Genomic DNA, 57274 nt, shown 5'->3' with positions numbered 1-57274 from the left:
TCTCCCTTGCCAAGTCGGCCGCCCACACCCAGGCGGAACATGGGTCGCATGGGTTTGAGCATGCCGCCGTCACGATCCAGCACCAGGCCGATACGAATGCAGGCGACCTTCATCCGGTCCGTGGCCAGCTGTTGCGCGGCCTCTTCCCATTCCCGACAGAGCCTGTGGGCAAACTCGTCATGCGGCGAGGTCTGCTCGGTCACTTCCCGGCGGCCCTGATCGCCGTAATATCCCATTGCCGAGCCTGAAATCAGCTGACGCGGTGATGACTCCAGGCGCTGACACAGTTCACCTACATCCTGCGTGGCCTTGAGGCGCGATGCGATCAGCTTTTTTTTCTGCGACTCGCTCCAGCGACGATTGAAAATAGGCTCGCCGGCCAGATTGATCACGGCGTCCACCTGCTGATCGGCAAAATCAACGGCCGCAGCGCGCGCCATGACCGGCACGCCGATCGTGGCATGTGCCTTTTCGGGCTGACGCGACACCACCATCAGCGTATGGCCCTTTTCATGCCAGTATTGACACAGCGCCTGTCCGACAAATCCGGTTGCTCCGGTAATGACTATGTTCACGTTACGTTCTCCCGCTCGGAGGCATGGTGATCACACCGACCAACCATGGCCATGGGCAATGTTTCAGGGCACTTGCACAGAGACGTTTTCAACCTCGACGCGCTTTTGGTACATATACCGTACAAGATTTATCAGGGTAGCGCCTGGTCGTCCGTGTCAGGCTCTGGCGGCGTTCCTTCAGACAATTTGAGGCTTTCGTGGACTTCTTGCACAATATAGCCATCGTTGGTGCCGGCATGGCGGGGCTGGCTGCCGCCCGGGTGCTGCAGCAGGCGGGAAAGGATGTACAAATTTTCGACAAGGGCCACCGACCGGGGGGACGAATGTCCTCGCGCTGCAACGCGCATGGCCTTTTTGATCTGGGTGCCCAGTATTTCACCGTTCGTGATCCCGGCTTTGCCCGAATAATTGAAGCCTTCGAACGCGAGGGTGTGGTGGCGAAGTGGCCACAGATCATGGCACGTCATGACAACGGACAATGGCAGATACAGCATCCCGAGCATCCCCGGTATACGGGAACGCCCTCCATGCGTGCGCTGACTGACGCCCTGTCCGCATCGCTTGAGATAAGTCATCAGATACGTATCACGTCGATGACCCGCACGCCGTCGGGATGGCAGCTGGAGAACCAGTACGGGCATGTCCGGTCAGGATTTGATCATGTCATTGTGGCCATACCGGCGCCTCAGGCGATTGAACTGGTGGGCGATATCATGACGCCACCGCTGTCTCTTCATGCCATGTCATCGTGCTGGAGCACGTGGGTGCGGTTTAAAGCCCCCCTGAAAATGCCGCCCGGTATCGACACATGGCAGGGTGCCTTTCTGGCTGATTCACCGGTGCTGCGCTGGGCAGCGCGCAACCAGACGCGCCCCGGACAGCACGAAGGAGAACGAATCACGCTGCTGGCGCGCGACGACTGGTCCGACAGGCACCTTGAAATGACCCCGGCGCAGATCGCCGACAAGATGGTGGCAGCCTTCAAGGACGAGTATTCCGAAGCGCTCCCGGCCATTGAGGCCTGCGGCGCGCATCGATGGAAATACGCGCAACCCCGGGAACGCCCGAAAGGGGCCGAAGGCTACCTCACCGACATGTCAAAGGGCCTGTCACTCTGCGGCGACTGGTGCATTGACGGACGCGTTGAGGCGGCCTGGCAATCAGGTACACGACTGGCACAGGCGCTGTGTCATCCAGACACGCCATCGCCCACTTAAACATCTTGCTGACTCAGGAAAGAAACTGTCATGACAACTGCATTGATCGTACTGGCCCATGGTTCCACGGACAGCCGCTGGCAGGCCCCCTTTGAAACACTGGAACAGCGCCTCAAGGAGCGCATGTCTGCTCCTGTACGACTGGCCTATATGGAGCTCTGTGACCCGCTGCTGGAAACCGTGGTGCAGGAACTTCATGCCGATGGGTTCAACAGCATCGACATTCTGCCGCTCTTTTTCGCCGCAGGGCGCCATTTGCGCGAAGACGTACCGGCACAGCTGGAAGCACTGCGTCATGAACATCCGGAACTCTCCCTGACACTTCTGGACCCGGTGGGTCAGCATCCCTCGTTTGCCGACGTTGTGGTGTCGATCGTGGCCGAGAACCAGCGTGACAGCAGTTGTACAAAGTGAAGATTGACGTACAACACCTGTGTAAATACTGCTACACTATCGACCTACACAGGTTAAATTTTCTTGTTCGGCCATGATGGCTAGCGCAACCATGTATGCAGGTCGAATAGCTCATTTTCGCAATGTAGAGCGCCTGATAATGGTATCTACGTTCCTGGCAGCAGGAACCGCGAAGGAGGCTCTCGTTTACTATGACTGAGAAAGTGGCAAATGCTGTCGGCGGACCGCTATACCCCATTAGAGAAGTATCACGTCTGACCGGCGTCAACTCGGTAACGCTGCGTGCATGGGAGCGCCGTTACGGGCTGATCCAGCCAAGACGTACTCCCAAGGGGCATCGTCTCTATGCGCGTGAAGACATCGAGCGCGTCGAGCGTATCCTGCAGTGGCTTAACCGGGGCGTACCGGTAAGTCAGGTAGGCGAACTGCTCGATCAGGCGTCGGGTGAGGCAGAGACCACCAGGGAAGACAACTCTCGGGAGTCGGGTGCCGAAGACATGGCACCGGAACACGACTGGGAGGGGCAGCAGCTTGAAGTCATCAATGCCGTGGCGGAATTCAATACCAACCGGCTTGAAAATCTCTTCACGCGCAGCATGGGGCTCTACCCGGTCAATACTGCCATCGCGCGCCTTTGGCAGCCCGTGGTTGAGCGCCTCGAGAATACCTGGGCAGATCATGCCACGCCCATGGCGCAGCGCTGTTTTCTGGAATCCTTTTTAAGAACCCGACTTGGTCTGCGGCTTTATCATGGCAATCATGAAAACGCCGAACCACGCCTGCTGATGAGCTATCTTCCCGGCGGCTGCGGCGCGCTCTGGCAGCTGTTGCTTGCCTTTACAGCCAGCAGCGCCGGATTTTACATCACGCTGTTTGATGGGCCCGTACCCGTTGGTGAGCTCATTGAAGCCGCAGGTAAAAAGGACGCCAGAACCATCGTTCTTTCCGGCGCCATGGAAGCCGATATCGAAGATCTTCACCGCCAGCTTGCCGACGCGTCCTATCAGGGCATGCTTCCCATTCGCGTCGCAGGTTCCATTACGCGTCAGTGGCGTGAAACGGATGATGCTCATCTGAGTGCGCTGGATAACGACCCAGCCCGTGCCATCGCACAGCTAAGGCTGGCAACGGCACGTCACGGCTGAGATTCACCACGTCATGGATTGACTGCGACCCGCCTTCAGGGCGGGTCGCTTGCGAAAGGACGAATGCATGGGCACCAGACGCCAGCTGGTCTGGTTTCGGACCGATCTGAGATGCGAAGACAACACCGCCCTTCATCATGCTGCCCAACGGGGTCCGGTCATTGGCGTTGTCTGTTGGACGCCACATCAGTGGCAACGTCATGGCCATGGCGCCAACAAGCTTGATTTCTGGCGACGCGGCATCATCGCACTCTCCGAATACCTTGGCCGCCTCAACATTCCTCTGAAGATCATCAGGGCCGAGGGATTTGAGACCCTGCCCGACCAGCTGCTGGCACTGGCAGAGACGCTGGAATGTGATGCCCTTCATTTCAACGACGAATATGGACTCAACGAGCGTCGGCGTGACCGTCAGATCAGCGAGCGGTTTCATCATCAGGCGCTGGAAGTCCATCGATATACCGACCAGATTGCTTTTACGCCGGGGTCTCTCCTGACCGGGGACGGCCGTTACTACAGCGTTTTTACGCCCTTCTACAAGAGCTGGCTCAAGAACATCGGGGCAGACCAGCTTCAGCAGTTTGACGCGCCTGAAGCACAGCCCGCCTTTGATGACATTACAAGTGACGCGCCCATCGAGTTCGACGCCGGCAATGTTGTCATTGATGCCAATGACTGGCCTGCAGGAGAAGAGGCTGCGCAGGATCGACTGGCCCGCTTTCTTCAAAAAAGAGCGCATCATTACGATGAGGGACGTGATTTTCCTGCCATGACCGCCACCAGCGGGTTATCCGCCTGGCTGGCGCTGGGCATGATCTCATGGCGTCAGTGTATCAATGCTGCCGCCGCCAGAAACGGCGGCCACCTGGGTGATGGCGATAGCAATCTGAAAAGCTGGATCAGTGAGATCATCTGGCGCGAATTCTATCAGCATGTGCTGGTCGGCTTTCCACGGGTCAACTGTCATCAGCCATTTCAGGAACACACCGGCGCAATGGCCTGGCGTGAAAACGAAGAAGATTTTCAACGCTGGTGCGAAGGCAATACCGGTTATCCGCTGGTGGATGCTGCCATGCGGCAGCTGACCACGACTGGATGGATGCATAATCGCCTGCGCATGGTGACAGCCATGTTCCTCAGCAAGCATCTGTTGATAGACTGGCGACGTGGCGAGGCGTTTTTCCTGGAACACCTGGTGGATGGTGAACTGGGCGCCAACAACGGCGGCTGGCAGTGGGCAGCGTCCACGGGCACGGATGCAGCGCCCTATTTTCGCATCTTCAACCCGACCACCCAGGCCAGACGCTTTGACCCGGAAGGCATATTTATTGCAAAGTTCGTGCCTGAACTGGCAAACGTTGCTGCAAAAAGGCGTCATGCGCCCGATGCTGCCACCTGTCAACAGACCGGTTATCCGGTCCCGATGGTGGACCATCGGGCAGCGCGTCAACGCGCGCTGGAAGCCTTCAAGGCATTGAGTTAAACGTAGCTGAAGAGTGATTCCGGGGTGGTCGCCTTACACACCGGCGCTGGCGTGCATTTCGTCACCTCTATCAGTAAACTAGGCCCGCTCCTGCGGGAGCCCCTATTCCTTTGATTTCCGGAACATGTCAGTGACCACGCAACACTCCTTTAACCGTGATCAGCTGCTTGCATGCAGTCAGGGCGAGCTTTTCGGCCCTGGAAATGCACAGCTGCCGGCACCGAACATGCTGATGCTGGATCGCATCATCAACATTCAGGAAGCGGGTGGCAAATACGGCAAGGGCGAGCTGATCGCTGAGCTGGATATTAACCCTGACCTCTGGTTCTTCCAGTGTCACTTCCCCGGCGATCCTGTCATGCCCGGCTGCCTAGGCCTTGATGCCATGTGGCAGCTGGTAGGGTTTCATCTGGGCTGGCTGGGCAACCCCGGCCGTGGCCGCGCGCTTGGATGTGGCGAGGTCAAGTTCTCCGGACAGATTCTTCCGGACGCCGAAAAGGTAACCTACCATATTCATATCAAGCGGGTGATCACACGCCGCCTGATCCTCGGCATCGCCGATGGCGTACTGTCCGTGGACGGCCGCGATATTTACGAAGCCAACGACCTGCGCGTTGGCCTGTTCACCTCCACTGCGAATTTCTGATGGGGAGGCTCCCATGCGACGAGTGGTAGTCACTGGCCTGGGCATTGTCTCCTGCCTGGGCAATGATCAGCATCAGGTACTTGAGTCCCTGAAGGAAGGCCGTTCAGGCATTCGCTTTCGCGACGAATACGTTGAACGCGGAATGCGAAGCCATGTCGCCGGTGTCGTTGACATCGATCTGGACGCACTGGTGGACCGCAAGCAGCGCCGCTTCATGGGCGATGCTGCCGCCTACGCCTACGTCTCGATGCAGCAGGCCATTGAAGATGCAGGGCTTTCGCCTGATGAAGTTTCCAATGTACGCACCGGCCTGATTGCCGGCTCGGGCGGCGCCTCTTCTGCCAATCAGGTAGAAGCCGCCGATATCCTGCGTGACAAGGGCCTGCGCCGTGTCGGCCCCTATCGTGTTACCCGGACCATGGGCAGCACCGTGTCGGCGTGTCTGGCCACTCCCTTTGCCATCAAGGGGGTCAACTACTCCATTTCTTCAGCCTGTGCGACCTCGGCACACTGTATCGGCAGCGCCGTTGAGCAGATCCAGCTGGGCAAGCAGGACATCGTCTTTGCCGGCGGTGGTGAAGAAGAGCACTGGACCCTGTCGTGCCTGTTTGATGCCATGGGCGCGCTGTCCACCAGCTACAACGAGTCTCCTGAAAAGGCCTCTCGTGCCTATGATACGGCCCGTGACGGCTTCGTTATTGCCGGTGGTGGCGCCATGCTGGTGCTTGAAGAGCTGGAGCATGCCAGAGCACGTGGTGCCAAAATCTACGGCGAAGTCGTGGGCTACGGTGCCAACTCCGATGGCCATGACATGGTCGCGCCTTCCGGTGAGGGCGGTGCCCGCTGCATGCAGCAGGCGCTGGCCACCGTTGTAGGTGACATTGATTACATCAATACGCATGGCACATCGACTCCGGTCGGTGATATGTGTGAGATCAAGGCCCTGCGTAATGTTTTCGGTGAAAAGGTACCGCCGCTGTCCTCGACCAAGTCACTGACCGGTCACTCTCTGGGCGCTACCGGCGCACAGGAAGCCATTTATTCGCTTCTCATGATGCAAAATGACTTCATCTGCGCCTCGGCCAACATTGATGAAATCGATCCGCAGGCCAAGGATCTGGATATCGTGACGACGCGCCGTGATGGTGTACGCCTTGAGCGCGTACTGTCCAACAGCTTCGGATTCGGCGGCACCAATGCCTGTCTGATCTTTCAGCGCATGTCTGACCAAACATCCTGATAGCCCGGACATCAGGCCAGCAAAAAGGGCGCCCTTGGGGGCGCCCTTTTCATGTCCCTGCCAAATTTATATTTATAGCGTGCTGGCAGAAGCTTCTTCCACGGCAGGTCTGGGCACGCTTGAAATGCGCGACAGCTGCTGCTCGATCCACTGCTCGACCTCCCGGGTGACCTCATCCGGAGTACGCCCCTTCGTCATGATGGGCTTGCCGATTGCGACGTTGATCTGTCCGGGTCTTTTGACAAAGGTACTGCTCGGCCAATGCTCTCCGGCATTATGTGCCACCGGAAGAATCGGCACGCCTGCCCGGCAGGCCATGTGAATACCGCTTTTATTAAACCGCCGGCGCTCCCCTGGAGGTACTCGCGTCCCCTCGGGAAAGAGCAACACGGATAATCCGGAGGCAAGTCTGTTTGCCCCCTCACTGAGCACCATTCTAAGCGCACGAGACGGTTTTGACCGATCCAGTGGAATGGGTCTTAGCATTCGTAGCGCCCACCCGAAAACAGGAATTTTCAGCAGCTCCTGCTTGAGCACCGTGCACATGGGCGACTTGATGGTCTGGAGAAACAGGGTTTCCCACTCGCTTTGATGATTGGCAAGCAGCACACAAGGGACATCCGGAATATTGTCACGCCCCTCCACTCGATAGCGCACACCACAGCAGAGCCCGAACCAGAATATGATGAAATGGTTATAAAGGTTCAGCACTCGAAAGCGCCCGTTAAGCGGTAAAACAAACGCCAACGGTACCAAGGTGACAGCGCTGACAATAATGGCCATCAGATAGCCAGCATAAAACAGTAGACTGCGCAGCGTCTTCACAGACTACCCTCCCCGCCAAAGCGCGTCTGGCACCACTGCTCGAGCATGGCATCAAGCGCCAGTCGCCAGGGCTTTTGATGCACGCCAAAGGTTTCCAGCATCTGACGGCAGTTGAGAACGCGCCGTAGTGGATGATCATGATGATGGTGCAATGGCTGGATCTCGCCGGGCGTCAGATCGACATGCCTTCTGGAAAGCTGAATCTCCAGCTGATGGCGTACGACGCCGTGAAAGGTAAAGAGACTGACCGGCTCGACACCGGCGAGATGATAGGCCCCCCAGGCATTGGCACCTGAAAACTGCTGGGCCAGCATGCCGATCGTGGCACGGGCCACGGCCTGTACGGGTGTCGGACAGATGATCTCGTCTTCTGCTGCACGCAGGGGCTTGCCATCAACCATGCTTTCAAGGATTTCCGCCAGCCAGGCGCCCCGGCCTTCAAGGGCCATCAGCGGCCCGGTCCGTACAATAAAATGTTCGGCCAGCTTCGATCGAATACGGTTCCCCGTTTCCAGCAAACGCTGCAGGCCTTCGTCACGTGGCGAAGGCAGCACACTCTCTTCGATGGGCATATCCGACCCGGCATCAAAGACCTGATCGCTGACAAACCAGACCAGCGGCACCCCATGGGCGTGACAGGCGTCCAGGGCAGCTTCTACATGCTCGACATGCGCCATCATCTCGGCGTAGTCAACACTGGCCGGGCACAGTAGGGGCGGAAAAATGACGGCGTCCGGCATCCATGACCTTAACTGCGACAATTGGCATTGGCGAGAATGTTCAGCAATGAGTTCAACATCGCTGCGCAATGCACTTTCATCGATCAGCGCCCGGCCAAGGCAGTGATCGGCATCAAGCAATAATAATTTCATTGATTTTGCGGCCCGACAGAAAATGACGTCACTCTCGGCGGGCAGTGACGCGGCAGGCCCGACACTTTACAAAAAATTCCCATGGGTTGCACTGTCCCGCATTGCGTCATGCCGCCAGCCCTGGCGCAGCGGAAGGGCCATAATCGTCTATTCTCAGCAAATGGTTGATGTCACGTTCAATATCAAAGAAGCCTGCCTGCATGACAAAAGAAGCAATGACCGTTACCCGCCATCGCAGCGGCAAGGGATTTACCTATCGCGATGAGGCAGGAAAAACCTTCAGGGACCGTCAGTGGCGAGAGTGGATCAAGGGCCTTGCCATACCACCGGCATGGCGGGACGTTGCCATTACGCTTGATCCTGAAGCACGTATTCATGCCACGGGCAGGGACAGCGCCGGACGCAAGCAGTATATCTACAACAGTGAATGGCGAGAGCAACGTGAGAAGATGAAATTCGACCGTATTGTCGATTTTGCCCAGCGGCTTTCGACCATGCGGCGCATTACCGGGCAACACATGGCGCGTGAAGGCATGCCACGGGAGAAGGTGCTGGCCTGTATGGTCAGGCTGCTGGATACGGCCTATTTCCGCCCGGGTAACGACAGCTACCGGGAGCAGAACGATTCCTATGGGCTGACCACCATGCGGTCACGGCATCTAACCATTAACGGCGATGAACTGATTTTCGACTATCAGGGCAAAAGCGGTCAGCAACAGCACAAGGTCGTCGAGGACGAAAAACTGGCGCAGATTGTCGGTGAACTTGATGACATCCCCGGGCATGAAATCTTCAAGTATTTTGACGAAGACGGCCACAAGGTGCGCGTTGATAGTCACGATCTCAATGATTACATCCACGATGTCATGGGCGAACGCTTCAGTGCAAAGGACTTTCGCACCTGGGCGGGGACATCCATTGCCGCTCTGGCTCTTGATGAGCTGGGTATTGGAGACAATGACGACGCCAGCCAGAAATGCATTCGCGAAGCGGTAGAGCATGTAGCCTCCCGGCTGGGCAACACACCCAGCATCGCCCGGGCAAGCTACATAGATCCACGCGTCATTGAAAGCTATCTCGATGGTCGGCTATTGCGTCATTTTCTGGCACAGATCGAGGAAGCCCTTGATAGCGATGACATGACAGGCCCGGAGGAGCGCGCCATCTTGAAGCTTCTACAGAGTCGCTTGAAAAAGGATCACTGAACACATATCAAAAGACCCGCCGTGTGGCGGGTCTGGATCCAGAATTGAAGTCTTCAACTCCTAGAACGGAATTTCATCGTCGAAATCATCAAAACTGCCCGGGTTGGGGGCACCGCCACCCTGATTCTGGCCGCCCTGCTGATGACCCTGACCGTTTTGCTGGGAATTCTGGCCATAGTTGTTCTGACCCTGGCCGTATCCACCCTGATTCTGTCCACCTGCGGGGCTGTTCTGACGCGCACCGCCGCCCTGCTGATCGTAGGGCTGACCATAGCCACCGCCGCCCTGAGGCGCGCTCTGGCCGGCAAAATCACCACCCTGGGCACCGCTGCGGCTATCGAGCATCTGCATGTCGTTGGCCACAATTTCGGTCGAGTAACGATCCTGACCGTCCTGACCCTGCCACTTGCGGGTCTGCAGGCGTCCCTCGATATAGAGCCGGGAACCCTTTTTGACATACTGCTGCGCAATTTCGGCCAGCTTGTTGAACATGACAACGCTGTGCCACTCGGTGCGCTCCTGGCGTTGACCGCTCTGACGATCGGTCCAGGTATCCGTGGTTGCCAGACGCAGATTGCAGACAGGACTGCCGGAGGGCAGAAAACGTACTTCCGGGTCCTGACCCAGATTACCGATCAGTATGACCTTGTTTACCCCACGGGCCATGTTTCTCTCCATTGCCGGCTGGCATGTTTAAACGAATGGGCTGTCAGGGACAACGCCTTGACATGATCGTCTATAATAACTGTATGGATATTCACTGCAATGCAGGCCTTGCCATGCACATCACTGAAAGACCAAAAGCTGTCCTCCCAGCGACTGCTTTTTGTGTGGCCTGATTGGCACCTGCCCTTTCATGGCATGCAGCCATCATTTTACCGGGCTGCGCACCACATGGAAAACGCTGTGCACTGCATTTTGCGCCTCGCTTTCAACTCCTTCTATAGTGTCTTTCCGACGCCGGCGATGAGGTAGGTATGGATCGTATTTCGGTGAGTGGGGCCCGCACCCACAATCTGAAGAATATTGATGTCGAGCTGCCCCGTGACAAGTTGATTGTCATTACCGGGCTCTCCGGATCAGGCAAGTCTTCTCTGGCTTTTGACACCCTGTATGCTGAGGGGCAGCGTCGCTATGTCGAATCACTATCGACCTATGCGCGCCAGTTCCTTTCCATGATGGAAAAACCCGATGTTGACCACATCGAAGGGTTATCACCGGCCATTTCCATTGAGCAAAAATCCACTTCTCACAATCCGCGCTCTACCGTCGGCACCATCACTGAAATCTATGACTATCTGCGCCTGCTCTATGCTCGTGCCGGCACACCGCGCTGCCCCGATCACGAGCTGGATCTTGAAGCCCAGACGGTCTCACAGATGGTCGACCAGACCCTGGCGCTGGAGGAAGGCACCCGGATCATGCTGCTGGCGCCCGTCATCAAGGGGCGAAAGGGCGAGCACCAGCAAACATTGACTGAACTGCGCACGCAAGGGTTTGTGCGGGTCCAGATTGATGGCCAGACATATGAATTCGATGAACTGCCGACGCTGGACAAGAACAAAAAGCACGATATCAGTGTCGTGGTCGATCGACTGAAGATTCGCCAGGATATCGAGCAGCGTCTGGCAGAGTCGTTCGAGACTGCGCTGGGGCTTTCCGATGGCTCCGCAGTACTGCATTTCATGGATGGCGAACGCGAAGACATGATCTTCTCTTCACGCTTTGCCTGTCCCATCTGCGGTTACTCGATCGCCGAGCTCGAGCCACGCATGTTCTCCTTCAACAATCCGGCGGGCGCTTGCCCCAGTTGCGATGGTCTGGGCGTGCATCAGTTCTTTGATCCCGACAAGCTCATCCGTCAGGCCGACCTGTCCCTGGCAGAAGGCGTCATCAAGGGATGGGACCGGCGCAGCATCTACTATTTCAACCAGCTCGAGGCCGTCGCCGCGCATTATAAATTCGAGCTGGAAACGCCCTGGCAACAGCTTCCACAGCGTGTGCGCGACGTGGTGCTGCACGGCAGCGGCCGTGAGTCCATTTCATTTTCCTACGTGAACGACCGCGGCAAGAAAGTTTCCCGCGAGCATGCCTTTGAAGGCGTGCTGCCCAACATGGAGCGTCGCTATCGGGAAACCGATTCGAGCATGGTACGCGATGATCTCGCCCGCCATCTGGCCGTACGCCCCTGCCCGACCTGCCACGGAAGCCGTCTGCGTCGTGAAGCGCGTCATGTCTTCGTGGACAACCATTCACTGCCGGCAGTCGTCACCAAACCGATCGGTGATGCCAGGGCATTTTTTGGCGCCATGGATCTGCCGGGACGGCGCGGCGAGATTGCCACGCGCATTCTTTATGAGATTACCAGCCGTCTGGAGTTTCTGGTCAATGTCGGGCTCGACTACCTGACGCTGGAACGTAGTGCTGACACCCTGTCAGGGGGTGAGGCACAGCGCATTCGGCTGGCCAGCCAGATCGGCGCTGGTCTGGTAGGTGTCATGTATATCCTCGATGAACCCTCCATTGGCCTTCATCAACGCGACAATGACCGTTTGCTCCAGACCCTGACAAGGCTTCGCGATCTGGGCAACACGGTCATCGTGGTCGAACATGACGAGGACGCCATTCGGGCTGCGGATCATGTGCTTGATATCGGCCCTGGCGCCGGTGTCCATGGTGGTCAGATCATTGCTCAGGGTACGCCAGAGGATATCGAAGCCAACAAGGCATCGCTGACAGGTCAATATCTTTCAGGCACCCGACGTATCGAGATCCCTTCGCCGCGTACTCCGGTTGTCCCAGAGAAGATGCTGCGTCTGACAAGGGCCAGCGGTAACAACCTGAATGATGTTGATCTTGCGCTACCGCTGGGGCTTTTTGTCTGCGTGACCGGCGTCTCAGGTTCGGGAAAATCGACCCTGATCAATGCCACCCTGATGCCCGTGGCCGCCCGTGAGCTGAACAAGGCTACCACGCTGACCCCGTCACCATTTGAGAGCATTGAAGGACTCGATCAGCTCGACAAGGTCATTGATATCGATCAGAGCCCCATCGGTCGAACCCCACGCTCCAACCCCGCAACCTATACCGGCATCTTCACGCCGATCCGCGAGCTTTTTGCCGGTACGCCCGAGGCGCGATCGCGCGGTTACAAGCCGGGCCGGTTCTCTTTCAACGTCAAGGGCGGTCGCTGTGAAGCGTGTCAGGGCGAGGGCATGATCAAGGTGGAAATGCATTTTCTGCCCGACATTTATGTGCCCTGCGATGTATGCGGTGGTCGCCGATACAACCGGGAGACACTGGATGTCCTCTACAAGGGGCACAATATTCATGACGTCCTGGAGATGACGATTGAGGAAGCCGTTGACTTCTTCTCACCCGTGCCGGCCATTGCACGCCGCCTGCAGACGTTAATGGATGTGGGGCTTTCCTATATCAAACTGGGACAGAGCGCCATAACCCTCTCCGGTGGCGAGGCCCAGCGCGTCAAACTGGCTCGGGAGCTTGCCAAGCGTGATACCGGCAAGACACTTTATATTCTGGACGAGCCGACTACCGGACTGCACTTCGAGGATATCCGACAGCTACTGGGCGTACTGCATCGCCTGCGCGATCAGGGCAACTCGGTCGTGGTGATCGAACACAATCTTGATGTTATCAAAACGGCTGACTGGATCATCGACCTGGGGCCTGAAGGCGGTTCCGGCGGTGGGTGTATCATTGCCGAAGGTACGCCCGAAGAAATCAGCGAGCAGGATGTTTCACACACCGGGCACTTTTTGAAACCATTACTGGCACGCAGCTACTAATAAGCTGGCAGGCCAAAAGGAAAAGCCGGAAGCAAAAATGCTTCCGGCTTTTTATGCGGCAGTGACCGCGCTTATACAGGCCGGATCAACCTCGGGTAACGCCTCAAAGGCAGGTCTTGCATAGTAATAGCCCTGATGGCGCATGATGCCCTGCTGATACAGCCAACGCGCCTCTTCCAGTGTCTCAACGCCTTCTGCAACCAGGCCAATATTAAGCGCCTTTGCCATCGACTGCGTATGTCTCACCAGACATTGGCGACGTGTATCGCTATCAATTCCAGTGATCAGTATACGATCCAGCTTGAGGTGATGAGGATTCAGTACCGTCAACAGATCCAGATTGGCGTAGCCCGTGCCAAAATCATCCAGCGCCACGGAAAAGCCCATCTCATGATATTCCTCGACGATATGATGCAAATGATCACGATCAGTCACGTGTTCGTTTTCGGTAATCTCAAAGATCAAATCCTTGAGTGACCACCCCACACGCTGGGCAACCTTCAATGTGGCACGAATGCAGGCACGCGGTTCATAGACAGCATTGGGCAGAAAATTAATGGAGAGCCTTGAGGTCATGCCAAGCTGACTGGCCATCTCGATGGCACGTACCCGACAGGCCTGATCGAAGGCGTAAAGATCCTGTGTGGTTACCTGCGAAAGCACAGACCAGGCAGACTCTCCATTGACGCCACGAACCAGTGCCTCGTGTGCAAAAAGGTTACCGGTCTCCAGATCAACAATGGGCTGAAAGGCCATGGTAAAGGAGAAAGGCAGATCGCGTTGACAGTTCTCACACTCTCCGTTGACGAAGTGACATCCCACGGCAGGTACTCAACAAGGCTGTTTGGACCGTCAGTATGAGGCAGTACTGCTTTTTCAGAGACAAAAAAAGCCGACCCGGAGGTCGGCTTTTCTGACGATAGCAGAAAGTGCGGTTTATTCTTCGCCGCTGGCTTCTGCTGCTACCGGGCGATCAACCAGCTCAACATACGCCATGGGCGCATTGTCGCCGGCTCTGAAGCCACACTTGAGTACGCGCACATAACCGCCCGGACGGGTGTTGTAGCGCGGACCCAGCTCGTTGAAAAGCTTGCCAACCGTATCCTTGGAGCGGGTACGGCTGAAAGCCAGACGACGGTTGGCGACGCTATCATTTTTAGCCAGCGTAATCAGCGGCTCAATGTAGCGACGCAGCTCCTTGGCCTTGGGCAGCGTGGTTTTGATCATTTCATGCTCGACCAGCGAAATGCACATGTTCTGAAACATGGCGTTACGGTGCGAGCTGTTACGGCTTAGATGACGACCGGTTTTACGATGACGCATGGATAAGATTCCTTACCAATCTGGGGCGCGAGTCACCCGTTCAGGCAGAGGCCTTGTCGTCTTTCAGACTCGCCGGCGGCCAGTTATCAAGCCGCATGCCGAGTGAAAGATTACGAGCCTCGAGAACGTCCTTGATTTCATTCAACGACTTCTTGCCGAGATTGGGTGTTTTAAGAAGCTCTACTTCGGTGCGCTGAATCAGGTCACCGATATAGTAGATATTCTCGGCCTTGAGGCAGTTGGCACTTCGGACAGTCAATTCGAGATCGTCAACAGGACGCAGCAGAATCGGATCAATCTGATCTTCCTCTTCTTCTACTTCCTGCTCTTTCTCGGCTTCAAGATCAACAAAGGCAGCCAGCTGCTCCTGCAGAATGGTTGCAGAGCGGCGAATGGCTTCTTCGGGATCCAGAGTGCCATCGGTTTCCAGATCAATGACCAGCTTGTCAAGGTCGGTACGCTGTTCTACACGTGCCGCTTCAACTGCATAGGAAACACGGCGAACTGGTGTATACGTGGCATCGAGCTGAAGCCGTCCGATCGCACGTGATTCATCATCACGCTCGGCACGGACGTCTGCAGGCTCATAACCACGACCACGCATGACGCGCAGCTGCATCTTCAGTTCACAGCCCTCATTGAGATGGGCAATGACATGATCCGGATTGACAATCTCGATGTCATGATCGACGGCAATATCGCCGGCAGTCATGACGCCCGGGCCCTGCTTGTTCAGCGTTAATACAACGTCATCGCGGCCATGCATCTTGATGGACACGCCCTTCAGATTCAGGAGGATCTCGATGACATCTTCCTGAACACCTTCGATTGCGCTGTACTCATGCAGAACGCCTTCGATTTCTGCTTCTGTAATCGCACACCCAGGCATGGATGACAGCAGAATACGACGCAGGGCGTTCCCGAGAGTATGACCAAAGCCGCGCTCGAAAGGCTCGAGCACGATCTTTGCATGATTCGCGCTGACTTCCTCGACCTTGATATCACGAGGTCTTAGAAACTCTGTCACTGAACGCTGCATATGAACACCTATCAGGCTGCCAAACGGTTAATCCAAACAAGCTCAATGCTTACTTGGAGTACAGCTCGACAATCAGGTTTTCGTTGATGTCGGCAGACAGGTCGCCGCGCTCAGGCAGAGCCTTGAAAGTGCCTTCCATCTTCTTCGAGTCAACGTCGACCCAGGCTACATCACCGCGGTTCCCAGCAAGTTCGAGTGACTGCTGAATACGCGATTGATTTTTTGCCTTTTCGCGAACGCTGACTACATCACCGGGGCGTACCTTATAGGACGCTACGTTGACGGTACGACCGTTCACGGCGATGGCCTTGTGGCTGACAAGCTGGCGAGATTCGCTGCGAGTCGAGCCAAAGCCCATGCGATAAACGACGTTGTCGAGGCGAGTCTCAAGGAGCTGAAGCAGAACTTCACCAGTGGCTCCCTTCTGACGCGCGGCTTCCTTGTAATAATTGCGGAACTGCTTTTCCAGTACGCCGTAATAACGACGAACCTTCTGCTTTTCACGCAGCTGCGAGCCGTATTCGGAAAGACGCTGACGGCGCTGACCGTGTTGACCCGGGGGAGTCTCGGACTTGCACTTTTTCTCGAACGCCGTAACACCACTCTTCAAGAAGAGATCGGTGCCTTCGCGACGAGAGAGCTTGCACTTCGGACCAGTATAACGTGCCATGAGTGTGTCTCCTTAAACGCGACGCTTTTTCGGCGGGCGGCACCCGTTATGCGGGATGGGTGTCGCGTCGGTAATGCTCTGCACGCGAAAACCGGCGGCATTCAATGCACGCACGGCGGACTCACGGCCGGGCCCCGGGCCCTTGACCAGTACGTCGACGTTTTTCACACCATACTCGGCTGCAGCAGTTGCTGCACGTTCACTTGCCACTTGGGCAGCGAACGGGGTGCTCTTGCGAGAACCACGAAAACCCGAACCACCGGCAGTGGCCCATGAAAGAGCGTTGCCCTGGCGGTCTGTGATCGTCACGATCGTATTGTTAAAAGAGGCATGGATGTGGGCAACCGCATCCACGACCTGCTTTTTAACCTTTTTACGGTTACTGCGCGGGTTAGCCATGTTTGATGTTCCTGAATTCTAAACGCCGGACATGCGTTTATTTGCGAATCGGTTTACGCGGTCCCTTGCGGGTACGCGCATTCGTCTTCGTGCGCTGCCCGCGCATCGGAAGACTGCGACGATGGCGCAGACCACGGTAGCAACCCAGATCCATGAGACGCTTGATATTCAGCGTAATCTCACGGCGAAGGTCACCTTCCACGGCGTATTGGCCAACTGCAGTACGCACCTCATCGAGCTTCTCGGCGGAGATATCTCCAACCTTGACGTCGGGTGCAATACCCACCTGCGCACAGATCTGCTGAGCACGGGTGCGACCAATACCGTAGATGTAGGTCAGCGAGATCGCCGCATGCTTGTTGTCCGGGATATTGACGCCTGCAATACGGGCCATCAGCTTTCTCCGAATTTGAGCGGCTTGCTCGGTTAATCGTCTGTAAAAGGCGCAATAGCATATCGCCCCTGGCAACTTATGGCAAGAGGCAATGTATTACGTCCTGTCTCTTTGGCGGGGGAACGAAGGCTCCCTGCCCACACCGCTATAGCAGTAGTCCTGTATGACGGTATGATCAGACCCTAGGGTCTAAAAGGTAAATGTCAGGCTGCCATCGGCAGCCTGACATTACCGGGGCACATCAGCGCATTACGCCGCCGCTGCCATACCCCTTGAGGTTTGACTTCTTCATCACGGACTCATACTGACTGGACATCAGATGAGACTGGACCTGCGCCATGAAATCCATGACGACCACTACCACGATCAGCAACGAAGTGCCCCCGAAGTAGAACGGTACCTGCCATGCCACCATAAGGAACTGCGGCATAAGCGAAACCAGCGTAATGTAGAGTGCGCCAAACAACGTAAGACGCGTCATGACCTTATCAATATAACGCGACGTCTGCTCACCAGGACGAATGCCTGGCAGAAATGCCCCTGATTTCTTCAGATTGTCAGCTACATCCTTCGGGTTGAACACCAGAGCGGTATAGAAGAAACAGAAGAAAACGACTGCAGTGGCAAACAGCAGAATATACAACGGCTGACCAGGACCCAGTGCCTGAGAAATGGTCGACAGCCAACCCATGCCTTCACCCTGACCAAACCACTGCCCCAGCGAAGCCGGGAAAAGCAGAATGCTTGAGGCAAAGATCGGTGGGATAACACCGGCCATGTTGACCTTCATCGGCAGATAACTGCTCTGGCCGGCATACATCTTGTTGCCAACCTGTCGGCGTGGATAGTTCACCGTAATACGGCGCTGCCCACGCTCGATGAAGACCACAAAGGCTACCGTTGCAATACCCAGCACACCCAGCGCCAGCAGCGGCAATACGTTCCAGGCACCATCATTGCGTGCCAGCTCGAACGATTGCCCCAGCGCACCGGGCAAACCGGCAACAATACCTGCAAAGATAATCAGCGAGATGCCATTGCCGATTCCCTTTTCGGTAATCTGCTCACCCAGCCACATCAGGAATACGGCACCAGCCACAAAAGTGGTGACTGCCGTAAAGTAGAAGCTGAAATCGGCGCTATAGGCCACCCCGTTACTGACAAGCCCTACTGACATGCCGATCGCCTGGATCAGCGCCAGTAACACCGTGCCGTAGCGAGTGTACTGGCTGATCTTTCGACGGCCGGCCTCGCCTTCCTTCTTCAGCTGTTCTAGCTGCGGCGAAACCACGGTCAGAAGCTGCATGATTATCGATGCGGATATATAGGGCATGATACCCAGTGCAAAGATACTCATACGTTCCAGAGCGCCACCCGAAAACATGTTGAACATGCTCAGGATGGTGCCCTGGTTTTCTCTGAACAAGGCAGCGAGCTGGTCAGGATTGATACCGGGGACTGGAATGTGGGCACCAATACGGTAAACCACGATTGCGATAAAAACGAACCTAAGGCGAGCCCAGAGCTCGCCCAGACCGCTTTGCATGTTAGCCGGTACTTTTCCTGACTTGGCCATTTAGTCCTCTACCTTGCCACCGGCGGCTTCAATCGCAGCCCGTGCACCCTTGGTAACTTTCAGACCACGTACGGTAACAGCGCGATCAATGTTGCCGGACAGCACAACCTTTGCAAAACGCGTTGCATTTTTCAGTACGTTGGCCTTTTTCAGACTGGCCAGATCAGCGATGTCACCTTCGACACGGGCCAGCTCATTGAGGCGAACCTCTTCACTGACCAGTGACTTGGCAGACGTAAAGCCGAACTTGGGCAGACGACGCTGAAGCGGCATCTGACCACCTTCAAAACCCGGCTTGATGGAACCGCCGCTGCGTGAAGTCTGACCCTTGTGGCCGCGACCAGCAGTCTTGCCCAGGCCGGAACCGATACCGCGTCCAACACGCTTCTCGGCATGCTTGGAACCCGGCGCCGGGCTCAGGCTATTCAGTTTCATGGTCATTACTGAGCTCCTTCAATGCGAACGAGGTAGTTGACCTTGTTGATCATGCCACGAACGGCCGGAGTGTCTTCAAGCTCAACCGTATGGTTGATACGACGAAGACCCAGACCGCGCATGGTGGCCTTGTGCTTTTCAAGTACGCCGATCGTGCTGCGTACCTGAGTAACCTTGATTGTGGCTGACATGGCGCTTACCCCGTAATCGCTTCAACGGACAGGCCACGCTTTGCCGCAACGTCCTCGGGAGAACGCATGGAAGCGAGGCCCTTGACAGTTGCGCGCACGACGTTGACCGGATTGGTCGAGCCATAGCACTTGGCCAGAACATCATGGACACCTGCCAGCTCCAGCACCGAACGCATCGCACCACCTGCGATGATACCGGTACCTTCAGAAGCAGGCTGCATGAAGATCTTGGAAGCGCCATGGTTGGCACGCACCGGATACTGCAGCGTGTTACCGCGCAGCTCGACCTTGATCATGTTGCGATGCGCCTGGTCCATCGCCTTTTGAATCGCAACAGGCACTTCACGTGCCTTGCCACGACCAAAGCCGATACGGCCATTGCCATCACCTACGACGGTCAGAGCAGTGAAACCGAAAATACGGCCACCCTTGACCACTTTGGCAACACGGTTGATCTGAACAAGCTTTTCCTGCAGATCGCCGTTGCCTCTCTGTTCGTTATTCGCCATCGTAGAACCCTTTAGAATTGCAGGCCGCCTTCGCGCGCGGCATCAGCGAGGGCCTTGACCCGACCATGGTACCTGAACCCGGAACGGTCAAAGGCAACTTGAGTAATTCCCGCTTCCTTTGCACGCTCGGCCAACAGTGTACCAACGCGAGCAGCAGCATCAGTATTGCCGGTCGCATCTTCACGCAGCGACTTGTCGAGCGTGGAAGCGCTGACCAGTACCTGGCCGCCGTCTGCGGAAATAATCTGAGCGTACATGTGACGCGGTGTACGGTTGACACTCAGACGACTGATACCAAGTTCGCGGATCTTGGCGCGCGTGCGGCGGGCACGACGGAGACGAGCTTCTTTCTTCGCGTTCATAACCCTGCCTTATTTCTTCTTGGCTTCTTTACGAAGGATGCGTTCATCGCTGTAACGAACACCCTTGCCCTTATAGGGCTCCGGCGGACGGAACGCGCGAATCTCGGCAGCCACCTGACCAAGACGCTGCTTGTCAGCGCTCTTGAGAACGATTGTGGTGTTCTTGGGCGTTTCAACAACCACGCCTTCAGGCACCTTGTAATCGATCGGGTGAGAGAAACCAAGTGTCAGGTTAAGTGTCTGCCCGTTGGCCTGAGCACGATAACCCACGCCGGTAATTTCCAGCGAACGGGTAAAGCCTTCAGTAACACCAACGACCATGTTATTGACCAGCGCGCGGGTTGTCCCGGCCATGGCCCAATTCTTTGCTGAAGCGCTGGGTTCGAACGTCAGCTGATCATCCTGCCGACCTACCACAACATCATTGTGGACGTTCATTTCCAGCTGCCCCTGACCGCCCCGGACGGTCAGCCTGCCTTCCTCGAGCGTGACTTCCACACCGCTGGGCAGCTTAACCGGGTATTTTGCAATCCTGGACATCTTAGACTCCTAGAATACGGTGCAGATGACTTCACCGCCGACGCCTGCCTGGCGCGCCGCACGATCGGTCATGACACCTCTGGAAGTGGATACGATGGCCACTCCCAGACCGTCTGCTACGCGCGGCAGTTCGTTCTTGCCCTTGTAGCTACGAAGGGAGGGCTTCGACACACGCTGAATGTGCTCGATGACCGGCTTGCCTTCGAAGTACTTGAGGGTGATCGTCAGCTCAACCTTGACGTCGCCTTCAACGGAGAAGTCGGCAATGTAACCTTCTTCTTTCAAAACACGCGCGACTTCGACCTTGATTTTGGAAGACGGCATGGTAACCGTCTCCTTGGTCGCCATCTGCGCATTACGGATACGGGTCAGCATATCCGCGAGTGTATCCTGCATGCTCATTGATAACGCTCCTGATGCGATTACCAGCTGGACTTGGTCAGACCGGGCACATCGCCACGCATGGCCGCTTCGCGCAGCTTGTTGCGCGCAAGTCCAAACTTGTTGTAATAGCCGTGCGGACGGCCGGTTACGCGGCAGCGATTACGCTTGCGTACCGGGCTCGAATCACGCGGCAGTTTCTGCAGCTGCAGCTGCGCATCGAAGCGCTCTTCGTCCGAGCTGTTGACATTATTGATGAGCGCCTTGAGCTCGGCACGACGGGCTGCGTACTTGTCTACCAGCTCGGCGCGCTTGCGCTCGCGCTCAATCATGCTTTTCTTTGCCATGATTCCACCTTTATTTCCGGAAGGGGAAGTTCAGTGCACTCAAGAGTGCACGAGCTTCTTCGTCGGTGCCGGCAGACGTCGTGATGGTGATATCCAGCCCGCGAACACGGTCAACCTTGTCGTATTCGATCTCGGGGAAGATGATCTGTTCACGCACACCCATCGAGTAGTTACCACGGCCATCAAATGATTTCGCATTGAGGCCACGGAAATCACGAATACGCGGAATCGCGATGTTTACCAGCCGGTCAAGGAAATCCCACATGCGCTCACTGCGCAGGGTTACCTTGGTACCGATCGGCCAGCCTTCACGTACCTTGAAGCCCGCTACTGACTTGCGTGCCAGAGTTACGATCGGCTTCTGGCCGGAGAGCTTTTCCAGATCAGCCACGGCATTGTCGATCAGCTTTTTATCACTGGTCGCATCACCGACGCCCATATTCAGGGTCACCTTGGTGATCCGGGGCACCTGCATTACGTTGGCGTAGCCAAACTGCTCAGTGAGCTTGGCCATTACCTCGTCTTTGTACTGCTGTTTCAAGTTCGCCATGTTGCCACCCGAATCGCGTTAGGCGTCGATCTGCTTTTGCGTCGACCTGAAGATACGGCTCTTGGTACCGTCGTCATTCATCTGAAAGCCGACCCGATCCGCCCTGCCGGTCTCCGTATTGAAGATGGCAACGTTGGAACCGTGGATCGGAGCCTCACGCTCAACGATACCCCCTTGATTACCGGCCATCGGGTTGGGCTTGGTGTGACGCTTGATCATGTTCACACCTGAAACCACGTAGCGCCCGTCCTGCAGAACCCGCTTGACGGTGCCGCGCTTGCCCTTGTCCTTGCCGGCGATGACGACGACTTCATCATCACGTTTGATCTTGCGCATAATTCCGCCTCGCTCCTTACAGCACTTCGGGCGCCAGGGAGATAATCCGCATGAACTTCTCGGTACGAAGTTCGCGAGTTACCGGCCCGAAAATACGAGTGCCTACCGGCTGCTCGTTGGCGTTGTTCAATAAAACCGCCGCATTGCCATCGAAGCGGATAAGAGAACCATCCGGACGGCGAATTCCGCTGCGTGTGCGTACAACAACGGCCTTGAGCACCTGGCCCTTTTTGACACGGCCACGCGGAATCGCTTCCTTGACCGTTACCTTGATGATGTCGCCAACACGGGCATAACGGCGATGAGAGCCACCCAGGACCTTGATGCACTGGACCCTGCGCGCTCCGCTGTTGTCAGCGACATCCAGCATTGTTTGCGTTTGAATCATCGGTTTTCTCCAAACCTGAACTGATGCACGGGTTTAGGCAGTTGCCTTACCCTCTGGCCTGCTCGACGACTTCAACCAGAGTCCATGCCTTTTTCTTCGAAATCGGCCGACACTCTTCGATGGAAACCAGATCGCCGATATGGGCCTGATTGGTTTCGTCGTGCGCATGCAGTTTGGTGGAGCGCTTCATGTACTTCCCGTAGATCGGATGGCGCTCACGACGCTCGATCATGACCACGATCGATTTTTCCATCCGATCACTCACCACACGACCGGTGAGCCTGCGTGCTTTGTTTGCCTGTTCTTCGGCCATTTCAGTCCACCTTCTCGTTGAGCACAGTCTTCACGCGCGCGATGTCGCGGCGAACCTGTTTGAGCAGATGGTTCTGGCTCAACTGACCGGTAGCCTTCTGCATCCGCAGGTTGAATTGCTCGCGCAGCAGTTCGAACAGCTGCTCATTGAGCGCTTCGGTCGACTTGTCACGAAGTTCCTGAGCTTTCATTACATTACCGTCCGTTTCACAAAGGTAGTGGCAACGGGCATCTTCTGAGCCGCGAGAGTGAACGCTTCGCGAGCCATCTCTTCCGATACGCCTTCGATCTCGTAAAGAACCTTGCCGGGCTGAATCTGAGCGACCCAGTATTCAACAGAGCCCTTGCCCTTACCCATACGGACTTCGAGCGGCTTTTCGGAAATCGGCTTATCCGGGAACACACGGATCCAGATCTTGCCGCCACGTTTGACATGACGCGTGATAGCACGACGGCCGGCTTCAATCTGACGAGCAGTGATACGACCGCGGCCGGTCGCCTTGAGGCCGTACTCACCGAAGCTCACGCTGCTACCGCGATGCGCCAGACCGCGGTTGCGGCCCTTTTGCTGCTTGCGGAATTTGGTACGCTTGGGCTGTAACATCGACTATCCCCTTACTTGGAACCTTTCTTCTTGCCGGGAGCGCCAGTCTGCGAATTATTCTGCTTCGCACGGACTTCTTCGATCCCACCAAGAATTTCGCCCTTGAAGATCCACACCTTGACACCGATGACACCATAAGTGGTGTGCGCCTCGTAAACCGAGTAATCGATATCGGCACGCAGGGTGTGAAGGGGAACACGGCCTTCGCGATACCATTCCGTACGCGCGATTTCTGCACCACCAAGACGCCCGGAAAGCTGAATCCGAATACCCTTGGCGCCCAGACGCATGGCGTTTTGAACCGCCCGCTTCATGGCACGACGAAACATGACGCGACGCTCGAGCTGACCAGCGACGTTCTGCGCTACCAGCGCAGCGTCAAGCTCAGGCTTGCGAACTTCCTCAATATTGACGTGCACAGGCACGCCCATGAGGTTGGTCAGATCGCGACGCAGACGCTCGACATCTTCACCCTTCTTGCCAATCACGATACCCGGACGGGCAGTGTGAATGGTAATGCGGGCGTTATTTGCCGGACGCTCGATCTGGATCCTGCTAACAGAAGCGCTTTTCAGACGCTCGGACAGGAAACTGCGAACTTCGAGATCGTTATTAAGCTTGTCGGCATAAGCACCGCGCTCGGCGTACCACACAGAAGTGTGGTCCTTGACGATCCCGAGACGAATACCGACTGGATTGACTTTTTGACCCATCTGGTCGACTCCTACTTCTCGGCTACCTTGACGGTGATATGGCAGGTACGCTTCATGATGCGATCTGCACGGCCCTTGGCACGCGGCAGAATACGCTTGAGCGTCATGCCCTCATCGACACAGATGGTCGAGACGCGAAGCTCGTCGATGTCCATGCCGTTATTTTCTTCCGCGTTGGCGATAGCGGATTGCAGTACCTTTCTCACCAGCACAGCCGCCTTTTTGGGCGAGAATGCCAGGATATTCAGTGCTTCTGCGACCGGCTTGCCCCGCACCTGATCTGCCACCAAACGTGCCTTCTGGGCGGACAGGCGAGCGCCGCGCAATTTAGCAGCTACTTCTTCCATTATGGTCCTCTCCCTTACCGCTTGGCTTTCTTGTCAGCCGCGTGACCGCGATAGGTGCGGGTGGCAGCAAATTCGCCCAGCTTGTGGCCCACCATCTCTTCAGAGACATGAACCGGTACATGCTGGCGACCGTTATGGACAGCAATGGTGAGTCCTACCATATTGGGCAGGATCATCGAGCGACGCGACCAGGTCTTGATCGGTTTGCGGTCGCTCTTTTCCACAGCCGCCTCAACCTTCTTCAAAAGATGAAGGTCAATGAAGGGACCTTTCTTAAGTGAACGTGGCACAGCCGTTACCCCTTAAATACTGATGTTTGGCCTTGCGGCACCGTTTATCTGGCTTTGCGACGACGCACGATAAGCTTGTCGGTACGCTTGTTCTTGCGCGTCTTGTGACCCTTGGTCGGAATACCCCAGGGGGTTACCGGATGACGGCCACCACTGGTACGACCTTCACCACCACCATGCGGGTGATCAACCGGGTTCATCGCAACACCGCGAACAGTCGGACGCACGCCTCTCCAGCGCTTGGCGCCAGCCTTGCCGAGCTGCCCAAGGCTATGCTCGGAGTTGCCAACTTCGCCAAGCGTGGCACGACATTCAGCCAGGATGCGACGCATCTCACCGCTGCGCAGACGCACGGTGGCATAGTTGCCTTCACGTGCTACCAGTTGAGCACTGGTACCGGCGCTGCGTACAAGCTGTGCACCCTTGCCGGGCTTGAGCTCGATGCAGTGAATGGTCGAACCTACCGGAACATTGCGCAGCGGCAGAGCGTTACCCTGACGAATCGGTGCGTTGACACCTGATTCCAGGCGATCGCCTTCTGCAACACCCCGGGGGGCAATGATGTAACGGCGCTCACCGTCCACATACTTCAGCAGTGCAATGTGTGCGCTGCGATTCGGATCGTATTCAAGACGCTCAACAATGGCAGGAATGCCATCCTTGTTACGCTTGAAATCTACCAGACGATAGTGCTGGCGATTGCCACCACCCACGTGACGGGTAGTAATACGACCGTTATTGTTACGTCCGCCCGAACGAGACTGTGCTTCGGTCAGCGCCGCATGCGGACGCCCCTTGTACAGCCCTTCGGTAACGACCTTCACCTTGTGGCGACGGCCGGCGGACGTGGGTTTTGTCTTGACTACTGCCATGATCCGTTCTCCTGCCTCACTCGGCGCCGGTGAAGTCTTCGAGCGTTTCGCCCGCAGCCAGGGTGACGTAGGCCTTGCGATAACCACTACGGTGACCTTCGCCGCGTGCATTACGCTTGACCTTGCCCTTCATGTTCAGGACCTGGACGCTGTCGACCTTCTTTTCAAAAAGGGCTTCAACAGCCTTTTTGATTTCGGGCTTGGTGGCATCGCTGGCGACCTTGAAAACGTACTGATTACGCTCTGCAGCGTAGGCAGCCTTTTCAGTCATGTGCGGACCAAGCAGCACCTGGAATACGCGTTCCTGATTCATGCCAGCTTCTCCTCGAACTTGCGGAGGGCGGGTACGGTCATCAGCACCTTGTCGTAGGCGATCAGGCTGACAGGATCCGCGCTCGACGCTTCGATCACTTCCACATTGGGAATGTTGCGAGCGGCCAGATAAAGATTCTGATCCAGCTCATCAGTCACGATCAGCACCTTCTCCAGACCAAGCTCGGAGAGACGACCAACCAGTTGTCTGGTCTTGGGGCTGTCGACTGTGAAGGCATCAACAGCGACCAGACGTTCCTGACGCACGAGCTCCGAAAGAATGGAGCGCATGGCAGCGCGGTACATCTTGCGGTTGACCTTCTGGGAATGATCCTGCGGACGTGCCGCAAAGGTCACACCACCGGTACGCCAGATCGGCGAACGGATGGTACCGGCACGAGCACGGCCGGTGCCCTTCTGACGCCACGGCTTCTTGCCGCCACCGCTGACATCAGAACGGTTTTTCTGTGCGCGGGTACCCTGACGCGCGCCTGCCAGATAGGCAGTCACGACCTGGTGAACCAGCGCCTCGTTGAATTCCTTGCCAAAGGTCTCGTCGGAAATCTCGACGGCTCCGGCTCCTGCACCTGCAAGATTGAGATTCATCGTTACCTACCCCTCAGCGAGCTTTGACAGCGGTGCGCACGATCACATCGCTACCGGCAGCGCCAGGTACGGCACCCTTGACCAGCAGCAGATTGCGTTCAGTGTCAACACGGACGATTTCAAGGCTCTGAACGGTGACACGCTCGTTACCCATCTGGCCGGCCATCTTTTTGCCCTTGAAGACGCGACCCGGCGTCTGGCACTGGCCGATGGAACCCGGCGCGCGATGCGACAGGGAGTTACCGTGGGTGGCGTCCTGCGTGCGGAAGTTCCAGCGCTTTACTGCGCCCTGGAAGCCCTTGCCCTTGGACGTACCAGTGACGTCAATGAGCTGGCCTGCTTCGAAGAGGGATACGGTGAGCTCGCTTCCGGACTGCGGATCTTCCTCGCCTTCAGAAAGACGAAATTCCGCCAGGAAACGACCGGCCTCAACACCTGCCTTGGCGTACTGCCCGGCAATTGCCTTTGTGAGGTGCTTGGCCTTGCGCGAGCCTGCAGTAACCTGTACGGCACGATAGCCATCAGACTCAAGAGTCTTGATGCGCGTGACGCGGTTAGGCTCGACTTCAATAACGGTTACTGGTACGGACGCACCATCTTCGGTGAAGATACGGGTCATCCCGCTCTTCTTACCGACTAAACCGATAGACATGTTCAGTCTCCTTTAGTGTACGGGGCTATCACCCGCTATGGCTGCCCTTTCCAGAGCATTCCACTAGCACATTGTATGACGCCATCCCGGCGTGAGCGGCTGGGCAAATGCCCTAGAATGCCGCGTGAGTGACTAGTGTTGGATTAATCAACCTTGATCTGTACGTCTACGCCTGCTGCCAGATCAAGCTTCATCAGTGCATCAACCGTTTTCTCGGTCGGCTCAACGATGTCCAGCACACGCTTGTGGGTACGAATCTCATACTGATCACGCGCATCCTTGTTGACGTGCGGAGAGATCAGGATGGTATACCGTTCGCGTCTGGTAGGCAGCGGAATCGGACCGCGAACCTGCGCACCAGTGCGCTTGGCAGTATCCACAATTTCCTGTGCAGACTGATCGATAAGACGATGATCAAAGGCTTTCAAGCGAATGCGAATCTTCTGGTTCTGCATTACCCGGGACTCCAGGGAAATTCAAGACGATGTCTGACGCCGAGGGGCGCCTGACCGCCTACGCACGCCTCAAAAGGATGCGCATTATAGGCAGGCAGCCGCTCAGAGTCAAACATGCATATGACAAAGGGGCCTCCCGACGGAGGCCCCTTTAGATTTCGAGTAACAGGATTACTCGACGATCTTGGCAACAACACCGGCGCCAACGGTACGACCACCTTCGCGGATAGCGAAACGCAGGCCGTCTTCCATGGCGATCGGTGCGATCAGAGTAATAACCATCTGAACGTTGTCACCCGGCATAACCATTTCTACGCCTTCCGGCAGTTCACAGGTACCAGTTACGTCAGTGGTACGGAAGTAGAACTGCGGACGGTAGCCCTTGAAGAAAGGCGTATGACGACCACCTTCTTCCTTGGACAGGATGTAGACTTCGGACTCGAACTTGGTATGCGGCTTGATGGTGCCCGGCTTGGCCAGAACCTGACCACGCTCGACGTCATCACGCTTGGTGCCGCGAAGCAGCGCACCAACGTTTTCGCCGGCACGACCTTCGTCGAGCAGCTTACGGAACATCTCGACGCCAGTAACGGTCGTCTTGACGGTGTCCTTGAGACCGATGATCTCGACTTCTTCACCAGTCTTGACGATACCGCGCTCAACTCGACCGGTAACAACAGTACCACGGCCAGAAATCGAGAAGACGTCTTCGATCGGCATCAGGAACGGCTGATCGATGGCACGCTCGGGCTCGGGGATGTACTCATCCATGGCGCGAACGAGGTTGGCAACGGCAGTTGTACCCATGCCATTGTCATCCTTGCCTTCCAGTGCCATCAGGGCAGAACCGATGATGATCGGCGTGTCGTCACCCGGGAAGTCATATTCGGACAGAAGTTCACGAACTTCCATCTCGACCAGCTCGAGCAGTTCTTCGTCATCGACCATGTCAGCCTTGTTCAGGAAGACAACGATGAACGGAACGCCAACCTGGCGGGACAGCAGGATGTGCTCACGCGTCTGCGGCATGGGGCCGTCAGCGGCAGAACAGACCAGGATAGCGCCGTCCATCTGCGCTGCACCGGTGATCATGTTCTTGACGTAGTCAGCGTGCCCCGGGCAGTCAACGTGGGCGTAGTGACGCATTTCAGACTGATACTCAACGTGAGCTGTCGAGATCGTGATACCACGCTCACGCTCTTCAGGAGCGTTATCGATGGTATCAAATGCACGCCAGTCACCACCGAATACCTCGGCAGAAACACGAGTCAGAGCCGCAGTCAGCGTGGTCTTGCCATGGTCAACGTGACCGATGGTGCCAACGTTTACATGCGGTTTGGAACGTTCAAATTTTTCCTTGGCCACTGCTATAACCTCTTTGATCAGCTAACGGTTATCATTTCTGGTTGATGACGGCTTCGACGATGCTGGACGGTGCCTCATCGTACTTCGCAAACTCCATGGAGTAGCTTGCGCGGCCCTGGGTCTGAGAACGCAGATCGGTCGCATAACCGAACATCTCACCCAGCGGCACCATGGCACGAATAACCTTACCGGAAGTAGTGTCATCCATACCCTGAACAAGACCACGCCGACGGTTAAGGTCACCCATGACATCACCCATGAAATCTTCGGGTGTTACCACTTCAACACTCATCATCGGCTCGAGCAGTACTGCCCCGGCCTTGCGTGCGCCCTCCTTGATTGCCATCGAAGAGGCAACCTTGAAGGCATTCTCATTGGAGTCGACGTCGTGATAGGAACCGTCGTACAGTGCAACCTTGACGTTGATCATCGGATAACCAGCGATGACACCGTTCTGCAGCTGCTCAAAGGCACCCTTCTCGACGGCCGGCACATATTCCTTGGGTACTACACCACCCACGATCTCGGAAGTGAACTTGAACGTCATTTCCGGATCATCACCACGATCTGCGTCTGTCAGCGGCTCAATGCGCAGGTAGACGTGACCAAACTGGCCTCGACCACCGGACTGACGAACAAACTTGCCTTCCTGCTCGACGCTCTTCTTGATCGTCTCACGATAGGCGACCTGCGGCTTACCGATATTGGCTTCTACCTTGAACTCGCGACGCATGCGGTCAACGAGAATGTCCAAGTGAAGCTCACCCATACCGGAAATGATGGTCTGACCTGTTTCCTCGTCGGTCTTGACGCGGAAAGAGGGATCCTCCTGGGCCAGCTTGCCCAGAGCAATACCCATCTTTTCCTGGTCTGCCTTCGACTTGGGTTCAACGGCCACCGAAATAACCGGTTCCGGAAACTCCATGCGCTCCAGCACGATCTTCGAGTTCGGATCACAGAGCGTATCACCGGTCGTGACATCCTTGAGGCCTACACAGGCAGCAATATCACCTGCATAAACTTCCTTGATCTCCTGACGGCTGTTGGCGTGCATCTGAACGATACGGCCAACGCGCTCCTTCTTGTCCTTCACCGAGTTGTACATCTGGTCGCCGGAATTCAGCACGCCAGAATATACACGAATGAAGGTCAGTGTCCCGACAAAGGGGTCGGTTGCGATCTTGAATGCCAGCGCCGAGAACGGCGCACTGTCATCTGCCTCACGCGTCTCGATGGTGCCGGCAGCATCATCAAGCTCGCCTTCGATGGCCTTGACTTCAGTGGGCGACGGCAGATATTCGATCACGGCATCCAGCATGGCCTGAACGCCCTTGTTCTTGAACGCAGAGCCACAGGTGACCAGAACAATCTCGTTATCCAGCGTGCGACGACGCAGGCCGGCCTTGATTTCCTCGATGGAAAGCTCACCTTCTTCAAGGTACTTTTCCATCAATTCTTCAGAGGCTTCTGCTGCGGACTCGACCATATGCTCGTGCCATTGCTGAGCCGTTTCCTGCAGCTCATCCGGAATGTCGACCAGGTCATAAGTCATGCCCTTGTCGTCTTCATTCCAGAGAATGGCCTTCATTTGCAGAAGGTCGATAACGCCCTTGAATTCATCTTCTGCGCCCCAGTTGATCTGGATGGGCACAGCGTTGGCGCCCAGACGCTTGCGCATCTGCTCAACCACCATGAAGAAGTCTGCGCCGGCACGGTCCATCTTGTTGACGAATACCATGCGGGGAACTTCATAACGGTTGGCCTGACGCCATACGGTTTCAGTCTGCGGCTGAACACCGGAACTGCCACACAGCACAACGATCGCACCATCAAGCACACGCAGCGAACGTTCAACTTCGATGGTGAAGTCAACGTGCCCAGGCGTGTCGATGATATTGATGCGATGCTCATCGAACTGCTGATTCATGCCGCTCCAGAAGCAGGTAGTCGCAGCAGAGGTGATGGTAATACCACGCTCCTGCTCCTGCTCCATCCAGTCCATGACAGCGGCGCCCTCATGCACTTCACCGATCTTGTGAGAAAGACCCGTATAGAAGAGCACGCGTTCGGTCGTCGTTGTCTTGCCGGCATCAACGTGGGCGCAGATACCGATATTGCGGTAGCGCTTAAGAGGAGTCTTGCGTGCCACGATAGCGTATCCTGTAGTTGGAAGCGCCTTCGCATGAAGGCGCTTCTATTAGAAGCGGTAGTGAGAGAAGGCCTTGTTGGCTTCTGCCATACGATGGACGTCTTCACGCTTCTTGACAGCAGCACCCTTGCCTTCAGCCGCATCCAGCATTTCGCCGGCCAGCCTCTGCACCATGGTCTTCTCACCACGATTACGCGCTGCGTCTACCATCCAGCGCATGGCCAGCGCCTGACGACGGGAAGGACGCACTTCAACGGGCACCTGATAGGTAGCACCGCCAACACGACGTGATTTAACTTCGACCATGGGCTGGATGGCTTCCAGTGCCTTGTCGAAAATGTCCAGCGGCTCATCATTGGAGCGTTCGGCAACCCGATCCAGCGCACCATATACGATACGCTCGGCCACGGATTTCTTGCCGCTGATCATCAGGTGGTTCATGAACTTGGCCAGGCGCTCACTTCCGAACTTGGGATCCGGCAGGATATCGCGCTTCGCCGCAATACGTCTTCTAGGCATGATAAGCCCTCAGTCAGAAGAGTCTTTCAGGTAAACCCGGGACCAAACACCTCAGGGTGCGCTGCCCGGCCTTACTCTTATCAGACCGTGTAAATTGGATAAATACCGATCAGGATTTCGGCTTCTTGGTACCGTACTTCGAACGTGCCTGCTTACGGTTTTGAACACCTGAGGTGTCCAGCGCACCGCGCACGGTATGATAACGCACACCCGGAAGGTCCTTTACGCGACCGCCGCGAATCAGGACCACGGAGTGCTCCTGAAGGTTATGACCCTCACCACCGATGTACGAAGATACTTCGTAGCCGTTGGTCAGGCGAACACGACAGACCTTACGAAGCGCCGAGTTCGGCTTCTTGGGCGTTGTCGTATAAACGCGCGTGCAAACACCACGACGCTGCGGGCATGCCTGCAGCGCAGGCACGTCGCTTTTGGCCTGCGGGCGCTTGCGGGGCTTGCGCACCAGCTGATTAATCGTTGCCATAAAAGGCTCGCTCCAATGATGATGATACAAAACAGTAGAGACAGGACGCACCTATCCCTACTGTTAAAGGCTGCAAATTCTAAGGGTTCGCCTGCAAGGGCGTCAAGTCCTGCGCCGTATCCGACGCAGGAGCTGCTTTCCCTTAAAGGTCGTCGTCAGCATCCAATGCGGTCAGATGCTCACCCAACTGCTGCTCGACATCGAAGGCCGAGGGATGCAGATCACGCGCAGCACCCTCCTTCCTGCGACGCCGTTCGGCATGATGGGTAAGACCGGTACCTGCCGGAATAAGACGACCAACAACCACGTTTTCCTTCAAACCACGCAGATAGTCACGCTTGCCGGTGACAGCTGCCTCGGTCAACACTCGCGTGGTCTCCTGGAAGGAGGCCGCCGAAATAAAGGATTCGGTTGCCAGTGATGCCTTGGTAATACCCAGCAATACGCGGTCGTATTTAGCCGGGAACTTGTCCTGCTCCTGCAGGCGTGCATTCTCAGCCAGAACACGTACCAGCTCGACCTGGTCGCCCGGAATCAAAGTACTATCGCCAGCATCAACGATCTCTACCTTGCGCAGCATCTGACGAACAATGACTTCAATGTGCTTGTCATTGATGCCAACGCCCTGCAGTCGATAGACGTCCTGGATCTCTGCCGTGATGTACTTGGCCAGCTCGCTGACGCCCAACAGACGAAGGATATCGTGCGGATTGCTCGGGCCATCGGAAATGACCTCACCGCGCTCAACGGTTTCACCTTCAAAGACACCGATCTGACGCCACTTGGGAATCAGCATTTCAATCGGGTCGCCGTCGGTCGGCGTAATCATCAGGCGACGCTTGCCCTTGGTTTCCTTCCCGAAGGTAATGGTACCCGTGGCTTCGGCCAGTACCGACGCTTCCTTGGGCTTTCGCGCTTCGAACAGGTCAGCAACGCGTGGCAGACCACCGGTGATGTCCTTGTTGCCGGACGCTTCTACCGGGATACGAGCAACAACCTCACCGATACCGATGGCAGCACCATCGTCAACAGAGACAATCGCATTACCCGGCAGCATGTACTGCACCGGTGTATTGGAACCAGGCAGCGATACCGCTTCACCACGCTCGTTTTGCAGCATGATCATCGGACGCTTGTCGCGACCCGATGTCGGGCGGTTACCGGACTCGATCACCTCGATGGAGGAAAGGCCGGTCATCTCATCAACGCTTCTGTTGATGGTGACGTTTTCTTCCATGTCGGTGAACTGAATGCGACCTTCCACTTCCGAAACGATCGGATGCGTGTGCGGATCCCATTTTGCCACGACCTGACCCGGTTCGACCTGCGCACCATCCTTGATGGAGAGCTCGGCACCATAGGGCAGCTTGTAATACTCACGCTCACGACCATGTTCGTCAGCGACAGCCAGCGCACTGGAGCGCGAAACCACAACCAGTTTGCCGTCGCTGCGCTCGACATGCTTCATGTTGTGCAGTCGTACGCTACCACCGTGCTTGACCTGCACACTGTCTACCGCCGATGCACGTGATGCTGCACCACCGATATGGAAGGTACGCATCGTGAGCTGGGTACCCGGCTCACCGATCGACTGTGCCGCAATGACACCGACCGACTCACCCACGTTAACCACATGGCCACGCGCCAGATCACGTCCGTAACAGGACGAGCAGACACCATGTGCTGTTTCACAGGTGATGGTCGAGCGCACCACGATCTCGTCGACGCCCATGGTATCGAGACGATTACACCAGGCTTCATCCAGCAGCGTATTACGCGGGATCAGCACTTCTTCAGTCTGTGGATCGATGACATCACGTGCCACGACACGACCCAGCACACGCTCGGCCAGCGACACGATGATATCGCCACCTTCAATGACCGGATGAAGCGTCAGGCCCTCTTCCGTGCCACAGTCGGTGTCGGTCACGACCACGTCCTGAGCCACATCGACCAGACGACGTGTCAGGTAACCGGAGTTGGCCGTTTTCAGTGCCGTATCCGCCAGACCCTTACGTGCACCGTGCGTTGAGATGAAGTACTGGAGTACGTTCAGACCTTCACGGAAGTTGGCCGTGATCGGGGTCTCGATAATCGAACCATCAGGCTTTGCCATCAGGCCGCGCATACCGGCCAGCTGACGGATCTGGGCAGCGCTACCACGTGCGCCGGAGTCCGCCATGATGAAAACGCTGTTGAACGAATCCTGCTCAACCTCGTTGCCTTCGCGATCGGTGACCGTCTCCTTGGAGATACCGGTCATCATGGCACGGGCCACCTTATCGTTGGCCTTGGACCAGATATCAATGACCTTGTTGTACTTCTCACCAGCCGTTACGAGACCCGAGGAGAACTGATCCTCAATCTCTTTTACTTCATCCTCGGCGGCTTCGATGATGTCCTTCTTGGAATCAGGAATAACGAAGTCGTTGACGCCGATGGAGGCACCTGACCAGGTGGCCAGACGGAAACCGGTGTACATCAGCTGGTCGGCAAAGATGACAGTTTCCTTCAGACCCACCAGGCGATAACCCGCATTGATCAGCTGGGAAATTGCCTTTTTCTTCATGGCGCGATCGACCATGTCGAAAGGCATGCCACGCGGCACAATGCGATACAGCAGTGCACGGCCTACAGTGGTGTCCTTGACCGACACCTGCTCGACAAGCTCACCGCTTTCTTCATCACGTGCCCATTCGCTCAGACGCACACGAATGCGGGCATGCAGGGCAACGCTCTGGGTACCGAAGGCACGCTCGACTTCATTGAGGTCAGAGAAGGCCATGCCCTCTCCCTTCGCCCCAATACGTTCGCGCGTCATGTAGTAAAGACCCAGTACAACATCCTGTGACGGCACGATGATCGGGTCACCGTTGGCCGGCGACAGCACGTTGTTGGTCGACATCATCAGCGCACGCGCTTCAAGCTGGGCTTCCAGCGTCAGCGGTACGTGCACGGCCATCTGGTCGCCATCAAAGTCAGCGTTGTAGGCAGCACAGACCAGCGGATGCAGCTGGATGGCCTTGCCTTCAATCAGCATTGGCTCGAATGCCTGGATGCCCAGACGGTGCAGCGTCGGCGCGCGGTTAAGCAGTACCGGATGCTCACGAATGACGTCAGCGAGAATGTCCCAGACCTCGGGCATCTCACGCTCGACCAGCTTCTTGGCAGCCTTGATGGTAGAGGCCTGACCGCTACCCTGCAGCTTTGAGTAGATGAACGGCTTGAAAAGCTCAAGCGCCATCTTCTTGGGCAGACCGCACTGGTGCAGACGCAGGGTCGGACCTACGGTAATTACCGAACGACCGGAGTAATCGACACGCTTGCCCAGCAGGTTCTGACGAAAACGTCCCTGCTTGCCCTTGATCATGTCAGCCAGTGATTTCAACGGACGCTTGTTGGAGCCCGTGATGGCACGACCACGACGACCGTTGTCCAGAAGCGCATCGACCGATTCCTGCAGCATGCGCTTTTCGTTGCGCACGATGATATCCGGCGCAGACAGGTCCAGAAGCCGCTTGAGGCGGTTATTACGGTTGATCACACGACGATAAAGGTCATTGAGATCGGACGTCGCAAAACGGCCGCCATCCAGCGGTACCAGCGGACGAAGATCCGGCGGCAGTACCGGCAGTACTTCCATGACCATCCAGCCCGGGTGGTTACCCGAACGGTAAAAGGCTTCCAGCAGCTTGAGGCGCTTGGAGAGCTTCTTGATCTTGGTGTCAGAATTGGTCTGGGGAATCTCTTCACGCAGACGATCAATTTCTTCACCCAGATCGATATCCGACAGTAGTGCCTGCACGGCTTCGGCACCCATGCGGGCATCAAAGTCGTCGCCGAACTCTTCAAGGGCTTCGAAGTACTGCTCATCGTTAAGCAGCTGACCACGCTCAAGCGTTGTCATGCCCGGATCGATGACCACAAAGGACTCGAAGTACAGTACACGCTCGATATCACGCAGCGTCATGTCCAGCAGCATGCCAATACGTGACGGCAGCGACTTCAGAAACCAGATATGCGCGACAGGAGAGGCCAGCTCGATGTGACCCATCCGCTCGCGACGAACAGAAGCCTTGGTAACTTCAACGCCGCACTTTTCGCAGATGATGCCGCGATGCTTCATGCGCTTGTACTTGCCGCACAGGCACTCGTAATCCTTGACCGGACCAAAAATCTTGGCACAGAACAGGCCATCACGTTCCGGCTTGAACGTACGGTAGTTAATGGTCTCGGGCTTTTTGACCTCGCCAAACGACCAGCTGCGGATCATGTCCGGAGAAGCAAGCGAAATCCGAATGGCATCAAACTCTTCGGACTGCGCCTGCGATTTAAGAACTTTGACCAGATCTTTCATGGGGTCGGCTCCGTTGCGGAGTTGTCATGAGCGGGGCCCCAGCCATCAGGGCCCCGCGGACCTTCATAGGGTAAAGGTGGCGCTTAGCCTTCCAGCTCGATGTCGATACCCAGCGAGCGGATTTCCTTGACCAGTACGTTGAAGGATTCAGGCATACCCGCCTGCATGCTGTGATCACCGTCGACGATGCTCTTGTACATCTTGGTACGACCTTCAACATCGTCAGACTTGACCGTCAGCATTTCCTGCAACGTATAGGCCGCGCCATAGGCCTCCAGCGCCCACACTTCCATCTCACCGAAGCGCTGACCGCCGAACTGGGCCTTGCCGCCCAGCGGCTGCTGGGTGACCAGCGAGTACGAACCGGTGGAGCGCGCATGCATCTTGTCATCCACCAGGTGGTTGAGCTTGAGCATGTACATGTAGCCAACCGTGACCGGGCGATCAAACTTCTCACCGGTACGGCCATCGTAGAGCGCCATCTGACCGGAATCCGGCAGATCGGCCAGACGCAGCAGCCCCTTGATCTCCTGCTCGTGGGCACCATCAAAAACCGGTGATGCAATCGGTACCCCACCCGAGAGGTTTTTGGCCAGGGTCAGCACTTCCTCATCGGTCAGCTCGTCAAGATTCTCCTGACGCCCGCCACTGGTGTTGTACACCTGATGCAGGAACTCGCGAATCTGGGTGAGCTGCTGTTCACGAGCGTCACGCAGCATGCGGTCAATCTTGCGACCCAGTCCGTAGGCAGCCATCCCCAGGTGCGTCTCGAGGATCTGACCAACGTTCATGCGTGACGGAACGCCCAGCGGGTTAAGCACGATGTCGACCGGTGTACCTTCATCGTCAAAAGGCATGTCCTCGATCGGCATGATCGCCGAGATGACACCCTTGTTACCGTGACGACCGGCCATCTTGTCACCGGGCTGAATACGGCGTCTGACAGCCAGATAGACCTTGACGATCTTCAGAACGCCGGGGGCCAGATCATCGCCCTGAGTGAGCTTGCGCTTCTTGTCCTCGAAGCGCTCCTCCATTTCCTTGCGACGATTTTCCAGCTGCTCATCGGCCTGATGCAGCAGCTCGTTGAGCGCCTCATCCTGCATGCGAAGCTTCGACCACTGAGAGCGCGGCAGCTCATCAAGGTAATCATCGGTGACCACATCGCCCTTGGACAGACGCGGACCACCGTTGACCGGCTGACCGGACAGCGTGCGATGCAGACGCTCGTAGGTCGCGTTTTCGGCGATACGATAGGTTTCTTGCAGATCCTTGCGTACTTCGTCCAGCTGCTGCTGTTCGATAGCCAATGCACGCGTGTCCTTGTCAACGCCATCACGCGTAAAGACCTGAACGTCAATCACCGTGCCACGCATGCCGGTGGAAGCACGCAGTGATGTATCCTTCACGTCACTGGCCTTCTCACCAAAGATGGCACGCAGCAGCTTTTCTTCCGGTGTCAGCTGGGTTTCGCCCTTGGGCGTTACCTTGCCGACCAGAATGTCACCCGGGTTGATTTCGGCACCGATATATACCACGCCGGATTCATCAAGCTTGCCCAGCGCCGCTTCACCCACGTTGGGAATGTCCGACGTGATTTCCTCGGCACCCAGCTTGGTATCACGAGACACACAGGTCAGCTCCTGAATGTGGATCGTGGTAAAGCGATCTTCTTCAACGACACGCTCTGATACCAGCATGGAGTCTTCGAAGTTGTAGCCGTTCCAGGGCATGAAGGCGATACGGATGTTCTGGCCCAGTGCCAGGTCACCGGTATCAACCGATGGTCCGTCAGCCAGAATATCGCCGATGGCGACCTGATCCCCTTGGCGCACGATGGGGCGCTGGTTCTGACAGGTATTCTGGTTGGAACGCACGTACTTCGTCAGGTTGTAGATATCAACACCGGCTTCACCACCGATGATCTCATCTTCGTTAACCCGAATGACGATACGCTTGGCATCTACGGAATCGACCACACCACCACGGCGCGCTACAGCACAAACGCCCGAGTCGCGTGCCACGAAACGTTCCATACCGGTACCTACCAGCGGCTTGTCCGCCTTCAGGGTTGGAACCGCCTGACGCTGCATGTTCGAACCCATGAGGGCGCGGTTGGCATCGTCATGCTCAAGGAACGGAATCAGGGCCGCGGCGACCGACACGACCTGGCGCGGCGACACGTCCATCAGTGTCACCTTGTCAGGCGTCATGAAGGTGGTCTCACCCTTGTGACGTACCTGAACAAGGTCATCAATCAGCTGGCCGCTTTCATCCACGGCCGCCGACGCCTGGGCGATGATGAAATCGCCCTCTTCGATGGCTGACAGATGCACCACATCATCAGTCACCTGACGATTTTCCACCTTGCGGTAGGGCGTCTCGAGGAAGCCGTAGTGGTTGGTATGGCTATAGGTGGCCAGCGAGTTGATCAGACCGATGTTCGGGCCTTCAGGTGTCTCGATCGGACACAGACGACCATAGTGCGTGGCGTGAACGTCACGCACTTCAAAGCCTGCACGCTCACGCGTCAGACCACCCGGCCCAAGCGCGGACACACGACGCTTGTGCGTAACCTCGGACAGCGGGTTGTTCTGATCCATGAACTGCGACAGCTGGCTTGATCCGAAGAATTCCTTGACGGCAGCAGCCACCGGCTTGGCGTTGATCAGATCCTGCGGCATCAGGCCTTCGCTTTCGGCCATGGACAGGCGTTCCTTGACCGCACGCTCAACACGCACCAGACCCACACGGAACTGGTTCTCGGCCATCTCACCGACGCTTCGAATACGACGGTTGCCCAGATGGTCAATGTCATCGACATCGCCAAAGCCGTTACGAATATTGATGAGCTCTCTGAGTACATCAATGATGTCGTCATGGGTCAGAACGCCCGGGCCTTCGTCGTTATCACGACGCAGACGACGGTTGAACTTCATGCGGCCCACGCCAGACAGGTCGTAGCGGTCTTCGCTGAAGAACAGGTTGTTGAACAGCGATTCGGCAGCTTCCTTGGTTGGCGGCTCACCCGGGCGCATCATGCGATAGATTTCGACCAGTGCCTCGAGCTGCGAACCGGTGGAATCAACACGCAGCGTGTCAGAGATGAACGAACCGGTATCAAGGTCATTGGTATAAAGCGTTTCGATGGTCGTAATACCCGCCTGCCCGAGCTTTTCAAGCATCTCGAGCGTCAGTTCGGTATTACAGGCCACCAGCAGCTCACCGGTATTGGGATCGACCTGATCCTTTGCCAGCGTCTTGCCAAGGAGGTACTCCATCGGCACGTCAAGACGCTCGATACCCGCCTTTTCCAGCTGACGAATATGCTTCTGGGTAATACGGCGACCCTCTTCAACAATGACGTTGCCATCATTGTCAGAGATGTCGAAGCTGGCCGTATCGCCACGCAGGCGCGAGGGCACCAGCTGCACGGAAAAGCCGTTTCTTTCGACGTGATAGATATCGGTGTCAAAGAAGTAGCCGAGAATATCCTCTGCGCTATAACCCAGCGCTCGCATGAGTACGGTAGCCGGCAGCTTGCGACGACGGTCGATACGCACGAAGACGTTGTCACGCGGATCAAACTCGAAATCCAGCCAGGAGCCGCGATAGGGAATCACACGTGCCGAATACAGCAGCTTGCCCGAGGAATGACTCTTGCCCTTGTCGTGATCAAAGAACACGCCCGGACTGCGGTGGAGCTGAGAAACGATAACGCGCTCGGTACCGTTGACTACAAAGGTACCGTTTTCGGTCATCAGGGGGATTTCCCCCATGTAGACTTCCTGCTCCTTGATATCCTTGATCGCCTTGTTGGAAGACTCGCGATCGTAGATGATCAGGCGCACCTTGACGCGCAGTGGCGCCGAATAGGTCACGCCTCGCAGCTGACACTCCTTGACATCAAAGGCAGGAGTACCAAAGCGATAGCTGACATACTCAAGTGCCGCGTTACCCGAAAAGCTTTCAATCGGGAACACGGATTTGAAGGCGGCATGCAGACCAATATCATGGCGACCTTCAGGGGCACGATCCTGCTGCAGGAAGTCATAATAGGAGTCAAGCTGGATGGCCAGCAGGTAAGGCACATCCATTACTTGGGGCAGTTTGCCAAAATCCTTGCGGATGCGTTTTTTCTCAGTGTATGAGTAAGCCATCTGTAATCCCCAGCTTGTTCACCATGAGTGACTGGCGTGATCGGTACACCAGCGGATTGGCTCCGTCAGGCGCCAACGGCAAGCTTCCCAAAGGAAAGCTCGCCGTTTGAAGTTTTCCGGATCGCCTTAGCGTACTAGCGGCTTCTCTATAAGCACGCTAAGCCCATCCGGCAACAGAAAAAGGCCGGCAGCGGTCAGCTCATCTGACCGCCACCAGCCGTCATGCTATAACGCTTTCAGGCAGAACACTGATTACTTGAGTTCCACGGAAGCGCCAGCTTCTTCCAGCTTCTTCTTGGCTTCTTCGGCATCTTCCTTGGACATGCCTTCCTTCAGGGTAGCCGGTGCGCCGTCAACAGCGCCCTTGGCTTCCTTCAGACCAAGACCGGTGATTTCACGAACCACCTTGATGACGTTGACCTTCTTGTCACCAGCAGCTGTCAGGATCAGATCGAATTCGGTCTGTTCTTCAACGGCAGCGGCTTCACCACCGCCACCGGGGCCTGCAACAACTGCTGCTGCTGCGCTGACGCCGAACTTCTCTTCCATCGCTTCGATCAGATCGACGACTTCCATGACGGACATTTCAGCAACAGCGTTGATGATATCTTCTTTGCTCAGTGCCATGATTGCATTCCTGTACTTTGCGGGGCAAACATCTGCCCAATGAAATTTGCCTGAATGATACGCCGATCAGGCGGCTTCTTCGCCCTGCTTCTGGTCGCGCAGCGCTGCAAGCGTGCGTACCAGTTTGCCGGCGGAAGCTTCCTTCATGACGGACATCAGCTTGGCGATAGCTTCGTCGTAGGTTGGCAGGCTTGCCAGACGATCGATATCAGCGGCATCGATCAGCTCACCTTCGTAGGCCAGCGCCTTGACTTCAAACTTGGGCTGCTCGCGAGCGAAGTCCCTGAGCAGACGCGCGCCGGCGCCTGGGTGCTCAAGAGAAAACGCCAGCAGAGACGGACCAACAAAAGTCTCGTTCAGGCACTCCCATGAAGTGCCCTGCAGGGCGCGACGTGCCAGCGTATTACGCACAACGCGCAGCTGGACGCCGTTATCGCGTGCCTTCTTGCGCAGTGCCGTCATGGCACCCACATCGACACCGCGAGAGTTGGCTACGACGACGGAGAGCGCCTGTCCGGCAGTTTCGCTGACCTCAGCGACAATTGCCTTCTTGTCTTCAAGACCCAGGGGCATATTTTCACTCCTCGTGCCGGCCACCCGAAAGGATGGCCATCGTGGTTACCATCTGTTGAGGACATACAACAGAGTGGATGATGGCGTGTTGTCGGCTGACAACCGGCGCCATCTGCGCAGGCCATTGGCACAAGGCCAATGATTAAGCCGCCCCGCGGGACGACACCTGCGGTCTTTGACGGCGCCCCGTCCCACCACGGGCACGGGGACCGCAAAGCAATCGTTGAATATCGATCAGTTCAGATAGGAATGATCGATGGTAATACCAGGACCCATGGTCGTGGAAAGGGAAATCTTTTTGATATAGATCCCCTTGGAAGTGCTGGGCTTGAGCTTTTTCAGATCGCTGACCAGTGCTTCCAGATTGCCACGCAGGGCTTCAGGCGTGAAATCGACCTTGCCGATACCCGCATGAATAATACCGTTCTTGTCGGTACGAAAACGTACCTGACCTGCCTTGGCATTTTTTACTGCAGTGGCCACGTCAGGCGTTACAGTGCCGACCTTGGGGTTGGGCATCAGGCCACGCGGACCCAGAATCTGACCCAGCTGACCCACAACGCGCATGGCGTCAGGCGCAGCAATGACGACGTCAAAATCAAGGTTACCCTTTTTGACTTCTGCTGCCAGGTCATCCATGCCAACGATCTCGGCACCGGCTTCACGGGCGGCATCAGCAGCAGCACCCTGAGCAAAGACGGCAACACGAACGTCGCGACCGGTACCATTGGGCAGTACGGTAGCACCACGTACAACCTGATCCGATTTACGCGGATCCACACCCAAGTTAACAGCAATCTCTACACTTTCCTTGAATTTCACGGAGGAAATCTCGGACAGCAGTGCAGCGGCTTCATCAACGCTGTAAACACGCGTGGCATCGACACGATCGCGAATCAGCTTCATGCGTCTGGAAAGCTTGGCCATGATCAGAGACCCTCCACATTCAGGCCCATGCTGCGTGCAGTACCAGCGATGGTACGTACAGCAGCTTCAAGATCGGCAGCCGTCAGATCAGGCTCCTTCGTACGTGCGATCTCTTCGATCTGTTCGCGCGTTACCGTGCCGACCTTCTTCTTGTTCGGCTCACCAGAACCGGACTTGACACCGGCAGCCTTCTTGAGCAGTACCGGCGCCGGCGGCGTCTTGGTAACGAACGTAAAGCTGCGATCGGAATAGACCGTGATTACCACGGGCGTCGGCAGACCGGCTTCCATATCCTGGGTTTCTGCATTGAACGCCTTGCAGAACTCCATGATATTAACGCCGTGCTGGCCGAGTGCCGGACCTACCGGCGGGCTGGGATTGGCCTTACCAGCTGCGACCTGCAGCTTGATGTAAGCCTGAACTTTCTTGGCCATGATGGACTCCGATTGGGTAATAGCGCCTTGCGGCTCCCCCGACTATCGATGCAGACTCGCTGCACCACCAGCACCCTTCAAGCCTAGAGTTTCTCGACCTGCGAGAACTCGAGCTCAACGGGCGTAGAGCGCCCAAAGATCAGCACACTGACCTGCAGACGACTCTTTTCATAATTGACTTCTTCAACCACACCATTGAAATCTGCAAAGGGGCCATCAGCAACACGAACGGTCTCACCTGCATCAAACATGGTCTTGGGACGCGGCTTTTCAGTACCATCCTGCACACGACGCAAAATGGCTTCTGCTTCACGCGGAGTAATGGGAGCCGGCTTTTCAGGCGTGCCGCCGATAAAACCCATTACTCGGGGTGTTTCATTGACGAGGTGCCAACTGCGGTCGTCCATCGCCATTTCAACCAGCACGTAACCGGGATAAAACTTGCGTTCACTCTTGCGACGCTTCCCATCGCGCATTTCAACGACTTCTTCCGTAGGCACCAGTATCTCGCCGAAATGGTCTTCCATTTCATAAAGCTTCACACGCTCAATCAGTGAACGCATGACCTGCTTTTCAAAACCAGAATAGGCGTGAACAACGTACCAGCGCTTAGTCATGCAAGCTCCTAACCAATGAGAGTCGACACCAGCCAACCGAAAAACATATCAATCAGCCAGAGCAACAGGCCCACGATGACAACTGCGCCCAGCACGATAGCGGTCGTTTGGAAGGTCTCCTGACGGGTTGGCCAGACAACACGCTGAATTTCCTTCTTGGCGTTTCTGGCAAGCGATGTCAGCTCACGTCCTCGTCCGGTCGTCAGCGCAATACCCAGCGCTGCAACAACCAATACGACAACGCCGACCACACGATAAATCATCGGCTGATCGGCAAAATAGACATTACCCGCTACCGCAACAGCGACAAGCACCACAGCAGCAGCCCACTTGAGCGCATCAAAACGGGTATCCTGCACTTCGGCGGTCTGTTTCATGGGGAAGAAAACTCCTCAGGAGTGCGGCAATCGATTTACACACAAAAGCTGCCAATCTGAGGAAGACTGGCAGGCCAGGAGGGACTTGAACCCCCAACCTGCGGTTTTGGAGACCGCTGCTCTGCCAATTGAGCTACTGGCCTGTAACATCGTCGTCGTGATCACCTTTGCGAGCGGCGTGCACGATATCAAAAAGCCCGATGCACAACAACCTATACATCGGACTAAAAAGGGCGACCCTTTTGGCTCGCCCTGAATGGAGCTCATGGACGGAATTGAACCGTCGACCTCACCCTTACCAAGGGTGTGCTCTACCCCTGAGCTACATGAGCATAACCCTTTACACAACTGGAGCGGGCAGCGGGAATCGAACCCGCATCATCAGCTTGGAAGGCTGAGGTTCTACCATTAAACTATGCCCGCTTACCCAATCTTTCAATCACCGCGTGACTGAAAAAAATCTTGGTGGAGGGAGGAGGATTCGAACCTCCGAAGCTCGCGCGGCAGATTTACAGTCTGCTCCCTTTGGCCACTCGGGAATCCCTCCAACTTGGCGGCAAATTATACCGACCAATGCGAGCTTGTCAAGCTCTTGTTCCTTTCCGCTGGCCTGCCCTGCTTCATGGAACGCGGCGCATTCTGTCAGAGCAGTTGCGTGAAAGCAAGTGCCTTACGCATTTCTTCCAGACCCGCTGGCTTTATTACCATGGGCATCCCCGCCAGTACGCCATTTCTTTCAGCCTGCGTTATTGGAAAGAGTGCTTCCAGACCCGCATACACCATATCCGGCCAGTGAGCATGCGGCAGGCGAAGTCCACGTGACACAAGTGCTGCATCCCCACCGGTCATCAATAACGGAAGCGCAGTGTCATGACTGTCACAGATTTCCATGTAAAGACGATTGATGGCACTGGTCGCTGCCATGAACACACCGTGATTGACAGCATCCACCGTATTGGTGCCGGGCGACAGGGTATGCAAGGCATCCTGCTCAGGATCGATCACCACCTTGCGAGTTCCCAGCTTGAGGCTCTCCTTCATGAGTCTGAGCCCCGGAAGAATATACCCACCAATATGCTGCCCTCCGGGCAGCACTGCATCCATGGTAATGGCACTACCGCAATCCACGGTACAACAGCCGCCGGTCAACTGATAACCGGACAGTACACCAAGCCAGCGATCCACTCCCAGCCGTTCGGGAATGTCATAGCCATTACGGATACCCAGCGCCTTGGATGTAGAATGCGCAATGTGAATGGTACCGACACGCCGCTTTAAAAGTCTGACGGTGTCTTCCAGCACATCCTGGCGCGCCACGTTCGATATTCGAATAACGTCAACGATATCCAGATCAGGGATATCGTCACCCGAACGCCATTCGTCCCGGGTCCACATCGCACCTCTGGCCCGGATATCGCTACTTGTACGATCCTTCAACCGCCATTTTGACAGCGTGTTGCCAATATCCAGATCCAGAATCATGAGCAACCACGCAGGCTGACTTCACCACCCGTAAAGCGCTTGCACATACCATTGATATCGACAATAAGGTTGCCGGCATCATCAACGCCTTTTGCTATACCCTCACTGACTGTCTTCCCCTGATAAATACAGACTGTCTTGTCCTGGTATATATGGTAACCATTCCAGCGATCACGCCAGGTAGCAAAGCCTGTTTTCTCAAAACGCTCGAGCATCTGTATGTGGGCTTCGATCATGGCGCTGACCAGTGTATTTCGGGATACCCCGGGCGCCAGCTCAGTCAGGGCGGCAACCGGCTGTTCAATGCCTGCCCGTCCCTTTGACGAAAGCCGGATATTGACTCCTACCCCGATCACTACCTGGCAGGGCCCTGAAGTATCACCACGAACCTCGACGAGTATGCCGCCGAGCTTGGCCACCCCTTCCGGAGTTGATATCAGTAGATCGTTGGGCCATTTCAACGCAACATGAATGCCACGCTCCGAGAGCAGATCGGCCATGGCTACCCCAACGGCCAGACTCAGACCTTCCAGCGCACCCACCCCGCTTTCAAACTGCCAGCCAATGGAGAAGTGGATATTGCCCCCCCATTCGCTGTAAAACGAACGCCCGCGCCGCCCGCGGCCGGCGCTCTGCCATTCAGCCAGACAGACCTCACCATGGCCGGCCCCTTGTGCGAAACGATCCAGAAGAAAGGTATTGGTCGAGCCGATCGAGTCTTCCACGAAAAGATGTCTGAGATGCTGACGTGCAGATCGCGATAGGCCTGCCACGATATCGGCGCCTCGAAGGGGCTCTGGTGGATCCAGAAGGCGATACCCGCATCCTCTTACGGTCTCGACAGAGAGCCCCAGCCCTTCAAGCTTGCGCAGCTGTTTCCATACTGCCGTTCGTGAGACCCCAATTTCCCTGCCCAGCGCCTCACCGGAATGAAAGGCGCCGTCACTCATCAGTCTAATCAGATCGCTGACACTCATGGGATTGCATTCATATCCTGGGCCCTTGTATCCACCTGCCTTGTAACAGGCATTGTTCTTCAGTTGCCTGTGCAATGCACGAAAAACAAAAAGGGTACCCCTTTGGGTACCCTTTGTAATCTCCGAACGCCGGATTTGGTATCAGTGATAACCCTCGCCAGCACGCACCTTGCCTCGAAAGACATAATAGCTGTAAGCCGTATAAGCGAGCACAAGAGGAACCAGAACCACATAGCCCACGATCAGAAATGTCTGACTTGCGCGAGCCGAGGAAGCATCCCAGAGCGTGATATCCGGCGGAATGATCAATGGGAAAAAGCTGATCACAAGCCCTGAAAGCCCAAGGAAGAAAAGCCCCAGCACCTTGAAAAAAAGACGACGCTCGTGCCCATGGGTAACTCCATGCCAGATACTCCAGGAAAGCAGAGCGACCAGAATCGGTACCGGTGCAAACCAGACAATATTGGGGAAAGTAAACCAGCGCTCGGCAATACGTCCATTGGAGAGCGGCGTCCATACACTGATGATGATCATGGAGGCGACCAGCAAGAGCGTCAGAGGACGCGAGAACTGATAAAACCGCTTTTGCAGATCCCCTTCTGTCTTCATGATCAGCCAGCCTGCCCCCAGTAGTGCATAGCCTGCCATAAGTGCCAGCCCGGTAAACAACGCAAACGGAGAGAACCAGTCAAAGCTGCCCCCCTGATAGGCACGCTCCGATACTGCCAGTCCATTAATGATACCGCCCAGCACTACGCCCTGACTGAAAGTAGCCACCATGGCACCGCCACTGAAGGCAAGGTCAAACCACTTGCGCGAGCGATTCGACTTGAAACGGAACTCGAAGGCGATACCACGAAAAATCAATGCCAGCAGCATCAGTATAAGCGGTAGATACATCGCTGGCAGAATGACCGCGTAAGCCAGCGGAAAGGCACCATACAGGCCGGCTCCCCCCAGAATCATCCATGTCTGGTTACCGTCCCATACCGGCGCCACCGTATTCATCATGACATCACGTTGCTCATCCCCCCTGACGAAGGGAAAAAGGATGCCGACACCCAGACTGAAGCCATCCATCATGACGTACATGGCGACAGCAAAACCAATCAGCAGATACCAGATGACTGGTAGATCAATAGTCATACCCATGTCCCCCAATCAATTTTGCTCTTCGAAACTGTTGTCGGCCGCCGACATGGGTCGCTTGGGCTGGCGCTCATGACCCGGCCCTCCAGCAGGTACCATATTCATGGGCTCGGACTTGAGCAGTTTGAGCATGTAGTAGATCCCGATGCCAAAGATGATGGCATAAACCACCATAAAGCCGATCAGTGTCGTGATCATGCTCGCCACGCCATGCGATGACACCGCATCTGCAGTTCGAAGCATCCCATAGACCACCCAGGGTTGACGCCCCGCCTCGGTCGTAACCCAACCGGCCAGCAGTGCGATAAAACCGACCGGGGCCGTGAACAACGTAATACGCTGGAACCAGCGGGCCTCGTAAAGCTGTCCCTTCCAGCGCAGAAACAGTCCCACGATCCCCATGCCCAGCATCAACATGCCCAGGCCGACCATGATTCTGAAACTCCAGAAGACCAATGGCACATTGGGCCATTCGTCACGAGGCCAGTCCTTGAGCCCCTGAATTTGCCCATCAAGTGTATGGGTCAGGATCAGGCTACTGGCGTAGGGTACAGCCAGCTCAAGCCGGTTGGCACCGTCATCCATGCTTGGCAGGGCAAACAGCAATAGCGGCATGCCCTTCTGACCCGGCTCGTTTTCCCAGTGCCCTTCCATGGCTGCCACCTTGGCAGGCTGATGCTCGAGAGTATTAAGACCATGCATGTCGCCGGCAATAATCTGTACCGGCAACGCCACCATGATGGCCCACATCGCCATGGAGAACATCTTGCGCGCCGCCGGGTCACGCCGATTGCGGAGCAGATGATAGGCGCCCACACCGCCAACAAAAAAACCGACCGAGATAAAGGCGGCCAGCCCCATATGAACGATGCGATAGGGAAAGGACGGGTTGAACATGATTTCGAGCCAATTGGCTGGCTCAAAACGCCCATCGATAACCTCATAGCCGGCAGGCGTCTGCATCCAGCTGTTGGACATCAAGATCCAGGTCATTGAAATCAGGGTACCCACGGCCACAAGGCAGGTTGCCGTAAAATGCAATTTTTTGCTGACCCGACCTTCACCAAACAGCATGATACCGAGGAAGCCTGCCTCCATGAAAAAGGCCGTCAGCACCTCATAGGTCAACAGCACCCCGGTAATATCCCCTGCCCTTTCGGCAAAGCCACTCCAGTTGGTGCCAAATTCGTAGGCCATGACCACACCGGAGACAACACCCAGCCCGAAGACCACGGCGAAGATACGCACCCAGAAGCGGTACAGATTATGGTAAATCTCGTTGCCCGTTTTTAGCCTCAATCCTTCCAGCACCGTCAGGTAGCTTGCAAGGCCAATCGAAAAAGCGGGAAAAAGTATATGAAAGGAAACGGTAAAGGCGAACTGGAAGCGCGCCAGGTCTAAAGCATCAAACCCCAGCATTGGCTTGGCTCTCCTGCCTTGGGTTCTGGACAGTCACGGAATGTATGAAGTTAGAGCATTCACACCATAAAGTGAAACGCTCGGGACATCATGTCGCACGATTACAGGCGGCTCGGGAAGGCAGCAACGGTCGAGACAACAGGAAAGGCAATGCCGATCGGCACGCGTGCCGATACAGCATTGAAGTAGCTAGACGTGTAGAGGGGCCAAGGCAGCGACTTGCGCCGTTCTGGCTTGAGATGGCGGGTTTTGATAGTCAATGGCCATTACCGCACTCAGCACGGTAACCACGAGAATCGAAATACCAAAAAGCTGACGCGCCCAGCGCCGATCATCCTGCTGCCTGTAACGCGCCAGCGCGATGTAAAGCCAGTAAAGTGTCACGACAGCCATGGCTACCAGATAGACGTAGCCGGTATAGCCCGTCAGCGTAAGCAACATGGCAGCTACACCAAAAGCCACGATATAGATAACGGTCTGACGCTTTGCGGCAGTCACACCTCTTGCCACGGAAAGCACTGGAATGGATGCAGCTCGATAATCTTCCAGTCGGAAGATGGCAATGGCATAGGAATGGGGCATCTGCCAGAGACTGAAGATCAGCAGCACCAACCATGCACCAAGGTCAAACTGATTGCTTACCGCGCAATAACCGATGACAGGTGGTGCGGCACCAGACAGGCTGCCGATAAGGGTCCCATGAACCGAATGACGCTTGAGCCAGAGGCTGTAGGCGCCAACATAAATGGCAAAACCAAACAGGGCCACGCCTGCCGCCAACGGATTGGCGATCAGCAGTAAAAGTAGAAAGCCGGCTGCACCCAGCAGACCGGCCATGATCAACGCAGAGCGAACATCGATCGTGCCTTCGACAAGCGCACGCTTTTGCGTGCGCGCCATGTACTCGTCAATGTCACGATCAATGACATTGTTGAACACACAACCGGAAGCAACGACCAGCGACACCCCGATAACGGTGGCGAAGAACAACAACAGGTCGATGCTTCCTCTCGAAGCCAGAAAGAATCCCCCTGTTACCGAGATCAGATTGCCGAAGACAATGCCCGGCTTCGTTAGCAGGAGATATCTTTTGAGCATCGGGACAGACTTCTTACATCCCCACCATCAGATTATGGTTGAGATGGAACATGATCCACAGCGAGCCCACTACCACGATGGCCACGATCAGAATCGTGAACCATAGCGAGATCATGTTCCAGCGTGGCCCCGAACCTTCACTGAGATGAAGGAAGTACACGACCTGTACCACGATCTGCACGACTGCCATGATCATGATAACTGCCAGCGTTGCCGTGGCCGATAGTGTACCGGTCATGACCAGACCAAAGGGAATAACGGTCAGTATGATGGAAAGAATCAGGCCCGTGGTATAGGACTTGACACTGCCATGCTCATGACTTTCCTGTGATTGATGCTGATTGGACATTAAATGGCCCCCACCAGATAGACGATGGTGAATACGCAGATCCAGATGATGTGCAGGAAGTGCCAGAACAGGCTCAGGCACATCAGGCGAGATCGATTCATATCGGTCAAGCCCTTGGTCGCAATCTGGATCAACAGGATGATGGCCCAGATGACACCAGAGGTGACGTGCAGACCGTGCGTACCGACCAGTGTGAAGAAGGACGACAGGAAAGCACTACGCTGAGGACCAGCGCCTTCAGAGATAAAATGATGGAACTCATAAATCTCGAGAGCGACAAACACCGCACCCAGCACCAGCGTCAGAGCCAGCCAGAGCATGGTGCCCTGCTTGTTCCCCTTGTTCATGGCAAGCGTTGCCAGCCCGATCATGAAACTACTGGCCAGCAGTACGAAAGTCTCTACCAGAACAAAGGGCAGCTCGAACAGCTCATGTGAGGTAGGGCCACCGGCATAGTTCGTAGCAAGCACTGCGTAGGTTGCAAAGATCGTTGCAAACAGTACGCAGTCACTCATGATATAGATCCAGAAACCAAATACCTTGGTCGCTACCGGATCATGATGCTCATGGTGCTCATGCCCGTGGGCATGAGCGTCCTGATTGGTCATTGATTGAGTCGACATGTGTTACGCCTGATTTGACAATTTTTGATAACGCTGACTTTCGATGCGCTCGACTTCGGCAGCAGGAACGTAATAGTCAATATCGTCATTGAAGGTACGCAGCACCATGGTGACGAAGATGCCCACACCTGCAGCAATCGCCAGCCACCACATATGCCAGATCAGTCCAAACCCGAATACAGCAGCGATAATGCCGATGAAGAACCCGGCCGAGGTATTTTTCGGCATATGGATATCCTGGTATTCGGCAGGCTTCTGTTCGCTGATGCCCTTCTCTTTCATGTGCCAGAAGGCGTCACGCTCTTCAACCACGGGCGTATGTGCAAAGTTGTAGAAGGGTGCGGGCGAAGGAATGGACCATTCCAGCGTACGACCGCCCCAAGGATCACCTGTCTCGTCTATGTTCTTGTGACGATCCTTGATGCTCACAACAACCTGCAGCAGCTGACAGGCGATACCACAGGCGATGATGGCAGCACCTACGGCGGCCACGATCAGCGGGAAATGCCAATCCGGATTATCGTAGCTGTTCAGACGACGGGTCATGCCCATGAAGCCGAGCGCATACAGCGGCATGAAGGCGACAAAGAAGCCCACGATCCAGCACCAGGCAGATGCCTTGCCAAGCTTTTCATTGAGCTTGAATCCGAACACCTTCGGGAACCAGTAGGTGAAGCCGGCCAGATAACCGAACACAACACCACCGATAATGACGTTATGGAAGTGCGCGATCAGGAACAGGCTATTGTGAAGTACATAGTCAGCACCTGGTACGGCCAGAAGCACCCCTGTCATCCCACCGATAGTGAAGGTGATAAGGAAACCTATCGTCCAGGCCATCGGCACGGTGAACTGCACTCGACCTTCGTACATGGTGAACAGCCAGTTGAAGATTTTGACCCCGGTCGGGATCGCAATGATCATTGTGGCGATACCAAAGAAGGAGTTCACATTGGCACCGGCGCCCATGGTGAAGAAGTGGTGCAGCCAGACAAGAAACGACAATATGGTAATGGCGACGGTGGCATATACCATGGAGGTATAACCAAACAGACGCTTCTTGCAGTAGGTCGCTACGACTTCAGCAAAGATACCAAAGGCAGGCAGCACCAGAATGTAGACTTCGGGGTGCCCCCAGGCCCAGATGAGGTTGACGTACATCATCTGGTTGCCGCCCATGTCATTAGTAAAGAAATGGGTGCCAAGGTAACGGTCAAGCGTGAGCAGTGCGATGGTTACTGTCAGGATCGGGAAAGCCGCGATGATCAGCACAACACTGCACAGTGATGTCCAGGTGAACATCGGCATCTTCATCATGGTCATGCCCGGCGCACGCATCTTCAAAATGGTGACGAAGAAGTTCACGCCGGTCAGCAGGGTACCAATACCTGATATCTGTAGACTCCATATCCAGTAATCCACACCAACGCCCGGACTGTACTGAATATCAGAAAGTGGCGGATAAGCCAGCCATCCCGTGGCCGCAAACTCGCCCACACCCAGAGACACGTTGACCAGGATGACACCTGATACCGTCAGCCAGAAGCTCAGCGAGTTAAGAAACGGGAAGGCAACATCGCGCGCACCAATCTGCAGAGGCACGACAATATTTATCAGACCTACCATGAACGGCATGGCCATGAAGAAAATCATGATGACGCCGTGGGCAGTAAAGATCTGGTCATAGTGTTCGGGTGGCAGATAACCCTCAGCGCCCCCCGAAGCAATGGCCTGCTGCGCACGCATCATGATGGCATCGGAGAAACCACGCAGCAGCATGATGATCGCCACGATGATGTACATGACACCAAGTCGCTTGTGATCAACGGAAGTGATCCATTCTTTCCAGAGATAGCCCCACTTCTTGTAATAGGTAATAGCGGCAGCAATCGCCAGCCCAATCAGAGCCGCGCCACCAAGGGCGATCATGACAATGGGCTCATGATAAGGGATTGCTTCAATACTGAGTTTGCCGAACATGTTTACTCCTCAGCCCCATGATGCGAGCTATCGCCCGACGTGATGTAACTGTTGACAATATCGGTATACAGCCCAGGAGTGACGGTAGAGTAATACTCGACCGGATTGTTTCGGCTGGGTTTGGCCAGCTCATTGAAACTGTCCTGCTGCAGGGATTCCGGAGACTGTCGAACACTATCGACCCACTGCTGGAAACCCTCATCCGATGTTGCCAATGCCTTGAAGTGCATACCGCTGAAACCATGGCCGCTGTAGTTGGCTGACATACCGCGGTAAGTGCCTTCTTCAGTCGCCAGCAGATGAACGGTATTTTCCATTCCCGCCATGGCGTAAATCTGGCTACCAAGCTGCGGAATGAAGAAAGAGTTCATGACGCTGTTGGACGTTACTCTGAACTCGACTGGCGTATCGACCGGGAAAGCCAGCTCATTGACCGAAGCAATACCTTGTTCCGGGTAGATAAAGAGCCACTTCCAGTCCATGGCCATGACCTGGACAACAATGGGCTCCCTGTCGGACTCTGGCACGCGATGCGGATCAAGTGCATGCGTACTGCGCCAGGTCAAAATACTCAGAATGAGAATGATGGCCAGCGGAACAGCCCACACCACTACTTCAATCTTGTTGGAGTGAGACCAGTTGGGCGAGTACTTTGCATTCTTGATGTAGTTATAACGCCACGCGAACAGAATCGTCATGATAATGACGGGGATAACCACGATCATCATCAGATAAAATGATGTCATGATCAGGTATTTCTGTTCAGCGCCAATGGGCCCCTTGGGATCGAGGAGACTTGATCCCGTACAGCCACTGAGCACAAGGGCGACAGTAGCAAGCAGTGACATCCTTTTAAGAATGTCTGGATAGTTCCATTTTCTCATCTCACGCTCTCTTGAACGGCCAGCTTGAACACTTCGCTTTTGCCCGGCCAGAGGGGCCGGAAATGCGTGACAGATACCTGCCCGCTTCCGATCACGGTCTGACAGTAACGTTCACGGATGGCATTTACCGCGCCAGACAGCCTGATATTGCAGGAGTGTCTGATGGCTTTATCGTTGGAAGTGACTGTCCTGGACGGATGCTCCCTGCCTTTGGCTGCTTTAAGTCAGTCAGATAATACAAACCTTATCTGACTGACCAAAAGCCGCAGGCATGACAGCCCTGCATGGCGCTATACGCTGCCGCTGCTATGTTCAGTTTTTCACCCATCAACTTCAAGTGTTACGACAAAAGCTTATTTAAACTTTAGTCTTAGTCTCATTGATGCTCCAGGGCCCTTATGTGAGCAGACGCTTCGATAGCAGGCCAGACATGATGGGCACTCAGAGACCATAGCGGTTGATGAGGACAGGTGAACAACACTGAACCGATGCGACAAAACACCGCGGCATGATACATGGAACCTTCTGGTGATTCCATTCGTCACACGGTAACTCAATTTCAGGACCATGGCTCAGACTGTTCGCATTCGATGCCCATGAATACGCCTTCAAGGCCTATACAAATTTTCACCTGCCCTGCCGGACCGTTAAAATGATGCCCTGCCTCAAGGTTTTCGGAGAATCATGAAACACATTTCATTGAATACAGGTGAATACCGTGCCATTGCAGGTCTGGGTATGCTGTATGCCTTTCGCATGCTCGGACTTTTCATGGTGCTCCCTGTGCTCTCTCTTTATGCAAGAGAGCTGAATGGGGCAACCCCATTTTTAATCGGCATCGCACTTGGCGGTTATGGTCTGGCACAGGCCATTTTTCAGATTCCTTTTGGCGCACTTTCAGACCGTCTGGGCCGCAAGCAGATCATTGCCTTCGGCCTTTTGCTCTTTTTTGCCGGCAGCGTTATGGCGGCTCTTTCGACATCCATCTACGGTGTCATTGCCGGACGCTGTCTGCAGGGTAGCGGCGCCATTGCAGGCGCGCTCATGGCGTTACTGGCAGACAAGACAAGAGAGGAAACAAGAACAACCGCCATGGCAGCCATTGGCATGAGCATTGGTCTGGCCTTCGCACTGGCAATGGCGCTTGGACCATTTCTGGCAGAGCTTTTCGGTCTTTCAGGCGTTTTCTGGAGTACAGCACTGCTTGCACTTGTCGGCCTTTTGATACTCTGGCGACTGGTGCCTTCCGCACCTGCCAGACAACATCGTGATGTCGGCGTGGACCCTGGACAGTTAGGAAAAATGCTTTTTCAGCGCGAGCTATTGCGTCTGAATTTTTCCATTTTTGCCCTGCATGCCATTTTGACAGGCTGTTTTATTGCTTTGCCTCTCAGGCTCGAAAGCCTTGGCATCGAAGCTCAGAATCATGGGTGGGTATATCTACCTGTCATGGCTGCGGGCTTTTTTATCATGATTCCATTAATTATTGCCGCAGAAAAATATCGACACATGAAAGTAGTATTCATGGGCGCCGTTGCGGCCATGACTCTGGCATTAATGGCCATGAGTGAAGCAGGAGATAGCAGATGGCTATTGATCACGCTGCTACTGGTATTCTTTACCGGCTTCAACCTGATGGAGGCCATGCTGCCCTCCTTGATCAGCAAGCTTTCACCAGCCGGTGCCAAGGGCACCGCCATGGGCGTGTATTCTACCAGCCAGTTTCTGGGCGCCAGTCTTGGGGGCGGGTTGGGGGGCGCGGTCGCCGGTCATTTTGGTATCGACGCCGTTTTTCTTTTTGCAGCCGCACTTGGCTCACTGTGGTTTTTATCCATTTTAAACATGGCCACACCCAAGCACCTTTCAAGTGAAATCATTTCTCTCAAGGGCAAGAATATTATCAATAGCCGTGAATACAGTGATCAACTTAAAAGCATTGAAGGCGTTGAGGATGTACTGGTCGTCGAGGAAGAAAATGTGGCCTATTTGAAGATAGACCGTGACAATATTGACCGGGAAACACTGACACGCTGGCTACAGACATCCTCATGATTTAAGCCATATTGGCAATGGTCATGGTTGAACAAGGCATCTTTCAGGTGCCTTTTTTATTGCCCTCGATCTGTAGTAGAGCAGGAATATGGCAGGTGAGTCGTACGCACTATTCAAGGCTTTATTCGGCTTTCAACACAGGCATTTCCGGCCGGCCCTTTTGATATCTCAGGCGTACTGGTTCGTCACTTTGCCATGCCGGGACTGGCCGAGTGCTGCGCATCTCGATCGGCACCGACCGGGAGATGATGGCGCTGGTTGACGCCCTGCAGGCAATGGGGGATGAGCGTCGGGCCTGAAGCCCCTGCCCGGCGGTCACGTCAGTGACCGCCGGGCGGGCCGGGCTGCGCCGCCGCTGTCGGTGGCGCACATAAAGGAACCCCGGTCCTTTTGGGACCGGGGTTCGGAAGGGGTGCCTGACGATGACCTACTCTCGCATGGGGAGACCCCACACTACCATCGGCGCGGAACCGTTTCACTACCGAGTTCGGGATGGGATCGGGTGGGACCGGTACGCTATGGTCGTCAGGCAATTCTGCAGACCGGCTGCCCGTGGGCAGCGGGTCAAAAACGGGATCATGCTGATCGATACGTCTCTTTCGTATCCGGCGTCGTGTGACGCGAACCACTTGGGTGTT

The 57274-nt window shown here is 55.7% G+C and carries 62 protein-coding genes, 4 tRNA genes and 1 rRNA gene (1 of these 67 cut by a window edge); 9 read left to right on the top strand and 58 right to left on the bottom strand.

Annotation, left to right across the window (positions count from 1 at the left end):
- Window positions 1-575, bottom strand: the 5' portion of a protein-coding gene (locus tag IE123_RS10735; RefSeq protein WP_189518067.1) for a TIGR01777 family oxidoreductase. The gene continues 328 nt to the left of window position 1, outside the view; 575 of the gene's 903 nt are visible here — the first part of the coding sequence; its start codon is at window positions 573-575; its stop codon lies off the left edge, out of view.
- 197 nt (window positions 576-772) lie between these two features.
- On the opposite strand from IE123_RS10735, the gene IE123_RS10730 reads away from it, so the two are divergent.
- The 6 genes from IE123_RS10730 to fabB all read left to right on the top strand — a co-directional run bounded on the left by IE123_RS10730 (window position 773) and on the right by fabB (window position 6720).
- Entirely contained in the window at window positions 773-1792 is a 1020-nt protein-coding gene (locus IE123_RS10730; RefSeq protein WP_189518065.1) for an NAD(P)/FAD-dependent oxidoreductase, read from the top strand.
- Window positions 1793-1822: 30 nt separating this feature from the next.
- On the top strand, window positions 1823-2206 hold the full coding sequence (locus IE123_RS10725) for a sirohydrochlorin chelatase (protein ID WP_189518063.1): 384 nt from the start codon (window positions 1823-1825) through the stop codon (window positions 2204-2206).
- A 191-nt stretch (window positions 2207-2397) separates the two neighbouring features.
- Window positions 2398-3351 (top strand): MerR family transcriptional regulator, encoded by a 954-nt coding sequence (locus IE123_RS10720; RefSeq protein WP_189518061.1) that lies wholly within the window; start codon window positions 2398-2400, stop codon window positions 3349-3351.
- Between the two features lie 67 nt (window positions 3352-3418).
- On the top strand, window positions 3419-4834 hold the full coding sequence (gene phrB, locus IE123_RS10715) for a deoxyribodipyrimidine photo-lyase (protein WP_189518058.1): 1416 nt from the start codon (window positions 3419-3421) through the stop codon (window positions 4832-4834).
- Window positions 4835-4964: 130 nt separating this feature from the next.
- Entirely contained in the window at window positions 4965-5480 is a 516-nt protein-coding gene (fabA, locus tag IE123_RS10710) for a 3-hydroxyacyl-[acyl-carrier-protein] dehydratase FabA (protein WP_189519075.1), read from the top strand.
- A 13-nt stretch (window positions 5481-5493) separates the two neighbouring features.
- Window positions 5494-6720 carry a beta-ketoacyl-ACP synthase I gene (gene fabB / locus IE123_RS10705; protein ID WP_189518056.1) on the top strand — a complete coding sequence of 409 codons (1227 nt, stop codon included), beginning with the start codon at window positions 5494-5496 and terminating at the stop codon, window positions 6718-6720.
- Between the two features lie 72 nt (window positions 6721-6792).
- Here the strand turns inward: fabB and IE123_RS10700 are convergent, their stop codons facing one another.
- Both IE123_RS10700 and IE123_RS10695 read right to left on the bottom strand, forming a co-directional pair.
- Window positions 6793-7545, bottom strand: a complete 753-nt coding sequence (locus tag IE123_RS10700) for a lysophospholipid acyltransferase family protein (RefSeq protein WP_229819709.1) — start codon at window positions 7543-7545, stop codon at window positions 6793-6795.
- On the bottom strand, window positions 7542-8417 hold the full coding sequence (locus tag IE123_RS10695) for a sugar nucleotide-binding protein (protein WP_189518054.1): 876 nt from the start codon (window positions 8415-8417) through the stop codon (window positions 7542-7544). Before IE123_RS10695 ends, IE123_RS10700 begins: the two co-directional genes overlap by 4 nt.
- 200 nt (window positions 8418-8617) lie before the next feature.
- Here IE123_RS10695 and IE123_RS10690 point away from each other — a divergent pair, with 200 nt between their 5' ends.
- On the top strand, window positions 8618-9622 hold the full coding sequence (locus IE123_RS10690; RefSeq protein WP_189518052.1) for a DNA topoisomerase IB: 1005 nt from the start codon (window positions 8618-8620) through the stop codon (window positions 9620-9622).
- A 60-nt stretch (window positions 9623-9682) separates the two neighbouring features.
- On the opposite strand, the gene IE123_RS10685 is transcribed toward IE123_RS10690, so the two are convergent.
- On the bottom strand, window positions 9683-10288 hold the full coding sequence (locus IE123_RS10685; protein ID WP_189518051.1) for a single-stranded DNA-binding protein: 606 nt from the start codon (window positions 10286-10288) through the stop codon (window positions 9683-9685).
- 311 nt (window positions 10289-10599) lie between these two features.
- Here IE123_RS10685 and uvrA point away from each other — a divergent pair, with 311 nt between their 5' ends.
- Window positions 10600-13431, top strand: a complete 2832-nt coding sequence (gene uvrA / locus IE123_RS10680) for an excinuclease ABC subunit UvrA (RefSeq protein ID WP_189518049.1) — start codon at window positions 10600-10602, stop codon at window positions 13429-13431.
- A 51-nt stretch (window positions 13432-13482) separates the two neighbouring features.
- Here uvrA and IE123_RS10675 read toward each other — a convergent pair whose 3' ends face one another.
- The 53 genes from IE123_RS10675 to cyoA all read right to left on the bottom strand — a co-directional run bounded on the left by IE123_RS10675 (window position 13483) and on the right by cyoA (window position 54584).
- On the bottom strand, window positions 13483-14253 hold the full coding sequence (locus tag IE123_RS10675; protein WP_444542883.1) for an EAL domain-containing protein: 771 nt from the start codon (window positions 14251-14253) through the stop codon (window positions 13483-13485).
- Between the two features lie 114 nt (window positions 14254-14367).
- On the bottom strand, window positions 14368-14754 hold the full coding sequence (gene rplQ / locus IE123_RS10670; protein ID WP_189518047.1) for a 50S ribosomal protein L17: 387 nt from the start codon (window positions 14752-14754) through the stop codon (window positions 14368-14370).
- Window positions 14755-14794: 40 nt separating this feature from the next.
- Window positions 14795-15793: a DNA-directed RNA polymerase subunit alpha gene (locus IE123_RS10665; protein ID WP_189518045.1), complete on the bottom strand. Its 999-nt coding sequence runs from the start codon at window positions 15791-15793 to the stop codon at window positions 14795-14797.
- A gap of 49 nt (window positions 15794-15842) precedes the next feature.
- Complete coding sequence (gene rpsD / locus IE123_RS10660) at window positions 15843-16463, bottom strand: 30S ribosomal protein S4 (protein ID WP_189518043.1); 621 nt, start codon at window positions 16461-16463, stop codon at window positions 15843-15845.
- 12 nt (window positions 16464-16475) lie between these two features.
- On the bottom strand, window positions 16476-16862 hold the full coding sequence (gene rpsK / locus IE123_RS10655) for a 30S ribosomal protein S11 (RefSeq protein WP_009723883.1): 387 nt from the start codon (window positions 16860-16862) through the stop codon (window positions 16476-16478).
- Between the two features lie 37 nt (window positions 16863-16899).
- Window positions 16900-17256: a 30S ribosomal protein S13 gene (gene rpsM, locus IE123_RS10650; RefSeq protein ID WP_189518037.1), complete on the bottom strand. Its 357-nt coding sequence runs from the start codon at window positions 17254-17256 to the stop codon at window positions 16900-16902.
- 241 nt (window positions 17257-17497) lie between these two features.
- The gene (secY, locus tag IE123_RS10645) at window positions 17498-18832 is read right to left on the bottom strand and encodes a preprotein translocase subunit SecY (RefSeq protein WP_189518035.1); all 1335 of its coding nucleotides are present in this window, start codon (window positions 18830-18832) and stop codon (window positions 17498-17500) included.
- Window positions 18833-19267 carry a 50S ribosomal protein L15 gene (gene rplO / locus IE123_RS10640; protein ID WP_189519069.1) on the bottom strand — a complete coding sequence of 145 codons (435 nt, stop codon included), beginning with the start codon at window positions 19265-19267 and terminating at the stop codon, window positions 18833-18835.
- A 5-nt stretch (window positions 19268-19272) separates the two neighbouring features.
- Window positions 19273-19458 carry a 50S ribosomal protein L30 gene (gene rpmD / locus IE123_RS10635; protein ID WP_189518032.1) on the bottom strand — a complete coding sequence of 62 codons (186 nt, stop codon included), beginning with the start codon at window positions 19456-19458 and terminating at the stop codon, window positions 19273-19275.
- Between the two features lie 5 nt (window positions 19459-19463).
- Entirely contained in the window at window positions 19464-19967 is a 504-nt protein-coding gene (rpsE, locus tag IE123_RS10630) for a 30S ribosomal protein S5 (RefSeq protein ID WP_189518030.1), read from the bottom strand.
- A gap of 11 nt (window positions 19968-19978) precedes the next feature.
- On the bottom strand, window positions 19979-20329 hold the full coding sequence (gene rplR / locus IE123_RS10625; protein WP_189518028.1) for a 50S ribosomal protein L18: 351 nt from the start codon (window positions 20327-20329) through the stop codon (window positions 19979-19981).
- Window positions 20330-20338: 9 nt separating this feature from the next.
- Complete coding sequence (gene rplF / locus IE123_RS10620) at window positions 20339-20869, bottom strand: 50S ribosomal protein L6 (protein ID WP_189518026.1); 531 nt, start codon at window positions 20867-20869, stop codon at window positions 20339-20341.
- A 9-nt stretch (window positions 20870-20878) separates the two neighbouring features.
- The gene (gene rpsH / locus IE123_RS10615; RefSeq protein WP_189518024.1) at window positions 20879-21271 is read right to left on the bottom strand and encodes a 30S ribosomal protein S8; all 393 of its coding nucleotides are present in this window, start codon (window positions 21269-21271) and stop codon (window positions 20879-20881) included.
- A 20-nt stretch (window positions 21272-21291) separates the two neighbouring features.
- Window positions 21292-21597 carry a 30S ribosomal protein S14 gene (gene rpsN / locus IE123_RS10610; RefSeq protein ID WP_189518021.1) on the bottom strand — a complete coding sequence of 102 codons (306 nt, stop codon included), beginning with the start codon at window positions 21595-21597 and terminating at the stop codon, window positions 21292-21294.
- A gap of 10 nt (window positions 21598-21607) precedes the next feature.
- Window positions 21608-22147 (bottom strand): 50S ribosomal protein L5, encoded by a 540-nt coding sequence (gene rplE / locus IE123_RS10605; protein WP_189518019.1) that lies wholly within the window; start codon window positions 22145-22147, stop codon window positions 21608-21610.
- Window positions 22148-22165: 18 nt separating this feature from the next.
- Window positions 22166-22483 carry a 50S ribosomal protein L24 gene (gene rplX, locus IE123_RS10600; protein ID WP_189518017.1) on the bottom strand — a complete coding sequence of 106 codons (318 nt, stop codon included), beginning with the start codon at window positions 22481-22483 and terminating at the stop codon, window positions 22166-22168.
- 16 nt (window positions 22484-22499) lie between these two features.
- Window positions 22500-22871, bottom strand: a complete 372-nt coding sequence (gene rplN, locus IE123_RS10595; protein ID WP_086620786.1) for a 50S ribosomal protein L14 — start codon at window positions 22869-22871, stop codon at window positions 22500-22502.
- Window positions 22872-22917: 46 nt separating this feature from the next.
- On the bottom strand, window positions 22918-23184 hold the full coding sequence (gene rpsQ / locus IE123_RS10590; protein ID WP_189518015.1) for a 30S ribosomal protein S17: 267 nt from the start codon (window positions 23182-23184) through the stop codon (window positions 22918-22920).
- A 1-nt stretch (window position 23185) separates the two neighbouring features.
- Window positions 23186-23374, bottom strand: a complete 189-nt coding sequence (gene rpmC / locus IE123_RS10585; RefSeq protein ID WP_086620788.1) for a 50S ribosomal protein L29 — start codon at window positions 23372-23374, stop codon at window positions 23186-23188.
- The gene (gene rplP / locus IE123_RS10580) at window positions 23374-23787 is read right to left on the bottom strand and encodes a 50S ribosomal protein L16 (protein ID WP_108842858.1); all 414 of its coding nucleotides are present in this window, start codon (window positions 23785-23787) and stop codon (window positions 23374-23376) included. The genes rpmC and rplP overlap by 1 nt, the downstream gene beginning before the upstream one ends.
- An 11-nt stretch (window positions 23788-23798) precedes the next feature.
- Window positions 23799-24500 (bottom strand): 30S ribosomal protein S3, encoded by a 702-nt coding sequence (gene rpsC, locus IE123_RS10575; RefSeq protein ID WP_189518013.1) that lies wholly within the window; start codon window positions 24498-24500, stop codon window positions 23799-23801.
- 11 nt (window positions 24501-24511) lie between these two features.
- Window positions 24512-24847, bottom strand: a complete 336-nt coding sequence (gene rplV / locus IE123_RS10570; protein ID WP_086620791.1) for a 50S ribosomal protein L22 — start codon at window positions 24845-24847, stop codon at window positions 24512-24514.
- 14 nt (window positions 24848-24861) lie between these two features.
- Window positions 24862-25137 carry a 30S ribosomal protein S19 gene (rpsS, locus tag IE123_RS10565; protein ID WP_008959165.1) on the bottom strand — a complete coding sequence of 92 codons (276 nt, stop codon included), beginning with the start codon at window positions 25135-25137 and terminating at the stop codon, window positions 24862-24864.
- Between the two features lie 44 nt (window positions 25138-25181).
- Window positions 25182-26009 carry a 50S ribosomal protein L2 gene (gene rplB, locus IE123_RS10560; protein ID WP_189518011.1) on the bottom strand — a complete coding sequence of 276 codons (828 nt, stop codon included), beginning with the start codon at window positions 26007-26009 and terminating at the stop codon, window positions 25182-25184.
- A gap of 16 nt (window positions 26010-26025) precedes the next feature.
- Window positions 26026-26322 carry a 50S ribosomal protein L23 gene (gene rplW, locus IE123_RS10555; RefSeq protein WP_086620792.1) on the bottom strand — a complete coding sequence of 99 codons (297 nt, stop codon included), beginning with the start codon at window positions 26320-26322 and terminating at the stop codon, window positions 26026-26028.
- On the bottom strand, window positions 26319-26927 hold the full coding sequence (rplD, locus tag IE123_RS10550; RefSeq protein ID WP_189518009.1) for a 50S ribosomal protein L4: 609 nt from the start codon (window positions 26925-26927) through the stop codon (window positions 26319-26321). Before rplD ends, rplW begins: the two co-directional genes overlap by 4 nt.
- 13 nt (window positions 26928-26940) lie before the next feature.
- Window positions 26941-27579, bottom strand: coding sequence for a 50S ribosomal protein L3 (rplC, locus tag IE123_RS10545; RefSeq protein WP_189518007.1), 639 nt, complete (start codon window positions 27577-27579; stop codon window positions 26941-26943).
- A 143-nt stretch (window positions 27580-27722) separates the two neighbouring features.
- Complete coding sequence (gene rpsJ / locus IE123_RS10540; RefSeq protein ID WP_019951460.1) at window positions 27723-28034, bottom strand: 30S ribosomal protein S10; 312 nt, start codon at window positions 28032-28034, stop codon at window positions 27723-27725.
- A gap of 171 nt (window positions 28035-28205) precedes the next feature.
- Window positions 28206-29399, bottom strand: coding sequence for an elongation factor Tu (tuf, locus tag IE123_RS10535; RefSeq protein ID WP_189518005.1), 1194 nt, complete (start codon window positions 29397-29399; stop codon window positions 28206-28208).
- A gap of 31 nt (window positions 29400-29430) precedes the next feature.
- Complete coding sequence (gene fusA, locus IE123_RS10530; RefSeq protein WP_189518003.1) at window positions 29431-31548, bottom strand: elongation factor G; 2118 nt, start codon at window positions 31546-31548, stop codon at window positions 29431-29433.
- A 48-nt stretch (window positions 31549-31596) separates the two neighbouring features.
- Complete coding sequence (gene rpsG / locus IE123_RS10525) at window positions 31597-32067, bottom strand: 30S ribosomal protein S7 (RefSeq protein WP_086620797.1); 471 nt, start codon at window positions 32065-32067, stop codon at window positions 31597-31599.
- Between the two features lie 109 nt (window positions 32068-32176).
- Window positions 32177-32551 (bottom strand): 30S ribosomal protein S12, encoded by a 375-nt coding sequence (rpsL, locus tag IE123_RS10520; protein ID WP_189518001.1) that lies wholly within the window; start codon window positions 32549-32551, stop codon window positions 32177-32179.
- Between the two features lie 142 nt (window positions 32552-32693).
- Entirely contained in the window at window positions 32694-36908 is a 4215-nt protein-coding gene (gene rpoC / locus IE123_RS10515) for a DNA-directed RNA polymerase subunit beta' (protein ID WP_189517999.1), read from the bottom strand.
- Window positions 36909-36991: 83 nt separating this feature from the next.
- Window positions 36992-41068, bottom strand: coding sequence for a DNA-directed RNA polymerase subunit beta (gene rpoB / locus IE123_RS10510; RefSeq protein WP_189517998.1), 4077 nt, complete (start codon window positions 41066-41068; stop codon window positions 36992-36994).
- A 252-nt stretch (window positions 41069-41320) separates the two neighbouring features.
- Window positions 41321-41695 (bottom strand): 50S ribosomal protein L7/L12, encoded by a 375-nt coding sequence (rplL, locus tag IE123_RS10505; protein ID WP_189517996.1) that lies wholly within the window; start codon window positions 41693-41695, stop codon window positions 41321-41323.
- 66 nt (window positions 41696-41761) lie between these two features.
- Entirely contained in the window at window positions 41762-42268 is a 507-nt protein-coding gene (gene rplJ, locus IE123_RS10500) for a 50S ribosomal protein L10 (protein ID WP_189517994.1), read from the bottom strand.
- Window positions 42269-42502: 234 nt separating this feature from the next.
- Window positions 42503-43195 carry a 50S ribosomal protein L1 gene (rplA, locus tag IE123_RS10495; protein ID WP_189517992.1) on the bottom strand — a complete coding sequence of 231 codons (693 nt, stop codon included), beginning with the start codon at window positions 43193-43195 and terminating at the stop codon, window positions 42503-42505.
- Between the two features lie 2 nt (window positions 43196-43197).
- Window positions 43198-43629: a 50S ribosomal protein L11 gene (rplK, locus tag IE123_RS10490; protein ID WP_189517990.1), complete on the bottom strand. Its 432-nt coding sequence runs from the start codon at window positions 43627-43629 to the stop codon at window positions 43198-43200.
- 83 nt (window positions 43630-43712) lie between these two features.
- Complete coding sequence (nusG, locus tag IE123_RS10485; RefSeq protein WP_189517988.1) at window positions 43713-44246, bottom strand: transcription termination/antitermination protein NusG; 534 nt, start codon at window positions 44244-44246, stop codon at window positions 43713-43715.
- An 8-nt stretch (window positions 44247-44254) separates the two neighbouring features.
- A complete protein-coding gene (gene secE, locus IE123_RS10480; RefSeq protein WP_189517986.1) occupies window positions 44255-44623 on the bottom strand; it encodes a preprotein translocase subunit SecE in 369 nt (122 codons plus the stop codon).
- Window positions 44624-44690: 67 nt separating this feature from the next.
- Window positions 44691-44766 (bottom strand) — tRNA-Trp (locus IE123_RS10475).
- 114 nt (window positions 44767-44880) lie between these two features.
- A tRNA-Thr gene (locus IE123_RS10470) sits at window positions 44881-44955 on the bottom strand.
- A 17-nt stretch (window positions 44956-44972) separates the two neighbouring features.
- Window positions 44973-45046, bottom strand: a tRNA-Gly gene (locus IE123_RS10465).
- Window positions 45047-45086: 40 nt separating this feature from the next.
- Window positions 45087-45170 (bottom strand) — tRNA-Tyr (locus tag IE123_RS10460).
- 95 nt (window positions 45171-45265) lie between these two features.
- A complete protein-coding gene (locus IE123_RS10455; RefSeq protein WP_189517984.1) occupies window positions 45266-46105 on the bottom strand; it encodes a type III pantothenate kinase in 840 nt (279 codons plus the stop codon).
- The gene (locus IE123_RS10450; protein ID WP_189517982.1) at window positions 46102-47082 is read right to left on the bottom strand and encodes a biotin--[acetyl-CoA-carboxylase] ligase; all 981 of its coding nucleotides are present in this window, start codon (window positions 47080-47082) and stop codon (window positions 46102-46104) included. The genes IE123_RS10455 and IE123_RS10450 overlap by 4 nt, the downstream gene beginning before the upstream one ends.
- Before the next feature lie 141 nt (window positions 47083-47223).
- Window positions 47224-48228: a cytochrome d ubiquinol oxidase subunit II gene (gene cydB / locus IE123_RS10445; RefSeq protein ID WP_189517980.1), complete on the bottom strand. Its 1005-nt coding sequence runs from the start codon at window positions 48226-48228 to the stop codon at window positions 47224-47226.
- 15 nt (window positions 48229-48243) lie between these two features.
- Window positions 48244-49650: a cytochrome ubiquinol oxidase subunit I gene (locus IE123_RS10440; protein ID WP_189517978.1), complete on the bottom strand. Its 1407-nt coding sequence runs from the start codon at window positions 49648-49650 to the stop codon at window positions 48244-48246.
- Window positions 49651-49839: 189 nt separating this feature from the next.
- Entirely contained in the window at window positions 49840-50748 is a 909-nt protein-coding gene (cyoE, locus tag IE123_RS10435; RefSeq protein ID WP_189517976.1) for a heme o synthase, read from the bottom strand.
- A gap of 13 nt (window positions 50749-50761) precedes the next feature.
- A complete protein-coding gene (gene cyoD / locus IE123_RS10430) occupies window positions 50762-51097 on the bottom strand; it encodes a cytochrome o ubiquinol oxidase subunit IV (protein WP_189517974.1) in 336 nt (111 codons plus the stop codon).
- Entirely contained in the window at window positions 51097-51720 is a 624-nt protein-coding gene (gene cyoC / locus IE123_RS10425; RefSeq protein ID WP_189517973.1) for a cytochrome o ubiquinol oxidase subunit III, read from the bottom strand. The genes cyoD and cyoC overlap by 1 nt, the downstream gene beginning before the upstream one ends.
- Before the next feature lie 3 nt (window positions 51721-51723).
- Entirely contained in the window at window positions 51724-53700 is a 1977-nt protein-coding gene (cyoB, locus tag IE123_RS10420) for a cytochrome o ubiquinol oxidase subunit I (RefSeq protein WP_189517971.1), read from the bottom strand.
- 2 nt (window positions 53701-53702) lie between these two features.
- Complete coding sequence (cyoA, locus tag IE123_RS10415; protein WP_189517969.1) at window positions 53703-54584, bottom strand: ubiquinol oxidase subunit II; 882 nt, start codon at window positions 54582-54584, stop codon at window positions 53703-53705.
- Between the two features lie 684 nt (window positions 54585-55268).
- Between cyoA and IE123_RS10410 the strand changes: the two genes are divergently transcribed.
- A complete protein-coding gene (locus IE123_RS10410; RefSeq protein ID WP_189517967.1) occupies window positions 55269-56636 on the top strand; it encodes an MFS transporter in 1368 nt (455 codons plus the stop codon).
- 414 nt (window positions 56637-57050) lie between these two features.
- On the opposite strand, the gene rrf is transcribed toward IE123_RS10410, so the two are convergent.
- A 5S ribosomal RNA gene (gene rrf, locus IE123_RS10405) occupies window positions 57051-57166 on the bottom strand.
- Window positions 57167-57274 lie beyond the last annotated feature (108 nt).

It is taken from the genome of Kushneria pakistanensis, from assembly GCF_014652795.1.
Taxonomy (GTDB): Bacteria; Pseudomonadota; Gammaproteobacteria; order Pseudomonadales; family Halomonadaceae; genus Kushneria; species Kushneria pakistanensis.
The sequence above is the reverse complement of the archived record's forward strand: the minus strand, read 5'-3'. Positions and strand labels throughout refer to the sequence as shown.

Coding starts and splice junctions, on each gene's coding strand:
- IE123_RS10725 (WP_189518063.1), top strand. CDS start 1,823: ATGACAACTGCATTGATCGTACTGGCCCATGGTTCCACGGACAGCCGC.
- IE123_RS10720 (WP_189518061.1), top strand. CDS start 2,398: ATGACTGAGAAAGTGGCAAATGCTGTCGGCGGACCGCTATACCCCATT.
- phrB (WP_189518058.1), top strand. CDS start 3,419: ATGGGCACCAGACGCCAGCTGGTCTGGTTTCGGACCGATCTGAGATGC.
- fabB (WP_189518056.1), top strand. CDS start 5,494: ATGCGACGAGTGGTAGTCACTGGCCTGGGCATTGTCTCCTGCCTGGGC.
- IE123_RS10695 (WP_189518054.1), bottom strand. CDS start 8,417: ATGAAATTATTATTGCTTGATGCCGATCACTGCCTTGGCCGGGCGCTG.
- IE123_RS10690 (WP_189518052.1), top strand. CDS start 8,618: ATGACAAAAGAAGCAATGACCGTTACCCGCCATCGCAGCGGCAAGGGA.
- IE123_RS10685 (WP_189518051.1), bottom strand. CDS start 10,288: ATGGCCCGTGGGGTAAACAAGGTCATACTGATCGGTAATCTGGGTCAG.
- uvrA (WP_189518049.1), top strand. CDS start 10,600: ATGGATCGTATTTCGGTGAGTGGGGCCCGCACCCACAATCTGAAGAAT.
- rplQ (WP_189518047.1), bottom strand. CDS start 14,754: ATGCGTCATCGTAAAACCGGTCGTCATCTAAGCCGTAACAGCTCGCAC.
- IE123_RS10665 (WP_189518045.1), bottom strand. CDS start 15,793: ATGCAGCGTTCAGTGACAGAGTTTCTAAGACCTCGTGATATCAAGGTC.
- rpsD (WP_189518043.1), bottom strand. CDS start 16,463: ATGGCACGTTATACTGGTCCGAAGTGCAAGCTCTCTCGTCGCGAAGGC.
- rpsK (WP_009723883.1), bottom strand. CDS start 16,862: ATGGCTAACCCGCGCAGTAACCGTAAAAAGGTTAAAAAGCAGGTCGTG.
- rpsM (WP_189518037.1), bottom strand. CDS start 17,256: ATGGCCCGTATTGCAGGCGTCAATATCCCGGACAACAAGCATGCGGCG.
- secY (WP_189518035.1), bottom strand. CDS start 18,832: ATGGCCAAGTCAGGAAAAGTACCGGCTAACATGCAAAGCGGTCTGGGC.
- rplO (WP_189519069.1), bottom strand. CDS start 19,267: ATGAAACTGAATAGCCTGAGCCCGGCGCCGGGTTCCAAGCATGCCGAG.
- rpmD (WP_189518032.1), bottom strand. CDS start 19,458: ATGTCAGCCACAATCAAGGTTACTCAGGTACGCAGCACGATCGGCGTA.
- rpsE (WP_189518030.1), bottom strand. CDS start 19,967: ATGGCGAATAACGAACAGAGAGGCAACGGCGATCTGCAGGAAAAGCTT.
- rplR (WP_189518028.1), bottom strand. CDS start 20,329: ATGAACGCGAAGAAAGAAGCTCGTCTCCGTCGTGCCCGCCGCACGCGC.
- rplF (WP_189518026.1), bottom strand. CDS start 20,869: ATGTCCAGGATTGCAAAATACCCGGTTAAGCTGCCCAGCGGTGTGGAA.
- rpsH (WP_189518024.1), bottom strand. CDS start 21,271: ATGAGCATGCAGGATACACTCGCGGATATGCTGACCCGTATCCGTAAT.
- rpsN (WP_189518021.1), bottom strand. CDS start 21,597: ATGGCAAAGAAAAGCATGATTGAGCGCGAGCGCAAGCGCGCCGAGCTG.
- rplE (WP_189518019.1), bottom strand. CDS start 22,147: ATGGCGAACTTGAAACAGCAGTACAAAGACGAGGTAATGGCCAAGCTC.
- rplX (WP_189518017.1), bottom strand. CDS start 22,483: ATGCGCAAGATCAAACGTGATGATGAAGTCGTCGTCATCGCCGGCAAG.
- rplN (WP_086620786.1), bottom strand. CDS start 22,871: ATGATTCAAACGCAAACAATGCTGGATGTCGCTGACAACAGCGGAGCG.
- rpsQ (WP_189518015.1), bottom strand. CDS start 23,184: ATGGCCGAAGAACAGGCAAACAAAGCACGCAGGCTCACCGGTCGTGTG.
- rpmC (WP_086620788.1), bottom strand. CDS start 23,374: ATGAAAGCTCAGGAACTTCGTGACAAGTCGACCGAAGCGCTCAATGAG.
- rplP (WP_108842858.1), bottom strand. CDS start 23,787: ATGTTACAGCCCAAGCGTACCAAATTCCGCAAGCAGCAAAAGGGCCGC.
- rpsC (WP_189518013.1), bottom strand. CDS start 24,500: ATGGGTCAAAAAGTCAATCCAGTCGGTATTCGTCTCGGGATCGTCAAG.
- rplV (WP_086620791.1), bottom strand. CDS start 24,847: ATGGAAGAAGTAGCTGCTAAATTGCGCGGCGCTCGCCTGTCCGCCCAG.
- rplB (WP_189518011.1), bottom strand. CDS start 26,009: ATGGCAGTAGTCAAGACAAAACCCACGTCCGCCGGCCGTCGCCACAAG.
- rplW (WP_086620792.1), bottom strand. CDS start 26,322: ATGAATCAGGAACGCGTATTCCAGGTGCTGCTTGGTCCGCACATGACT.
- rplD (WP_189518009.1), bottom strand. CDS start 26,927: ATGAATCTCAATCTTGCAGGTGCAGGAGCCGGAGCCGTCGAGATTTCC.
- rplC (WP_189518007.1), bottom strand. CDS start 27,579: ATGTCTATCGGTTTAGTCGGTAAGAAGAGCGGGATGACCCGTATCTTC.
- rpsJ (WP_019951460.1), bottom strand. CDS start 28,034: ATGCAGAACCAGAAGATTCGCATTCGCTTGAAAGCCTTTGATCATCGT.
- rpsG (WP_086620797.1), bottom strand. CDS start 32,067: ATGCCTAGAAGACGTATTGCGGCGAAGCGCGATATCCTGCCGGATCCC.
- rpsL (WP_189518001.1), bottom strand. CDS start 32,551: ATGGCAACGATTAATCAGCTGGTGCGCAAGCCCCGCAAGCGCCCGCAG.
- rpoC (WP_189517999.1), bottom strand. CDS start 36,908: ATGAAAGATCTGGTCAAAGTTCTTAAATCGCAGGCGCAGTCCGAAGAG.
- rpoB (WP_189517998.1), bottom strand. CDS start 41,068: ATGGCTTACTCATACACTGAGAAAAAACGCATCCGCAAGGATTTTGGC.
- rplL (WP_189517996.1), bottom strand. CDS start 41,695: ATGGCACTGAGCAAAGAAGATATCATCAACGCTGTTGCTGAAATGTCC.
- rplJ (WP_189517994.1), bottom strand. CDS start 42,268: ATGCCCCTGGGTCTTGAAGACAAGAAGGCAATTGTCGCTGAGGTCAGC.
- rplA (WP_189517992.1), bottom strand. CDS start 43,195: ATGGCCAAGCTTTCCAGACGCATGAAGCTGATTCGCGATCGTGTCGAT.
- rplK (WP_189517990.1), bottom strand. CDS start 43,629: ATGGCCAAGAAAGTTCAGGCTTACATCAAGCTGCAGGTCGCAGCTGGT.
- nusG (WP_189517988.1), bottom strand. CDS start 44,246: ATGACTAAGCGCTGGTACGTTGTTCACGCCTATTCTGGTTTTGAAAAG.
- secE (WP_189517986.1), bottom strand. CDS start 44,623: ATGAAACAGACCGCCGAAGTGCAGGATACCCGTTTTGATGCGCTCAAG.
- IE123_RS10455 (WP_189517984.1), bottom strand. CDS start 46,105: ATGATTCTGGATCTGGATATTGGCAACACGCTGTCAAAATGGCGGTTG.
- IE123_RS10450 (WP_189517982.1), bottom strand. CDS start 47,082: ATGAGTGTCAGCGATCTGATTAGACTGATGAGTGACGGCGCCTTTCAT.
- cydB (WP_189517980.1), bottom strand. CDS start 48,228: ATGACTATTGATCTACCAGTCATCTGGTATCTGCTGATTGGTTTTGCT.
- IE123_RS10440 (WP_189517978.1), bottom strand. CDS start 49,650: ATGCTGGGGTTTGATGCTTTAGACCTGGCGCGCTTCCAGTTCGCCTTT.
- cyoE (WP_189517976.1), bottom strand. CDS start 50,748: ATGCTCAAAAGATATCTCCTGCTAACGAAGCCGGGCATTGTCTTCGGC.
- cyoD (WP_189517974.1), bottom strand. CDS start 51,097: ATGTCCAATCAGCATCAATCACAGGAAAGTCATGAGCATGGCAGTGTC.
- cyoC (WP_189517973.1), bottom strand. CDS start 51,720: ATGTCGACTCAATCAATGACCAATCAGGACGCTCATGCCCACGGGCAT.
- cyoB (WP_189517971.1), bottom strand. CDS start 53,700: ATGTTCGGCAAACTCAGTATTGAAGCAATCCCTTATCATGAGCCCATT.
- cyoA (WP_189517969.1), bottom strand. CDS start 54,584: ATGAGAAAATGGAACTATCCAGACATTCTTAAAAGGATGTCACTGCTT.
- IE123_RS10410 (WP_189517967.1), top strand. CDS start 55,269: ATGAAACACATTTCATTGAATACAGGTGAATACCGTGCCATTGCAGGT.